Source organism: Pseudomonas sp. P4795, assembly GCF_048822895.1.
Classification (GTDB): Bacteria; Pseudomonadota; Gammaproteobacteria; order Pseudomonadales; family Pseudomonadaceae; genus Aquipseudomonas.
The window spans coordinates 1-55812 of the sequence record NZ_JBMFBT010000013.1 but is presented as its reverse complement, the minus strand read 5'-3'; the positions used below and the strand labels follow the sequence as shown (position 1 = coordinate 55812).

The window sequence follows — 55812 nt, the reverse complement described above, 5'->3', positions numbered from 1 at the left end:
CGACCGCTGAACACCTTGCTGAAGCCGTAAGCGGCGCCAATGATCAGCACGAACAGAATGAAACCCAGCAGAGCAGGGCGCTTGCCCAGAGCTGAGTCGCACAGAAACGAGTAGATGAACCAGCCGATGAACAGCGAGCCGATACCGATGGCCACGCCCTCAGGGCCGCTCAGAGAACTGCCGGGAGCCAGCAGATAGAGCGTCGGATTGGAGTAGAACACCACGCACAGCAGCGCGATCCCCGACAACCAGGTGAAATAGGCTTCCCATTTGAACCAGTGCAGGTTGTCCGGCATGGTCGGTGGGGCCAGTTTGTATTTTTCCAGGTGGTAGATACCGCCACCGTGGATCGCCCACAGATCACCGGCCAGACCGGTTTTCGGGTTGACGCGGTTGAGGTTGTTCTCCAGCCAGACGAAATAGAACGACGCGCCGATCCAGGCCACGCCAGTAATCATGTGCACCCAGCGCACGCTCAGGTTCAGCCATTCAAACAGATGTGCTTCCACAGTCTTTACCTCTCGCCTGTCACTCTGTTGTCGAGTGATCAGACCTTCTCTTATTGGTGGGGGGCGAGGATCAAACGCTCATCCTCTTTGAAAAAATGCTCATCGCAGTTATTGCCTGTGCCACTGCGATCAACCACCAGGAAGTCATCCCGCTTTTCGATCGTCAGCACCGGATGGTGCCAAACGCCGCGATGGTAATTGATGCCCTGCCTGCCGTTGGTGACGAAGGCGCGGACCAAGCCTGATACAGGTGCATCGCCAACTGGCGCGACCACGATCAGAAAGGGGTTGCCGAGCAGCGGAATGAACGCCTGGCTGCCCAGCGGATGTCGTTCCAGCATGCAAACGGTCAGCGGCATGTCCTGCGCGTCGGCGCGGAAGATGCTGATGATCGCGTTGTCCTCAGGCGTAGCGGTTTCGACCGTCGCCAGTTTGTGGAAGCGCATGGTCGAACCGTTGTTGATCATGAAGTGATCGCTGCCGTCGGTTTCGATCACGTCACCGAAAGGGGCGAAGGCTTCTTTGCTCAGCGGTTCAATCGTCAATGTGCGCATGCTGTTCTTCTTATCCGGATTCTGTGTTGTTGATTCTGTTTTTGTGGCGAGGGAGCTTGCTCCCGCTGGACTGCGCAGCAGGCCCAAGTTTTTGGGGCCGCTTCGCGACCCAGCGGGAGCAAGCTCCCTCGCCACAGGGGTTCCACCTTATTTAGCGACCTTGCCCAGTACGCGTAGGCGACTTACACCACCATCCGGGAACACGTTGAGGCGGATGTGGGTGATCGGGCCCAGTGCCTTGATCTGCTCGGCGAAGGTGTGTTCGGCGTGCATCTCCAGTTTCTGCGCCGGCAACAGCTCACGCCAGAACAGCGACTGGGTTTCGATCTGGCTGTCGGTGCCGCCCTTGACGAATGCGCCCTGAATCGAGCAGGTGTCCGGGTAGTTGCCCTTGAAGTGCAGGGTGTCGACGATGATTTTTTCGATCTCGCCCGGATGGCCAAGCGCGACGATCACCCAGTCATTGCCCGGCGTACGCCGCCGTGCAGTTTCCCAGCCGTCGCCCATGTTGATGCCACGACCCGGATTGAGGATGTTGCTCATGCGGCCGAAGTGTTCGTCGGAGCAGGCGAGGGCGCGGCCACCATTCAGGGCTGCTGCCAGATCGACTTGCTCGTTGTCACCGACGGACGACCAGTCGCGGAACGGAATGCCGTACACACGAAGACGGGCGACGCCGCCGTCCGGGTAGATGTTGAAACGCAGGTGGCTGAACGCCTGGTCGTTGCTGATTTCGTGGTAGTGGTGGCTGTTGCCCTGCAGCTCGACGGCCGACAGCACTTCAGTCCACTGGGTGTTGGCGTCCGGCTCACCGGAGGCCAGGAAGCATGCTTCCAGCGAAGCCGACGGCGGATAGTTGCCGGTGAAGAATGAAGTGTCGATGTCCACGCCTTTGATCGAACCCGGCACGCCGAGGCGGATCACTGCGCTGTCGTAGCCTTCGAAGCGCTTGCGGCGCGACTCCCAGCCGTCCATCCACTTGCCGTTGTCATCGAACACGCCCTCCTTCCATACGGCCGGGGTCGGTTGGAACAGACGATTGGCGTCTGCGAACCAGTCATCGGTGACCGAGATGATTTTGGTGCCCAGACGGGCATCGGCCAGGTTGACGAACTTCTCGAAAGGTACGGCGTAAGCTTTCATTCTTCTTGTCTGCCTTTAAATAAGTGGCTTGGGATGCTTGCGAGACCCTGGGTGCTTTCCGCGTCTAAGACACTCGGGTCAGGCTCGCTAAAGAGTCAGTAATCGGAACAGGGCAATCTTGTTGATCTCCGCCAGCGCGCATTTGAACTCGGTGTCTTGCGGGTTGTGAATGCGCGTTTCGAACGCCGCGAGGATCTGATGCCGGTTGCTGCCTTTTACCGCCATGATGAAGGGAAACTTGAACTTGGCTTTGTAGGCGTCGTTCAGCTCGGTGAAGCGCGAAAACTCTTCGGCCGTGCATTGGTGAATACCGGCGCCAGCCTGTTCATTGGTGCTGGCTTCGGTCAACTGGCCCTGGACGGCAGCTTTGCCGGCCAGGTCCGGGTGAGCGTTGATCAGAGCCAACTGGGTGGCGTGATCGGCGCTCAACAGGATGTCGCTCATGCGTTGGTGCAGGGTTTCGATCTCGTCGATCGAGGCGTCCTGACCCAGGTCGTAGGCCTTCTCGGCCACCCATGGCGAATGTTCGTAGATGTCGGCGAAGGCGCTGACGAAAGCGTCGCGGCTCAGGGTCGACGGTTGCACAGTTTGAAAGCGGCTCATTGGGCGGCCTCTTGGTACGGGTGGGTTGCGTGCCAGTGACGTGCGATGTCGACGCGACGGCTGAACCACACCTGCTCATGACTTTTGGCGTATTCGATAAAGCGTTTCAGCGAAGCGATGCGTCCCGGACGGCCGATCAAGCGGCAGTGCAGACCAATCGAAAGCATCTTCGGCGCTTCGGCACCTTCGGCGTACAGCACGTCGAATGCGTCTTTCAGGTATTCGAAGAAATCGTCGCCCTTGTTGAAACCCTGGACCTGGGTGAAGCGCATGTCATTGGTGTCCAGCGTGTACGGGATCACCAGATGTGGTTTGCCAGTCGGGTTGTTCGGTTCCCAGTAGGGCAGGTCGTCGTCGTAGGTGTCGCAGTCGTAGAGGAAACCGCCTTCTTCCATCACCAGCTTACGCGTGTGCGGGCCGGTGCGACCGGTGTACCAGCCCAGCGGGCGTTCGCCGGTGAGTTCGGTAAGGATGCGGATCGCTTCGAGCATGTGCTCGCGTTCCTGCGCCTCGTCCATGTACTGGTAGTCGATCCAGCGATAGCCGTGGCTGCAGATCTCGTGACCGGCATCGACCATGGCGCGGATCACATCCGGATGACGCTGCGCGGCCATCGCGACGGCGAAGATGGTCAGCGGAATGTCGAATTCCTTGAACAGTTTCAAGATCCGCCACACGCCGGCACGGCTGCCATACTCGTAAAGCGATTCCATGCTCATGTTGCGCACGCCTTGCAGAGGCTGGGCCGCGACCATTTCCGAGAGGAAGGCTTCCGATTCTTTATCGCCATGCAGGATGTTGCGTTCGCCACCTTCCTCATAGTTGAGCACGAAGGACAGGGCGATCCGGGCATTGCCCGGCCAGTGTGGGTGAGGAGGGTTACTGCCGTAACCGATCAGGTCGCGTGGGTAGTCAGCGCTCACTGCATGCTTCCTTCTTATTCGTGACGACGTGTTGAATGTCGGTGTAGGTGACGACCTGGCGTCACAGTGATGGGCTGATTGTATACAACTTTATTCGCACTTTGTAAGTCTGAATTTTCGCATTTTTCACCGGCTGTCATCTTTTGCTGGTATTGACGCTAACCTGCAAGAAACCTGCCTGACCAGTCAGCTAATGGATGCAAGGTTCAACAGATGCATGGTTCGCGGGCAGATCCCCGGAAAATCGGTGGATGGCGGCGGTGAATGGAAAAATGTCGTTTTTATTGTGTACAATTTTTTTGGAAAGTGTCTTAATCAGTCGCTCGCCGCAGCTTTTCGTGCTCCGAAACGGTGCGGTCTCCTTTTCAACTGACTTCGGGAGGCGCGAAGTCTGACTGCTCATTGCAGGCAGGCGCGCAGAATCAATGGGACGTTTGACAACACACGTTTTGGACGCTGCACACGGTTGCCCGGGCAGCTCGATCAAGGTCGAGCTGTACCGCGTTGAAGGTTCGCAACTGGAATTGGTCGCCAGTGCGGTCACCAACAGCGATGGTCGGGTCGATGCGCCGTTGCTGCAAGGCGACGCGTACCGCACCGGGGTCTATCAGGTGCAGTTCCACGCCGGCGATTACTACCGCGCCCGTGGCGTGCAACTGCCGGAACCGGCATTCCTCGACGTGGTGGTGCTGCGCTTCGGCATCTCTGCCGAACAGGAGCACTACCACGTCCCGCTGCTGATTTCGCCTTACAGCTATTCCACGTATCGGGGCAGCTGACCCCCAAGCAGCTGCCCCTACCGGGAAGCGACTGCGCATAGAGCTTCTTTGGTCTTTCGCCCGCCCACACTGCGGGCTTTTTTTCGTCGGTCAAAAAGCTCGCGCGGTGTGCGCGAGCCTGTTCAGCTCGAGACGGTTATCAGAGCCTCGAGTGGCCGTCGCGAATGATAAAGACTGTGTCCGGGGCAGAGGCCAGCAATTGCGAGCCGCCCCGCAGCCAGATCAGTTTGTTGGCGGCGTGCGCGTCCACCACGACCTGTGCTGCCCGTGTGCCCACCTGGATATGCAGGCGCAGGCTGGCACTGTTCGGGTCGGTATTCAGCGTCTGGTTGATTTTTCGACCGCGGATGCGATGCAGGCTGAGGAAATACACGTAATCGTGCCCGGTTCGCTGAAACACCACGGCCGGATAGGCATTGGACATGCTCGGGTCGAATACGGTGTAGCCGTTGCGGGTCAGGAGCGTTGCCATGAAACGCTTCAGGTCCACGGCGGTCTGGGTTGCCTGCGCATACTGCCATTCCTGTCGGAACAGCTGCGGATTGAAATCCAGTCGTTGCAGCGCACCGTTCGCCGACGCACTCGGTAATTCAGTGATCCGCACGGTGCCGCCACCCGTGGACGGCAAGATCGGCAGCATCAACAGCGGGTCAGCCAGTTGCGGTCGCGGATGGTTGTTGCCGACCTTCCAGTCATTGAACGTCTGGCGCAGCAGGGTCAAGCCTGAACCGGTGGCGATGCTGGAGCCGTTCGCCAGCACAAACTGCTGAAACGCTACATTCTCCAGCGATACCGCCGACAGCTCTGGAAAGTAGCTGGCGACGTATTCGGTCATGGGGCTCTGGAACGGCAATGTCGGGTCGACGACCCAGTGATAGGTCGGCGGAACCTGAATTGCAGCCCGCGGTTGTTCGAGCGGATTGGTCCTCAGCGTCTGATCCAGCAGATCGAAGTCGTAAACCATGTGCATCGGGTTTTTGATGTAGACGATCGGATCATTCACTGCACCGCGTGGTACGACCTTGTACTGAATACCATCGACGCGGATGTCATCCGCTGAAGCATGTTGGCTGTCAATTCCCCAGCCCTTCCACGGGTCACGCAGTGCAGCATGGGGATCATCCGGCACACGTTGGCGAGTGACGACCAATTCGGAGTGATCAGGCTGGACAGTCGGTCGAACCGGGCGCCAGTGATTGGTGCCTTCAACCCGTTCAAGCAACGGACCGGACGCCAGCAATTCATTCGATAACCTGGCGCGAAATTGATTCTGTGCGTCGCTGCCGATCAACACTGTTCCGCCATCGACAAGGTCTGCGTAGAGGTAACGGCCCGCCAGGCGAAATCCGGATTGCGCATCGGCAAGTGGCAAACGGTTGACCAGCACCGGCGGCAGAAAATAGCTCCCAATAGGCCGGTCGAGGGGCGTCTGGCGGATTTGCGTATCGGCCGGCAGGTCGATGATTTCCACGGTCGAGTCAGGCAAGTCCGGCTGCCGTGGCACTTGTCCGGTCGGGTGACCGAATGCCGAGTCGATGGCTGGCAATCCTGTGCTGAAGCGTGTTCCGGGCACAACGTCCGGTGCCGTGTCACGGACTGCAGGGGTATTGTCTGTTGAAGAGGGTTTGGGTCTTATCGGGCGTTTGGGGCTCATTGACGTCAGCCTTCTCGAAGTACGAACAGGGAAGGGGTTTGCGGATTCAGTGGATCAATCCCGCCAACCAGATAGATGACGTTGTCCTGCGCCAGCAGTGCGCTCAGCCTTTGGCGTCCCGCGTCATCGAGTTGCATCAGCGCCGCCGAACTGTTCAATTCGGAACCCGGTTTGGTATAGCGAGGAATAAAGTCTGCGGAAACCATCGGCAGTTTCAGTACGAACAGGACATCAAGTCCCGGTCGGTGAAAGACCAGAGCGTTTTCCATCAGGGAATAGTTCGGTGGACTGACCCTGTATCCGTGCCTTTCCAGAATGCTCTTGAACAGATTCTGCAGATTCATATCGCCGGGTGCCGCCGCATATCCACGCCATAGCTCAGGGAATTGCGTTGACTCAAAGTCGATGCGCTGCAGACCCGCTGCAGATGCCGCGGGCAGTTCGATTCTGCCGCCAGAGGTCCCATCGTGCATGGTTGGCTGTACAGGCAACAGCATCAACGGGTCGGCGAGACTGCGCCGGGGCGCCGGAATGGCTCGGTTTTCCCAGTGGCGCAGGGTCTGACCGAGAACCTGCAAACCTTCACCATTAATCACTTCAGCGCCGCGGGATTGGTAGAACAGGGTCTTGGCCACGGCTCTGGAGGACTGCCCGGACAAATACTCGAAAGACTCGGCGACCGATCGCGTCAGCGATCTCTCGAACGGCAGACGAGTGTCCGCAACTGCCCAGCGGTTATCCGCGCTTCGGGTGGCCCAACGCGGCTGCAGCGCTGGTTCGTCTACAAGCATCTGCTCGAATGCGTCAAATCGCTCGGGGTTGAAACGTGGGTGCTTGATGCAGACAACCGGCGTATTGGAGCGAACGATCTGCGACACGATCGGATAATGCAGCCCGTCGATCTCCACCGATTGCCCGGACGTCGGCCGGGTCGATTGACCCCAGTTGCGCCACTGGCGGCTGGACAGATCAAGTACTCCAGAAAGTGCCTCGGCCGGGGCGCTTTGATCATCCTCCACACGCGCACGCTTGCTTGGGCCAGCCACAGAATCGGCTGCATCTGCCGCCGGTCGACGCGTTGCGCCCGGTTGCAGTTTTTGCCACAGGTGCGTTCCGCGAATCGGTTCCACCAGATAACCGGACGGGACCAACTCGTTGGCGGAGGTCAGCTGATAGTGCCCGTCCGGATTTTTCGACACCATGGCGGTACCTTCGCGCATATCCACGTAGATTCGGTCTCGCCCGTCATAACGGATACCTTCCGGGGAATCAGTGGCGGGCGTCAGCCTGATGGCCAGATGTGCGGGAAGAAATGTCGGTGTTGTGGGGCGGGCGGACAGGTTCAGTGCGTCAGGCGCAGTGCTCGATTCGCCTGGCTGCTGTCGCGTCAGCATCTCGCTGACTTCGACTGCGGGCTGTCGAGTGCCGCCCTCGGTTTCGGGCGGGCGCTGCGAGGAATGCCCGGCAGAAGGTATATCGCCGGCTTGCGAGTGCAAGCCTGGGCGCAGGATATGGATGTCATCGCCGCTGACCCGCGCAGTTTCCGTTGCGGGTCTGGGGGGCGATGAATGGGCAGCAGGAATCTGCTTGGGTGGCTTGGCCATTTGAAGTGCTCCGCTATCGATCATTCAGTTGTGTAAAGCCTGGAATCTGGTGGTGGCTTAAGGGGGCTGAATGATCGTCAAGCCGGGCGTCTGGCGTGTGGTACATATATCAATCGGCGTGAGCAACTGATGCAAAGCGTGTCCAGCGCCGCCGTCACGTGAAGTGCGATTGTCCGGACAGCAGCCAGGCCAGGTTCTTCGCTCTGGACAATTTTGCGGCGTAATCAAGCGACAGATCGCCCATGAGTTTCACGCACTGCTCACGCAAGGCTTTCATGGCTTGCTCGCCAAGGGGAGGAGAGTAACCGAGGCCAATCTTCGCGACTTCCTCGAACAGCTTCAGTTGGTGAGTGCAGTGATGGGTGGTCTGCAGATCTTCTGCGGTAATGCTGCGGGACGTGTCCGTATCCAGTATCCAGCGGCGCTGCGTCAGGTGATAAGACAACGCGCCGCTGCTGCCATCCTTCATGGCAATGTTACGCACGGGTATCTGCGGCATCGTCATCGGGTCGAGTTCGGCGGGGAGGGTGGCTGTGAGGCCGCTGGCAGGTACATGGAAGCGGGCGTCGAGCGCTTCGATGTACACCGCGTCGAAAATCAGGTCGACAGCGTAGACGATACCTTTGGCCGTGATCACTCGCACCTGATCAACAAGGTCTGCAGGACTTTTATACTCAGGCAAATGAATGACCGTTTGCCCAAGCAGCAATTGGCCGTCGGCAAGTTTGATTTCGACGTTGCCGAGGGCTGTAGCGTCAAATTCCCAGGTCGAGGCATAGGCCAATTGTTTGCTCGCGCCGGCCAGTGCATCCGGCGTCGCGATGCGTAACGACATCCCCGAGCCAAGATGAACCAGATACTTTGATCCTTCACCGGTCAGGGACTCGACGGCGGTCGGTGCAGTGGCCGGGTTGAGTTTGACGCACTTCTCGCGGTTACCCAGCGCATGCGCTTCGTTGTCCAGTGGTTGCAGGTATTGATGGTTGCCGACTCTGGCTGATAACGGCAACCGGACAGTGCTGTTCCATTGCAAGGGGCCACTAATTTCAAAGTGACTGTTAACGAACACGTTGTCGGCTGCATCGGGCAAGGTGAGACGGTAAGAGACTCCGTCGTTCATGATCAAGATGAACGGGTGCTTTATTTCCAGTACGGGCCTGGTAAGTCGCCCATTGATCTTCGTATGCCCGGCCATACGTGACGCTGCCAGATTTTTTAGCGTGATCTGCTTCTCACCGAAATGCAGAGTCAGATCGCATTGTTTGTACATGATGTGATTTGCGCTGGTTGCGTGTATCAGGTCAGCGTTGTAATAAGCCTCAGCGTGAGTCAGTTCATTGCTGGCGTAGTCCAGGTGCAGCGTGGTGGCGAAATGTTTGTTGTATTCGTTTGCCTTGAAGACGGTCAGAAGATTGTTGCGCGAAACCCAGTAGCTGGAACTTTTGTTGTGAGGAACGATGCACTCTGATGCGTAGACAATCACCGGTAAGTGGCGGGTGCCCTGCTGAATGATGACCACCGGTACATCAGTTAGCTGCGAGGTATCGATGCTCGGTGGCAACTCGGGCACCAGGTTAAAACCATCTTTGGTGATGAATGAAAGTTTGGCATTTTGCAGCAAGCGTTGGTCTTGAACTTGTTTGTAGACGTTCTTGATCCTTACAATTTTTTTGCTGATGTCGTCGATTTCAAATCGCGAAGTAATCACCAGTTCGGTCTTTTCTACCTGCCAGCTTTCGATCAGATCCGATCGCCAGTCGAGTGCAATGATGCTCTCGTCCACCGCGTCCTCAATGATCGACACCATCCCCGGGATATAGGCGATAGCGAAAGCATCCTTGCCGGCTCCACCGCGAGCCGAACTGTAGCTGCCGAGCAAGTAGACCTGGTCATCGCCGGCACCGGCATCGATGTCATCACGGCCGCGCGACTTGATGATGTTCGGGCCATCGTTACCGATAACTTCATTGGTGGCGCCGGCCAGGGTTTCGACGTTTTCAATACTGCGCAGGGTGCTGTGCGGTTTATAGGCCTGTTCTTTGCGAGTTGGCGGCTTGACCAATACCGACATCTCGCCTTTATCGAGATCGATCCTGAAGCCGTAACGTTCGTCGTTGGTTTCAGGGAAGTGGCCGGCCAGTTTCAGAGTGTCGCTGCCGGGGCCTCCTTTCAATTCGGAAATCGACCCTTCGTGAGCGCCGCTCTGCAAAAGGGCGGCGGCGCCTTCATAGATGAACTCATCGTCTTTTCTACCGCCGCTCAGGTGTTTTTTGCCGGCGGCATAGTAATAGCTGTTGGGTTTGTTCTTCACGCCCTGAATAGTGTCGTGACCGCCGCCGATGAACCACAACACGCCTTTGTAATCTGCTGTCGTCCCCAATACAGCGCCGGGCGTGTCCGCGGTGATGCCGTCGCGCGCGTCTATGGTGTCGGCGTCGTCATTGATCCGCGCACGTTTGACGGTTCTGTACTGCGGGTTTTCTGGCGTCCAGTCGTAGGTCGCAACCTGGATCGGCTGTAGATCGACATGGAAACTGCCATTGATGATGGCTTCGGTCTGTTCTTTCAGATCCCCGTCCAGCAACTTTCTGGCCGTGGCTTGCAGTTGTTGCGAATGTTGTGCGGTGGCTTTGGCAATCGCGTGGCGATCTTCGATCGTTTCATCCGGGCTGATACCCCAGAACGCAAACCAGCCGGTGCGCAGGCGTTCGTCGGTCGTCAGGGTGATGTAATCGTCAATGTCATCGACCACATTGATGGCGGCCCAGACCCGCGACCCTGCCACCAGCAACAAACCGGCGATCAGACCAATCGGACCTGCGAAGGAAAAACCGGCCAGTGCTGCCGCCCCGAGCAGCACGGTCATGGTTGCGCTGGCGACACTCAAGCCAGCATTGACGTAGTGATTGATGGCTTCTTTGCCGGTTGCCTTGGCTGCAGCGTTGAAACCGTCTACGGCGGCAATGATGTCGAACGGCAACGTCAAGGCGCCGCCAATCAAACCGCCGCTGCGACCCAACTTCAAGGCGAAGCTGGTTTTGGCAAATCCCTGATAAGCGCTCTGGCTGGCTTTGATCATTTGCGTGGCTTTGCGCGCGACCGCCAGATCAATCGCTATCGAGGCAACATCTGCGGTGAATGCGGAGCTGTTGAAGACGATGCCATACGAATCCTTGTTCCTGAGCGCATCTTGCAGGCCGCGCAGTCCGCTGTAGATACCGAACGCCTGAAGTCCGATGCCGGTGCCGGCCATCGTGCGACTGGATGAACGCTTGATCCAGTGCGGCAGAGGCTCGGCAAGGTGTGCATGGCGGATGTTGAGCTTGTGCGCCGAGTTCAGCAGTTGTTTCAGTTTGGCCTGGTAAACGCCTGGATCAGCCTCAGTATCCAGATTAGTGTGCAACATCGCCGGGGCGGTCAACGGCCGTCGGCTGGCAATTTCAAAGAGCAGGGCCGGCAGCAAATAATCATCCGCGCCCGAAGTTTGTTTCATGCGCGCTTCTATGGCTGCAGGATCAAATTGCAGAGCATTGATGAACGTCTTTTTCGGTGTCTGGAAGAATGTGTTATTGCCATTTAACGGCTGTCCGTCAACGGTGGCGCCCAATGCGTCCAGAGCCGAACGGGTAATCGAATATTCGCCAATGTGCAATGGACCAAATAGCTGGTCGACGGTTTTCAATTGCGCTCTTTTATGTTTGCCCTCGACTGAGGGCTGAACAGATTCAAGTTCATCGAAATCAATTGTCGAAGCCGAGCGTTGATTCGAGACAAGTTCCACGTCTGTAACGAGTACCGTGTCTTTTTCTATCGAAGCATCAAGTATCAGAGTTGCCATTTGAACGTCCTTGTCCTGGAATTGATGTTGCGCTGCGGCGCCATCTTAGGGGGACGTTTCAAATGAAGTACATCGACGGGGTGTTGCGGTGTGTTGCGTTTATGCTCCAACTACCAAGGTCGCAGGATAGTTGGCTGCCATCTTCGATGCATAACTTGGATATCGAGGATGGCAGTATCAAATCAGAACACTATATTTCAATGACCGCTGAGCAGTGAAGCGGCACCGGCACCGCCGAACAATCCGGCACTGATCCGGTTAAACCAACTCTGGCCCTTGCCGCTACGCAAATACCGCGCCGCACCATGGGCGCCCAATCCGTAGGTCAACTTGCACAGCAGATCCAGCACGGTCCAGGTCGCAATCATCACCAGCAGTTGTGGCAGAAACGGTTGTTCGGCATTGAGGAACTGCGGCAGAAACGCGGCGAAAAACAGAATGTCCTTGGGATTACTCGCCCCCAGCACGAACGCTCGGCTGAACAACGCGCGAAAACGCGGCACCGGCGCCGCTTGAGGTACTTCGGCGCCGACCGATGGCTGGCGCGATTGCTGCCAGCTCTGCCAGGCGAGGTAGAACAGGTAGATCGCGCCGACGATTTTCAGCGCGCTGAACAACTGTTCGGAAGCCAGCAGCAGGGCGCCCAACCCGAGTGCCGAAGCGCTGAGCAGGCAGATCGAAGCGAACACGCCACCAAGAAACGCCGGGTAGGAACGGCGCAACCCGTAATTCAGACTGTTGCTGATCATCAGCAACGATAGTGGCCCTGGAATGAGGATCACCACCAGCGCAGCGCCGCTGAACAGCAGCCAGGTTTCCAGACTCATCACTTTGCTCCTTTTTTGTTGTAATCAAGAATGTGCAAAAGCCCCACCCGCAAGGGTGAGGCTGATGTAAAGCGTGAACCGCGTGCGGTTTACAAGAAGATGAACTTGGCGATGAAGATCGCGCAGAGCACCCACAGGCTGACCGAAATTTCCTTGTACTTGCCAGTGCCGGCCTTCAGCGCCACATAGGTGATGAAGCCCAGCGCGATGCCGTCGGCGACCGAAAAGGTCAGCGGCATCATGATCGCAGTGACGATGGCCGGAATGCTGTCGGTGGCCTCGTCCCATTCGATGTGGGCCATGCCGCCCATCATCAGCATTGCAACGTAAATCAGTGCACCGGCGGTGGCGTAAGCCGGAATCATGCCGGCCAGCGGTGCGAAAAACATTGCCGCTATAAATAGCACACCCACTGTGACTGCGGTAAGACCAGTCCGACCACCCGCAGCGACACCCGCAGCACTTTCCACGTAGCTGGTGACTGGCGGAACACCGACCACAGCGCCGAATACGCTGGAGGCACTGTCGGCTTTCATGGCGCGCGAGAGGTTTTCGATGCGCCCGTCAGCGTTGACCAGATTGGCGCGCTGAGCCACGCCCATCAGGGTGCCGGCGGTGTCGAACATGTGTACAAAAAGGAAGGCGAGGACCACGCTGATCATGCTGACGTTGAACACGCCGGCGACATTCATCGCCATCCAGGTCGGCGCGAGGCTCGGCGGGGCCGACATGATTCCTTCGTAATGCACCAGACCCAGGCCCCAACCGGCGAGGGTCACGGTGATGATGCTGATGAGGATCGCACCGAACACGCGGTGATAGCTGAGGATCGCGATCATCAGGAAGCAGATCGCAGCGAGCAGCGGGCCGGGCTCGCGCAGGGAGCCGAGTTTGATCAGTGTCGCCGGGCTATCGACGACGATGCCCGCAGTTTTCAGACCGATCAGGCCAAGGAACAGGCCAACACCCGCCCCCATCGCATAGCGCAGGCTGACCGGAATGCTGTTGAGCAACCATTCACGAATGCGCGAGAAAGTCAGGATCATGAACAACACACCGGAAACAAACACCGCACCGAGCGCGGTTTCCCAGTTGTAGCCCATGGTGCCGACCACGGTGTAAGTGAAGAATGCGTTGAGGCCCATGCCTGGCGCCAAGCCCACTGGCCAGTTGGCGTACAGGCCCATCAACAAGCAGCCCAGGGCGGCGGCGATGCAGGTGGCGACGAAGGCTGCACCGTGATCGATCCCGGCGTCGGCCATGATGTTCGGGTTGACGAAGATGATGTAGGCCATGGTGATGAAGGTTGTCAGACCGGCAATCAGCTCGGTCTTCACCGTGGTGCCATGCAAGGTGAGTTTGAAGATGCGCTCAAGCAAGCCATTGCGTAACGGCGGCGAGAGATCCAGCGGCGATGCTTCGGATTTGCGGCTTTCCACAGCGAGTACTCCTCAAGAGTTTTATTGTTATTTCCAGGGCCGGACCCATGAGGGGTGGCAGCGGCCCTTTGAGGCATACGCGAATTTGTTGACCGCTTGGTCAGGAACTCGCACGCTGTGGATTATGCTTTTGTGTACAAATAAAGCAAATATTGTTTTATGTTTTGTCGACGAAAGTTTTGTCGATAGGGATATATGCGCAGGACTCGAGTGTCTGGCAGCGGTGGTGCGTCAGGCGCAGGCCGCCAAAGCGGCCTGAAAACGAATAAACCGGCCTTGGGCCGGTTTATTTTTGTCTGGATATTGTGTTATTTCAGCGGGCCTGATCGCTGGCTTGCCAGCGATAGGGTCACCAGCAACACAGAGCACCATCAGACCGCGGCAAACCGCGTATTCAGATAATCGATGATCGCGTTGGATTCGTACAGCCAGGTGGTCTGGCCATTCTCTTCGATGCGCAGGCAAGGGACTTTGATCTTGCCGCCCTGTTCCAGCAAGGTCTGGCGATCCTGCTCGTTGTTCTTTGCGTCCTTGAGTGCCACCGGCACGTTCAGGCGACGCAGGCTGCGGCGGGTTTTCACGCAGAACGGGCAGGCGTGGAACTGATACAGAGTCAGGTCCTTGGCCGCGGCGTCTACTTGGGCTTGAGCAGCGGCGGGGCGTTGCTTCTTGCCCGGACGGGTCAGGAAGTCAACGAAGATGATCAGTTGGCCGAGGCCGACACGAAGCGCTTTGACGAACACGTTACAAGCCTCACAGGGACATTGAAGAAGGCGCGCAGCTTACCCGATTTTTCACGGACGAAAAAAAACCGGCGATCAACGCCGGTTTTTTCGGTCACGCATTACTTGATCAGGCTGAGAAACTCGCTGCGGGTCGCTGCGTTTTCACGGAACTCACCGAGCATCACCGAAGTGATCATCGACGAATTCTGCTTCTCCACACCGCGCATCATCATGCACATGTGCTTGGCCTCGATCACCACGGCCACGCCCAGCGCGCCGGTGACTTGCTGCACCGCGTCGGCGATCTGGCGGCTGAGGTTTTCCTGAATCTGCAGACGGCGCGCGTACATGTCGACGATCCGCGCGACCTTCGACAGGCCCAGCACCTTGCCGCTCGGGATGTACGCGACGTGCGCCTTGCCGATGAACGGCAGCAGGTGGTGTTCGCACAACGAGTACAACTCGATGTCCTTGACCAGCACCATTTCGCTGTTATCAGAGCTGAACAGGGCACCGTTGGTGACCTCTTCCAGAGTCTGTTCATAACCGCGGCAGAGGTACTGCATGGCTTTGGCGGCACGCTTTGGCGTGTCGAGCAGGCCCTCGCGGGAAACGTCCTCGCCCAATTGGCCGAGAATCGCGGTGTAGTTCTGTTCCAATGTCACAGAGGCTGATTCCATAAGGGTTTCAGAGGGGTACTGTTTCTGTCTGTACCAATTTTGTACCAATCAAGCTGTTTTCGAGCTTTCCGAGTTCACCCCAGTCGGTGCTGGAGTTGATCCATCGGGCGTAGGTCGATAGCAACATCTGAACGCTATGACCGAGCTGAGTGGCAATAAACGCAGGGTTCATACCCGCCATGAGGCACATGGTAGCGTAAGTGTGTCGGCAGTTGTATTGCCGGCGGGCGCGAATCCCCAATTCAGTCAGTGCAGCCTGGAAGTGTTTGTCGGTGACGCTCGACTGTTGAATGAACTCGAAGTTCTTCGTTGGTGGGAATACGTAGCCTGATTCGGTGCGTTTGCGCCGGCTCTGCAAGGCACGTTGTTGCGCTACCAGCTCGGCTTGCTCGATGGCGTGCAGTGCGCGACTGTTGAGCATGACCTGGCGCCCGTTACGGGTTTTGGTACGCTCCTCGATCTTATAGTCCGCGACGATTCGACACACATTGACTAGCCGCTTTTCCTTGTCGACCTCTTCCCAGCGCAGCGCAGCGATCTCGCTGGGGCGCATGCCGGTATAAAAGGCGAACTCGAAGTACGCGGCGTAGATCCGCATCGAATGGGTCAGCGTCTTATATAGGTGATCGATGATTTGGTTCGCCTCGCCAACCGTGAACGGATCGATGGGCTTTTTGGCCTTCACCGGCAGTTCGATGGATTCCACTGGGTTGCGGTTGATCAGGCCATCTTTTACTGCGGTACCGAACACTGTGGTCAGGCGCTGGATCGCCGCGCGCTTTACGCCCGGCGTCGGCCATTCGGTGTTGGCTACTACCTTGCGCAGCATCACCGACGTGATGCTGTCGATAGGCAGCATCGCCAGATAAGGCATCCAGTACAGATTGAGCGAGCCGAGGTAGTTCTTGCGTGTCCCGGCCACGATTTCGCGACTGTTGAGCCACTCCTGGGCGTACTCCCCGAAACGGGGAGTCGCCGAGTAGTTGGCATAGGTAGAGTTGGGGAACAGTTCGGCGTAGCGCTGATCATCCAGCACGCCGTGCTTGATCAGGCTGGTTACGTTAGCGCGTAGGTCGGCGGCAGCCTTAATCCCCTTCGGCGTTTGGGGATAGGGGAGGGTTTCGCAACGGCGTTGCCCGTTCCAGGTGAAGCGAATGCGGACGGACTGTCCAGCAAATTCAACTCCGGTGGGCAATCCCATTGGCTCTCGAGCCATGCTTCGTATCTCCTTAGGCTGTAGTAAATGCGGCTATCGATGGTGTTCCAGACTCCTTTCGGAATGACCCCTCTGGCGCGCTTACCTTGCAATGCCCGGCGGCTAGTACCGACCAGTTCGGCCATCTTGTCCTCTGGAATTTTGTCCAGGTGATAGGTCGGCAGCGAGGGTTCAGCAGTGTCATCGCAACGCTTGATTTCCTCGGCAAGCTTCGCGGGCGAACGTTTCTTAGCGGTCGAAATTTGGTCGTTCAAATGGACACGCATGCTGCTTTCTTCCGACATGCGATAGGGGGTTGGTCCGAAGTAGGAGAACGAGTTGTTCATGCGTCATCTCTCTGCACTACTACCTGCAACAAGTCGGCCATGGTCAGCGCCTGCTCGCGAAGGAGGAGAGTGTCTCGCTCTAGTTTCTTGCCTGTGCGAAATGCACTGAATGTCTCAGCCGCTATTCGGAGTTTGTCAGCGATATCCAGCAGCGCTTTCCGTTCTGCGTCACCAAATTTGGATGCAGCGAGTGCTCGCTCATAATGTGCGTAGAGTTGCTTGTAATGAGCCTTTGATTGATCAATTGAGTGCTGCAGGCTGCGGCTGGTCTCTGAACTATCCGATTGTTGAATAGCCTTGCCTTCGTCAATGCCTTCACTTCGGCCGTCAATTAGGCCAGTGCGATAGCCCGTCCAATAGGTGAGTCCAACAAGTACGATCAGAACGATCAGTGCGCAAATCTGAATTGCTGTCATGTGCTGTGTACCTCGGTAGAACCCGCCGTCAGGATTTTTGGTGAGAGGCCGGCGGCGGGTTGTTATTTGGGGATTAGTTACAGGGTGGCTTCGTACAGCGGTACTTCGCCGATTGCGCTCTGGATCTTCTGGCGAACGGCGTTGTACGCCTCTTCAAGCACTTTGTCGGGGCGCACCAGTTCGAACCACATTTGCAGGCGACCTTCCAGAATCCGGTAGCGGAAGCGGGCTGGAACGCAGAAGGCGTCACCGCCGAGGAATGGTTTCACCGCAATGAAGAACTGTTCCGGGATGCGCAACTGACCCGCTTCGCCGGCACGTCCGTCGATTTCTTCGTTGTAGGTCAGTTGAACCTGGCCGTTGTCGAGGCGAGTGCCTTGGCGGAAGGTGATGTTTTTCTTGGCTTCCAGGGTGCGGCTGATTTCCAGCATGTCGGCCGGGCTTGGGTCGTTCGCTTCGTTTGCACGCTGGGTGATGTCCCGGACGTTTTCTTCGATGAACTCGGCGAACGTTGCCTGATCCATGCGCTTGCGGTCGTTCTCTTTCCAGCGGCCCCACTCGATGCTGGTAGGGCAACGGTACGTGGCCACGTGGTCGCGCCAGGCGGGGGCGGTAGGCTGGTGGTAGTCGATAACCGCCAAGAAGGTACGGCCTTCGGGGCCGTTGCAGAACACTGCGGTCGCGGCATCGGCGAAGCGGTTCACGTACGCAATGAAGGACTCGGCATCAAGCACAGTGAGTTTCTGGCGCGTGCGGGTCGGGTTCGGTAGCAGGTGCTCAAGGGAGTGAACACCCACGCCGTCGGGAAGCAGGGAGATGGGTGCTGCCAGCCCTTGATGATCAATCGGTTTACCGATCGCCTGTGCGAGGGTGATCAGCTGTTGAATGGCTTGTTGCATTGGATGTGCTCCGTTGGGTGATGCTGTGGTGAGAGGTTTTCGAATCAAGCGTTACGGGCTTACGTGTCGCAATTTTTCCAGTGCCGGGTCTTCGCTGACTGTGCGCAATGGCAGGTCCTGTTGCCGTGGGTCGCGGCGGGTCAAGTTGCCCTCGGGAGTCAGGAAGAACAGCGATGTGCCGCGAGACAGGATCGGTTCCTTCGCTTTGACGTCGGCTTTGATGGTCATCTGGCCACTGCCGTCTGGCTTGTAGGTGAGCTTGATGGTCAGTTCACCACCCTTGCCCGTCTGGCGGATGGCGTCGATCAGGCTGTGTTGGGTATCGCTCAATTCATCGAGCAGACCGCCGGCCTCGATGTCCCGTAGCGTGTCGATGAAGGGGCGTGCTTTGCTCATGTGCTGTGCCTCATTGAGTGGATGTTGTTGCCCCTGGACGGCAGGGGCACCGTTGAATCAGGCCGCATCCTTCGGCGCATGGGCGTCGAGGAAGGCAGCCAGGTTGTGCAGGTAAACCACCGGTTTGGTACGGGCCGAGTTGTGCAGGTTCGTCACGACGAGAGCAATGCGGCCAGCCTTAATCTCACTCAGCAGGTAGCGATCGGTGCGGATGTGCGGGAAGTACTGCTCCCGCACTGCCGTCAGAGACGGGCAGGGTGTTGCGAACTGCTTACGAAGCTGGTCGAGGGTACTGCTCATGCAGCGACCTCCCCGAACCCCTCCGATGGGGGCAGCAACTTGAGGCGTATCAGTTCAGCGAGACTTTCTTTGCTTTTGCCCATGCCGGCGGCGCAAACGTTACCGTCGGCATCAGCGACAACGGCGCCGAATGGATGCTCGGGCGAGTTGGTCGGAGTGGCATAGGCCACCTGGCCGTCTTGGATCACGTTGTTCACGCAACGGAAAACTTCGGCCAGTTCCACTGTCCGGCAAGGCACGCTGTCCAGCAGATCAATGGCTTCGCTTGCGGCGCCGATCAGTGTGGCGCGGCTGACTACGCCCGGGCTGTCCAGGTAGATGGGGATCAGTCTCAGGGCGCCAAGGGCTTGGGTGTAGGCATTGAAGTAGTTGGTTTTCATGCTGCGGCGTCCTTGTGCGTGATGGTGATGCCCAGCTTCTTGGCCAGCCATTGCACGCCGGTCTCGGTGACCATCACCACGGCGTAATGCTTGTAATGGTTGGTGGTCCCGATCTGGACGCTGCGCGGGTCTGAAAACAGATTACCGCCACCACGGTGGTGGCTGGCTAGGTCGCCGCTTTGCGTCAGCACGTGGAGCGCGCGCAGTTGCTCGCGAAATTTCCGGGGTTTGAGTCCGAGCACTGCGGCTGTTTCGTCGAGGGTGCGGTTCATGGCGCTGTCCTCAGGCGACCGCTGCACGGGCGTGCAGCGTGTCCACGATGTCGTTGACGTTCGTGAACAATTCATCAAGGGAGCCATCGTTTTTCAGCCGCAAGTCGCCAGGAGCAATCTGGATTCCGTTTTCGCTGCTGTGCGGTTTTACGGGTGATGCCACCACGCGATCCATGTGAAGTACTACGCCGCCGCGCTTACGGATGAAGTCCGCTTCGTTGTTGAACCGAATGTCACTGACGACGAAACCGCGTGCGGTGTCGTGGGTGCGTGCCAGTAGGTCTAGGTTCTGCGCGGCCAGTAGCAGCCACAGTTCGGGATGCACGTTGTCGCGGCCCCACTCTGTGCCTAGGGACTGCATCAGTTCGCGGGGTGAGCGCCCCAACCATGGCAACGCTTGTTCCTTTTGCTCGCCTTCGAAGTCGCACGGGCTGAGATTGAGGATGTGCATCAGGCCGTCACGCAACGGATCAGCGAATGCGTAGCACTGGAATCCGTGATTATTCACCAGGTGTTGTGCCGCAGTGTCTTTGCCCGAGCGTGCGCGCCCCGCAAGGCCGATTAGAAGTGGCTTCATGCTGCGTCACCCCCGAACGGCGAATGGCTGTCATCTGCGGCAGGGGGCTTGATGGCCTCGGTGCGACCTTTAGGGGTGGTGATCACCAGCAGGCCTGTGCGGCGCTGAATGGCTTCAACGGCGGCGCGGCTACTGCATGCCGCTGGGTGCAGGTAGATAGGGCAGCGGGTGTTGCTGTGCTGTGAGATTTGCATGTCTCGTACTCGTGGTGAGAGGGGTACGAGCTAAAATTAGCAACAGCTAAATAATTTAGCAATAGCAGATGCTAATTTACTTTTGTTTGGCCAAAAAAAACCCGCCAAATGCGGGTTTCAATCAAAGGGGAGGGGGGATCAGTATTTAATTTTGCTCGGCGGCACGATCCCGCCAACATAATGAATCTGTTCAATCTCACTGCGGGGGATCGTCAAGCGTCCATAGCCGTCGTTAACGGCCATAAGGCTGACCTCCTCGTGATTCTCGTACAAAAGCTCCTTCACCATGCACTCGCCGTTCACGCGTCGAACCATCACATATTCACCAGGTATAAGGCTGTGATTCGGTTCGCACCAAACGACCCAACCATTCCGGATCGCCGGTGCCATTGACTCGCCTTTGACTCTCAATGAGTAAGCGCCAGGATCTGCAGTAGGGACGTCAATCCAGCCATCTGTAGCTTCTAAAGCTTCCCAATATCCATTTGGACCCAACTGCGCTGTACCTCGGATGGTGGCTCGACGAAAGGGTCTAGTGAATTCAGGGCCCGGGTGCAAATTGGTTTGTACTGATGCGTCAATGGATACCGGTGGCATGACAAGCGTGCCGGCTGCTAGGCCAATTTTCTGCTCCAGAGTCTTCGCTGCTTTTTCACCCATAGGCCTGTGGCCATTCAAAAGTTGGGATATGTAAGAGGCATCCAGATCATGCTTATCGGCGAATTCTTTCGCTTTCAAATTGCCGATCAGGCGCCTCAAAGCTTCAACGCGGAGTTCATTGATATTCATCCCTGAATTTTTACGCCCATTTAGCATTTAGTAAATTACAGATTGCTATTGCTCTGTTCTTTAGCAATTGCTAATCTTGTCTCATGACAGGAGACGGCTATGACCTTGCACGATTACATCAAAGCTTTAGATAAGAGTGCGCTTGATGCGTTTGCTGCCCGCTGTCTCACATCCGCAGGGCAGCTGAGACAAGTCGCATATGGAAACCGAAGGGCTAGCGTCGCGTTGGCTGTATGTATCGAGCGTGAGAGTCAGGGGGTTGTTAGCTGTGAACAGCTTCGACCGGACGTAGATTGGGCTTATTTGCGAGGCTCAAAGGGTGCATAAAAATGCAGAGCTGGGGCCTCTCACCATAAGAATCCCCCAGCCCAGCGGTGGCGATACGCAGCACATACCGTACCGCCACTTGAAACACCGGCCTGCAACCTCTCACCAAAGAAACTACAGGCCGGAAGTAACGAGCTACACAAGGTACATGCAAGTCGCTACATAGCGCGTCGGCCCAGGACCTCTCACCATAAGAATCCCCTGGGCCGACTGGAACGATGAGCCGTGCTGCACAGCACGATTCGCACAGCACATCGGTCGTGGTCGTAGGATAGAGCGTGTTTGGCTCTACGGCCACACCGTAAACAGGGGATTTACGGTTATGAGTCGCACAGATCTTTTGCCGGACGCTGGTCCGGTCCTTTCTCTGCGTCATGCGCTTTATCGCGCTGGGCGTGATTATCGGGGTGGCATCACAGCCCTGGCTTTCGACATGGTCATGGATAACGACTCGCTTCAGAAGAAACTGAAGCTCGACGAGGAGCGCCGCTGGCTTACGCCGGACGAGCTGGAAGATGTTGTCCGGCTGACGGCCAATCCGTTGCTACTGGATGCGCTGATGCGTCCTGCCGGAGTGGTTTGGTACAAGCCAGTTCCAGTGCCTGCAACTTCGGAAGCGCTGAAGGCAGTTGGTAAAGTTTTGGGTGAAACCGCAGAGTTCGTATCGAGCATGCATGACGCAGCCAAGGACAACGTCTGGGAGCTTCATGAGGTCCTCGCGTTAGAGAAGCACGGGGCTGATGTAATCCGCGAAATTCTCGGCATCATGGCAGGTGCGCGTCAGGCGATGGAGGATCGCAAAGATGGCTGACGATATCGATCGCGCTAACGACCAAGCTCAATATCTGCTCGACGTTGCTTTGCACCGTAGTCGCCGTATCCCCTCAAGTCGTGTCAGCGCTCAATTTTGCGAAGACTGCGATGATCCTATTCCGTTGCTTCGACAGCAGACGATTCAAGGTTGTCAGACCTGCGTCACTTGTCAGGGGTTGCGGGAGCGGCGCAGATGACGGATCACAACAACCGGTTGCCTACTGCTGATTGGGCACAGTTTTACGTTGATACGTTTGGTCTGGCGTTGGTTCCGATTGAGCCAGGTCAGAAAGGCCCGAAGGGGATGGGCTGGAATAAGCCGGGTGGGTACTTCACCGATTCGGCGAAGGCTGCGGCATTCTGGACAAAAAAACCTGAGCACAACCTTGGTGTTGTGCTGGGGCCGAGCCGTATCTGCTCCCTGGACGTCGATGACGTGCAGTGGACGCGGCATGTTCTCTACGACTTGCTGGAAATAGATCTTGATGCGATGGCGTTGGTGTTTCCGACAGTGGTGGGCAACCCAGCGCGTTTTCGTATTATGTTCCGCGTCCCTGACGGTCTTGAACTGAGCCGTCATTCGCTGGCATGGCCCAACGAGAAAGACCCTGACGGATCGATACACAAGGCGCTGATCGCCAAGGCAAAAGCCGCGAAGGAAGCAGGTGATGCAGCGGGTGAATCCGAGGCGCGGGCTGAGGCGGACGAATACCAGCGCATCACGGTGTTCGAGCTGCGCGGCGGGTTGGTTCAGGATGTATTGCCACCATCGATCCACCCTGGCACGGGTAAACCTTACACCTGGCGCACGCCGCCGAGTGTGAGTGATGGCTTGCCGATGCTGACTCCGGAGTTGCTGTCCATCTGGAACAACTGGGACATCTTCAAGCGAGATGCCGAGGCGGCGTGTCCATGGGCGCCAAAGCCGATAAAACCGCCGGCCAAGGTCATCAAGCGTGCGCCACCGGCAGCCGGTAAGCCCTCGGTGATCGACGAGTTCAATCGCAGTCACGACGTTGAAGAGCTGCTGCGTGCCCACGACTACATCAAGCGCGGCAGTAAATGGCTGTATCCACACAGCAGCACCGGGCTGCCGGGTGTGACGGTCAGTGATGATGGCAAGGTCTATTCGCACCACGGCGCCGATCCGCTCGCGAACGGTCATCAGAACGACGCGTTCGAGGTGTTCTGCTTGTTGCAACACGGTGGCGATCAGTCGCGAGCGGTGAAGGATGCTGCGCGGACGCTTGGAATGCAGCACTCGGCGCGTCCCGATCCGAGCGATCTTCCCCCGCCCCCATCCGGTGATGCCATCGGGCCGATCCAGGCCGAGACGGACATCCCGGGCGAGGCTGCTCCTGCACCTGACGGGGGGGCGGGGGAGGTCATGACACTCGACCACATTCTTCGTCGTTTCGCCTTGGTCGAGGGCACCACTCACGTGTGGGACTGCGACCAGTCGAAGGTAATGAAGAAGTCCGCCTTCGAAGCTCGGGTGGGCAAGCCGCTCGCCAAAGCATGGTTGGAAGACACTGGTAAGAGGCTGATTTCTGACGACCATGTTCGCGAAATCGAGCAGGCGCGCCGAATGGCTGGAAAGAAAGGTGGCGCATTCGGCATGTCTCCTACCGATCGCTATGTGTACATCGATGGCACCAAAGACGTATGGGACCGCGAGAAGAAGCGGCGAATTGCCGAGGGCGCGGTGAAGATGGCGTTGGGTGACACTTACCCGCTGTGGCTGAACAGCAGCGAACGGCGCACCGTCGACGTTGAACACATCGTGTTTGATCCGACCATGACGAAAGATCCTGCGGTGTATATCAATACCTTCGACGGGTTGCCGCTTGAGCCAGTGAGGGATGATGCAGCCTGTGCCAACCTGCGTTGGCTGATCTCATTTCTTTGTAACCATGATGAAGCGGCTACCGGTTGGCTAACTCGTTGGTTGGCTTATCCGCTGCAGCACTTGGGCGCCAAGATGGATACGGCTGTGTTGATGCATTCGATTATGGAAGGTTCGGGTAAGAGCCTCCTGTTTGCTGACGCGCTTGGCATGCTCTACGGCCAATACGCGGCGACTGTTGGTCAGACGCAGTTGGAGAGCAGTTTCAACGCATGGCAGAGCCGCAAGCTGTGGTCAGTTTTCGAAGAGGTTGTCAGTCGCGATCAGCGTTACAACCAAGTGGGCAAGATCAAGCATCTGATCACCGGCAAAACAGTACGTATGGAATCGAAGTTCATCAATGGCTGGGAAGAAGCCAACCACATGAACGCGGTGTTTCTAAGCAACGAGATTCTTCCGTGGCCCATCAGCGACAGTGATCGGCGAATGCTGGTCATGTGGCCAATGGAAACGCTACCAGTGCCCCGGCAAAAGGCTATTGGTCGTGAGCTAGAGCAGGGTGGTGTTGCGGCGCTCTACGGTTGGTTGCTATCGGTCGATCTAGGCGACTTCAACCAGCGCACTCGGCCACCATCGACCGACGCGCGAGAGCGTTTGGTGGCATTGAGTCGCGCAGGTTGGCAAACCTTTTTGCACCTTTGGAAGTACAGCGAGTTGGGCCATGGTCTTTGGGGGCCGTGTCTGTCGACTGACCTCTATTCGCTTTTCCTCGAATGGTGCCAGCGCAACAAAGAGCATGTGATGAGTCAGACGAAGTTCTCGCTGTTCATCAGTTCCGAAGTGGATAAGACGCGGGCGATACCCTGGACTGACGGCAATAACCGTCGCTTTGGCGCGTTTTTCTTTCCTGTTGATTTGGATGCTTCCCCGCCCCCATCACTCAAGGCGGCAGAGCTGGGCAAGCAGGTGGAAAACTGGCGGGCCAAGGCCAAGCTGGCGGGCTGGCATGTGGACAGCTGGGATCACATCAAGGCGCTTGCAGCATGACTGTTTTCAAAAGTGTGTTGGGTGTGTCGAGTGTGTGTCGGGTTGTTTTTGAATACCCCACACAGTTTAAGTGCCCGAATTACGTGGCTTCGCGGGTGTTGTGTGGGGTGTGTTGGGTTTCGTGTCGCGCACGCGCATGCATGACGTTCTTTGCATCGAATTCAACAGAAGGATTTTTTTCTTATGCGAAGACTAATAAACCCAACAAACCCAACACACTCAACTCAGATTCGATTGAAGCATTGAATTTAAAGGGATTTATCTGTGTTGGGTTTGTGTCGGGTTGTGGGTTTTCTGTGTTGGGTTCGGTTTTTCGGAGGAAAGGTCGATGATCGATGACATCGAAAGCCTGATGCGGCATTGGGGGGAGCAGCAAGCCCGGTTCGGCCATGAGGCCAGCTTGGGCAGTCAAATGGGCGCCATCATGGATTGGAAGGGATGCGCGCCGCGCGGGACACCTGGCTCCCGTCCGCTTCTCGGTGGCGGTACCGGCATGGACTACGCCGCCGCCGAGGTCGACGCGGCTATTGCTGAGATGGAGAGTGGTGCAGGGCGTGGGCCAGCCTTGGCGAAGTTAGCTCGGTTTCGATACCACTACGGGGTTCCAGTGCGTGAGCAGATGCGTGAAATTGGTTTGGCCGAAGGCGCTGACCGGACTTACCGAAACTGGGTGCAGGCACTGCACCAGCAGGTGATGGTGATCCTGATGGCGCGTATGGGCGTTGCTCATGGCTATACCGTTCGTCGGCGTGATTTACCTCAAAGTTGCGTCAAGGTTGCGTCAAAGTCGCGTCGAGGTGAATGACCGAAAATAGCCTCTTTTCGGTTTTTCCGGAGACAGGTAAAAAGTCCCCACGATATGGATTCTGCGCGTTGGCGCTTCCCCCGAGCACGTGCTGTGCACTTCGTCCTGGCGTTCGCCGCGACATTGAAAACCCTGCCCTCCGGCGGGGTTTTCTTTTTTGTGTTCGGCGTGCTCTTTCACTTGAGGCACAACATGACAAATGAGCAGCAAGCGCTGGCAGAGATGCCGATCTGGTTGGTGATCGTCCTGGCTCTGGTCGGCGGCGTATCGGGTGAGATGTGGCGAGCAGACAAGGATGGTGCGCGTGGCTGGGCTTTGATGCGCCGGCTTGCACTTCGATCCGGCGCCTGCATTGTCTGTGGGGTCTCGGCGATGATGCTGATGATCGCGGCGGGCATGTCGCTTTGGACGGCGGGCGCCTTGGGTTGCCTGACAGCCATGGCCGGTGCAGATGTTGCCATCGGCTTGTACGAACGCTGGGCTGCCAAGCGCTTGGGTGTTTGCGAGGTCCCGCCGAATGGTGGCGGGCCAGCCTGAAACCGCCGGGGACCCTGGGGTTTTTCGGAGGGTACGGGGTCGGAAACCCGCGGGAAACTGTTAGCGGCAGGCTTCCCAGCTTACTGAAATTTCAAGCATTGAAATCTTGAAAGGATTCATTGAAATACTTTGAAAAAGGAGGGCTCATGACAGAACCAACCTACCTGTCGAAGAGCGCCTTCGCGGCCCGGCTCGGCAGGTCGCCGAGCTACATCACCTGGCTTAAAGACAACAACCGGCTCGTGCTTTCGCCCAACGGCAAACAGGTTGATGTGCATGCCACCGAAGCGCTGATTCGCGACACTGCTGACCCCAGCAAGGCCGCCGTCGCCGAGCGTCACCAGCAAGACCGGATTCAGCGTGACGTTTACAGCCAACTGTCCCCCTTGACCGAGCCGACTTCCATGGCTGCGCCGCCGCAAGTGATTACCGGTGACGGAAAACTCCCCGACTACCAGAAAGCCCGTGCCCTGCGTGAACACAGCATGGCCAGGCTGGCAGAGATCGAACTGGGAAAAGCCCAAGGTTCACTGGTGGACAAGAAAGCGGTCGAAACTGGTGCTTACGACGCCGGCCGGCTGCTGCGCGATCAGTTGTTCGGGCCGCTGCCTCAGCTATCCCAAGACCTTGCCACCATGACCGATCCTTGGCTGATCGAAAAACATCTTGCGGCTACTTTTCGAAAAACGCTGGAAGAGGCAGAGCGCCTTTCTTCAGCAGATCTTGAACATGCCCTGACACCGGATTGAACCTATGCACACGGAGTTTTCTGACGGTGCAAAGGTGTACCGTGAGAACTACTTCCGTGGACTGCGCCCCGATCCAGACCTTTGGATCGACGAGTGGGCCGATGAGTACATGCGAATCCCACGAGACACCGGCGCCCCTGAACCCGGCCAGTACCGCACGTCGCGAACACCTTATGCCCGCGAGCCGATGCGTTGCCTGTCGCCGGCTCACCCTTGCAGGCGCGTGATCACCATGGTGGCCTCGCAGTTGATGAAAACCCAGATCGCCTTGAACTGGATGGGCGGCCTGATCCACATGGCGCCGTCGAACATCCTGGCCTTGCTGCCCAGCCTTGGATTGTCCAAGCGGGTTTCGGGGCGGATCAGCAAGACCATCAAGGCCACCCCGGTGCTGCGCGAACGCGTGGCGACCAGTCGCTCGCGGGATGCGCGCAATACGATGGACACCAAGGAATTCGAAGGTGGTTCGCTGTACGTCACCACCGCCGGTTCTGCGGCCAACCTCTCGGAGCTGTCGGCACGTTACATCTACGGCGACGAAGTTGACCGCTGGGAAAACGATGTGGGGCAGGAGGGTGATCCCATCCGGCTGGCCGAAACGCGAGCGACCAACTTCGGCCGCAACGCCAAGATCTATTTTTCCAGCTCGCCGACGATCAAGGGCGCCTCGCGGATCGCCGATCTGTTCGAGTCCAGCGACCAGCGTCACTACTATGTGCCATGCCCCACCTGCGGTCATATGCAGGTGCTGGAGTGGGAGCGGCTGCACTACAGCGCGGATTACGCCACCGTACATTACGAGTGCGCCGCCCCGGAGTGCGACGTGCTGATCGAGGAGCACCACAAAAGCGACATGCTCGCCCGAGGTGAGTGGCGCGCGCATGGTCGTGGCGATGGCAAGACCGTGGGGTTTCACCTCAGTGCCTTATATTCGCCGACCGGTTGGATGGATTGGGCATCGCTCGCCGTCGAGTTTGAAGACGCAAAAAAAGCGCAGTCGCAAGGTGATACCAGCTTGATGCAGGTGTTCTACAACACCCGTCTGGCCAAGGTATGGGACAGCGCGCTCGAGCAAACCAAGGCGGAAGTGCTGATCGCCAGGGCGCGTCTCGAAACCTACACCCTTGGCGCGATGCCGCTGGGCGTGCTGATGCTGACCGGCGCTGTCGACGTTCAGGCCAACCGCTTGGAGCTGATGGTGATGGGCTTCGGCGTCGGCATGGAACGCTGGGTGGTGGATCACCAGATCATCTGGGGTGACCCAGCCGACGAGCGCACCTGGGCCGTACTGGACGAGAAACTGAAGGCGCGATATCGGCATCCCTGCGGCGTCGGCTTGGGGATTCTCGCCACCGGTGTCGACTCCGGCGGTCACCACACCGACGAGGTTTATCAGTTCTGCCGCGTCCGTCGTTGGCGCAACGTCTTCGCCATCAAGGGGGCGAGCAAGCCGGGTAGACCGGTGATCGCTCAGCGCCCGTCCATGGTCGACGTGACCTGGAAGGGCCAGACCGAACGCAACGGCGCCGAGCTGTGGTTCGTCGGTACCGACACCGCCAAAGACTGGATCTACAACCGTTACCCGTTCCCGGATGGGCCGGGATCGCTGCACTTTGCCAACGATCTGCCGGACGAATTCTTCGCCCAGTGCGTAGCGGAACGCAAGGTCGCTCGCTACGTGCGCGGTCACAAGCGCATCGAGTGGGTCAAGGGCAAGGCCGAGCGCAACGAAGCGCTCGACCTGATGGTGTATTGCTTGGCCATGGCCCATTACTTGGGCATCAACCGGTATCAGGAACACGATTGGGAGCGAGTTCGACAGTCGCTGGCACAGGCCGGTTTGTTTGATGACGCCACAGCTACCAAGCCCGTTCAGGGCGAACGTTTCGCCATTGCATTACAACCGACATCTGTTGCCGTCACCGCGCCATCCGCAACGCCACCTGCTGCACTGGTCGCAACACCCCGACCGGCTGCTGCATCCCCTCAACGCCGCAGCTCTGCCAGCGGTTACCTGAAGAGACGCTGATATGTCCTTTACGAAAAAGCACCTCGACGCGGTTGAGGCGGCCATTGCTCGCGGTGAAAAAACTGTGCGCTACACCGACCGTACCGTGGAATACCGTACGGTCGATGAGCTGCTCAAGGCGCGCGAGGAAATACGCTCGTCACTGGCCAGCGCCGCCGGGCCGCGTTCACGCGTGGTCCGGCTGTACCACGCAGGGAAGGGGGTCTGATGGCTCGCCATTTTCCGACGCTGACCCGGAACGGCTTCGTGCTGCCGTCCAACATCAAGGCCAGTTACGAGGGCGCAGGGGAAGGACGCCGATCCGCCGGCTGGGACGCGCCCGACAACGGGATCAACAGCATCAACACCCCGGCACTGCGCAATCTGCGGTCGCGTTCTCGGGCAGCGGTTCGCAACGACCCGTATGCCTTCAACGTCATCGACAAGCGCGTCAGCAACCTGATCGGCACCGGCATCACCCCTCGGCCTACGACCGACGATGATGCCTTGCGCAAACTGCTGCAGGAGCTGTGGGGCGATTGGGTCGATGAGTCTGATGCGGATGACCGCACCGACTTTTACGGCCAGCAGGCGCTGGTGGCGCGCACGGTGGAAACCTCGGGCGAATGCTTTGTGCGGTTGCGTCCTCGCAGCCTGGACGAAGGTTTGGCGGTTCCGTTGCAGTTGCAGATCCTGGCGCCGGAGTTCGTGCCGCACGACAAATTCGAGAGCGCCAAAAACGGCAACGTCATCCGCGCCGGCATCGAGTTCACCCCCGGCGGCAAGCGAGTGGCGTACCACATGTACCTGTCGCATCCGCGTGATGCGGCCTCGCTGAACGCTGGCTACAACCAACTGGTGCGCGTGCCGGCGACACAGGTGCTGCACATCTTCGAACCGGTCGAACCTGGTCAGTTGCGCGGTGTGCCGCGATTGTCGCCGGTGCTAAAGCGCCTGCGCAGTCTAGACAACTACGACGACGCGGTGCTGTTTCGCCAAGAAGTGGCCAACCTGTTCGCCGGCTTCATCAAGCGGCCGGCGCCAGAGTCGGGGCAGACGCCACGCGATCCCGTCACCGGCGCCTTGCTGGATCTGGATCGCGACGGCTTCACCCCAATGGTCGCGCTCGAACCCGGCACCATGCAGGAACTTGGGGCAGGCGAGGAGGTTGAGTTCTCCAAACCGCCGGACGCGGGCAACAACTACCCGGACTTCATGCGTCAGCAACTCATGGCTGCTGCAGCGGGATCGGGCACTCCTTATGAAATCCTCACCGGCGACATGCGCGGCATCAACGACCGCGCGTTACGCGTAGTGCTCAACGAGTTTCGGCGGCGCCTGGAACAACTGCAATTCAGCGTGTACGTCCACCAACTCTGCCGCCCGGTACGTGCCGCGTGGATGGATATGGCGGTGCTGTCCGGGGTCCTGGTACTGGACGATTACGCGCAGAAGCGTCGCCAGTACCTGCGCACTCGCTGGGTGCCGCAAGGCTGGGCCTACATCCAGCCGGTGCAGGATGTGCAGGCGCGGCGGATGGAAGTGCAGGCCGGGTTTTCGTCGCGCAGCGAGATGGTCCTGCGCACCGGCTACGACGCCGAAACGGTCGATCTGGAAAACGCTGCCGATCTGGCACGGGCCACCGCATTGGGCCTCAACTACAACACCCTGGATGCCGTCGAAGACAACGACGACAAGGAGCAACCATGAGCAAAACCGCGAAACCGCGTATTTACAACCGCGCCGGCAAACGCGTCGAGGTACAGGACAAGACCTGGTACGCCGTTCATGCCAGCGGCGAGGCCACCGAGCGAGTGATCGAAGTGTTTGTCTATGGCGAGATCGGCGCGTGGGGCATCACTGCCAATCAGTTCGTGCAGGATCTGCGCGCCATGGATGACGGTGTGTCGCCGGTGGTGGCTGCGTTCAACAGCATCGGCGGCGATCTGTTCGACGGTCTGGCCATGCACAACGCGCTGTCGCGGCTGGGCGAGCGCTGCACCGGGCGGATCGATGCACTGGCCGCGAGTGCGGCCAGTGTCGCTGTGTGCGGTGCCCACCGCGTGGTGATCGCTTCCAACGCGATGTTGATGATCCATAACCCATGGACTTATGCCGCCGGTGATGCGGAGGACTTCCGCAAGGTGGCCGACGTTCTCGACCAGACCATGGAAGCGATCATCGCGGCCTACAAGGCCAAAGCACCGGACATCGACGAGGTCGAGCTGCGGCGTCTGGTGGCGGCTGAAACCTGGCTGACCGCCAATGAAGCGGTGGCATTGGGGCTGGCCGATGAGGTCGGCGACGGCGTCAAGGTCAAAGCGTGCCTCGGTCAAGGCGCGGTGCTGCAACGATTCCAGAACGCGCCGGCTGATTTGCTGGCCCAGCTCGACGAGCCACCTGAAGCGGATCCGGATCTTGAGCCTGTCGATCCGCCGCAGGTACCGCCCGTAGTCGACTCGGCCAAGTTGGCGCTGCTGATCACTCCGCGCTGCACGGCGGCGGGCATTAGCAACCTGATCGAGCCGCTGCTCAAGTCGACCCAGCTCGAAAGCGAAGAGATCGTTCTGGCCGGTCTGGCAAGCGCCAAGGCGGTGAACGACCTCTGCGTGGCCGCGCGACTGCCGGAATTCAGCGCAGAGTATGTCGCGGCCGGTCTGGATGCGGCGGCGGTGCGGGCGCGTCTGTTCGACAAGATTGTCACCAGCGGTAAGGGCTTCGAAATCGACAGCACTCTGCCACTCGATGATGACCCGGCACCGAAGGTGCTGGCCAAACAACCTGACCCCAACTCGATTTGGGCTGCTCGCCAAGCGGCCCAGACTGGAACCGCGCAAAGCGCGAAAGGAGCACGACCATGACCATCAAACAGGAACCGATGCACGCAGGTGAATTCCTGCTGTCCGAGGGCGCCGGCACCATTTCGCGTGAGGCGATCAACGTCGCCGCCGGTCCAGCGTTGTGGCCGGGACAAATCCTCGGGCTGGTGACCGCCACCGGTGAATTCGCCCCCTACGAACCTACTGCTGAGGACGGCACTGAAAACGCAGTCGCCATTCTTTACGGCCCGCTAGGCGAATCCGACGTGGTGCGTCGCGGTCGCGCCGTGGTGCGACTGGCCGAGGTCAGTGAGGCGCATTTGACCGGTCTCGATCCGGCTGCCGAGAAAGCACTCGCCACTCATTTCGTGATCGTCCGCTAAGTCGATCCTTCTTTTGTATGCATCCCGCCGCGTGCGGGATTTTTCGTTTCTGGAGAGTACCCATGGCCGATATCGCCATTTTTGACGACGAAGCATTCACCGTCACCTCGCTGACCGCTGCACTCAACGATCAACCCTACCTGCCGGGCCGCATCAGCGCCTTGGGCCTGTTCCGCGAGGAGGGCATTACCACCCTGACCGTGCAGATTGAAAAGGACGGCGACACCCTGGCACTGGTGCCTGCCGGTGAGCGCGGTGGTTCAGGCCTGGTGGTTGCTGCGAGCAAGCGCAACCTGATCCCGTTCAACACCGTGCATCTGCCGGAGCGTTTCACCATCAAGGCGGATGAGATCCAAGGCATCCGCGCCTTCGGCACTCGCACGGAGCTGCAGGCGGTGCAAGACGTAGTCAACGCACGTCTGGCAAAAGCGCGTCGTCAGTTGGACGCCACGCATGAGTTCCAGCGCATGGGCGCACTCAACGGCCAGATCCTCGACGCTGACGGTTCGACGGTGCTGCTGGATTTGTATGAGCGCTTCGGTGTGCAGCGTCAGAAGTTGTCCATGGGGCTGACTGAGGCCGGTACCGAGCTGCGGGTTAAGTGCGGTGAGGCGCTGGACATGCAGGAGGATGCGCTGGGCAGCGTGACCAGTACCGGCTCGCGCGCTTTCTGCGGCAAGAACTTCTGGAACAAGTTGATTGTTCACAAGTCGGTCAAAGAGACCTACCTTAACAGCCAGCAGGCGGCGGCCCTGCGCGGTGATGCTCGTGAAAGCTTCGAGTTCGGCGGCATCATCTGGGAGCGCTACCGTGGCAAGGTCGCCGGCGTATCTTTCGTCCACGACGACAAGGCGCTGCTGGTGCCTGAAGGCGTGCCCGATCTGTACATCTCGGTGTTCGCGCCGGCCGACTACATGGAAACGGTCAACACCCAGGGCATTCCGTACTACAGCATGATCGAGCCGCTGCCCTTCAACAAAGGCATGGCCGGTGAAGCCCAGTCCAACCCGTTGCACCTGTGCACGCGACCGCGTGCCCAAGTCTTGCTGGAACTCTGACCGTGGGTTTTCGCGATCTGATCGCCGAGGTCGACGCGGTGGTGTTCGAAACGCTGGGCGATACGGCGCGGATTGAAGGTCGCGAAGAACCCGTGTTCGGCATGTTCGCCGCGCCCTGGCTGCAACCCAAGTTCGGCAAGCTCAACACCGGGTTGCGCGAGCCGCGCTTCGAGATCCGCGTCAGCGATTCGCAAGGTCTGGAACAGGGCATGCTGGTCAGCGTCGACTTGCCTGCCTTGGATGGCGGCGGTGATTACGACCTGATTCAGCTCGAGCCGAGCGGTGACGGTCTGGTCGCCTTGATTCTGAGGTTGCGCCCATGAGTGTCGGCAGCTATTTCAAACCCTCGGCCAGCGGCGGGATGATTTCTATCCAGTCCTCGGCCCCAGATTTTCAGGCGTTCCAGGACTTCGCCAAGGTGGTGCCCAAAGCTGCAGCAGCGGCGCACCGGCGAGCGATCAACAAAACGTTGGGAAGGTTGCGCACGCACATCGCCCGAGCCGTCAGCCGGTCAGAGCGCATTGCCGTTGCGGCGGTGCGTCAGCGGTTACGCAGTTATCCGGTTTCTGGCGGTGCCGCCAGCGGCAAACTGTGGTTCGGTTTGAACGCCATCGAATCCAGCCGGATCGGTCGGGCGCGACAAACCGGCAGCGGTGTGTCGGTGGCGGGGCGGCGTTACCAAGGGGCTTTCCTCAAGAAGGTCTACGGCAACAAGCCCGACATCTGGATCCGCACGGCCAGCAAGCATTTCAACGCGGATGACTACCCGGACAGCACGGTGTCACCCGGTCGCGGGCCGAGTTCGGGTTGGGTCGCCGAAAACGGTAGTCGTTTCCCGCTGGCCAAAGCCAAGGTGTCGCTGGAGCAAGCCCGGCCGCACTTCGACAGCTGGGTTAAAAAGGCAGATGAGATCCTGCTGGCGATTCTCAAACAGGAACTCAACTTTGAGCTGCAGAAATACCTCAAGAGGATCGGCAATGTCTGACGAACCGTTCAGCCTCGACCAGCTTTATCGGGCGGTAGAACAGCATTTACGTGCTCATCTTCCTGGCGTGCAGGCCGTCACAGCCTGGCCAGACATTAAGGATCGCGTGTTGCTGCCAGCGGTGTTTCTGGAGGTGGCCGAGATCGAGCCGGGTACCGATATCGGCACCGGCGAAACCTCGCTGGTCTGCAAGTTCGAGGCCCGGATCATTGTTGATCCGATCAAGCCGCACCACCATCAGCAGGCCGTGCAATTGGCGACGCAGTTGGCGGTGCTGCTGCGTGCGCAGACGTGGGGGTTGGCCGTTGAACCCGCCGAATTTGTGCAGGCGCTGCAGGACTGGACCCAGCCGCACCTGGATGGATACACCGTCTGGCTGGTGGAATGGACTCAGCAGATCTACCTGGGTACCGAACAATGGCCGTGGCCAGATGATCCACCCGGTGAACTGCAATTGGATGACTACGCCGTTGAGGTGGTGGTGGATCCGGAGCCTGCGCCATGAGTTACGCGACCGCGCAACATGACCGCATGATTGCGGGGGCGGTCAAGGCTTGCTACGTGGTCGCGGTGGATCTGTCTGCATCGCCGCCAGTGTGTCGGGTCTCGGATGGTAGTGACTGGGTCAGCGCTTGGGTGCGCTGGCACAGCATTGCCGCCGGCAAGGCCCGGCACTGGCGGGCGCCGTCCATGGGCGAGCAGGGCAGCTTGATCAGTCCCAGCGGTGACGTGTCGCAAGGCACGTTCGTGCCGGGCCTGTACGGGAACGCCGGGCCGCCGCCGGACAATCGCGACCACGTCGAGGTCTGGCGTTTTGATGACGGCGGCTCGTTGGTCTACGACTGGCAGGCCAAGAGCTACACCATCACCGTGCCGAGTGGGACGGTGGCGGTCAAGGTTGGCGGTACTGATGTCGCCGTTACGGATAACGCGGTGACGGTGAAGTCAGGAACGATCGATCTTGAAGCGACCGTGAATATCAAAGGCCCGGTCAATATCGACGGCCCGTTATCCGTAACGGGCAACATAGACGGTGCCCAAAACATCATGGCTGCCGGTAACAGCGACAACCACCACAAGCACTAACCCTTCATTCATCCAGCCCGCCGCGCGCGGGCTTTTTTATGTCCGGAGAAACCCCCATGGCCAAGATCAATGACCAGTCTGTCGACGAGCAACTGCCGTCGCCGAATCGCCTGCCCATTACAACCCAGCAGCGAACGCCTGATCTGCTGCTGAAGTTTCGCGACACGCTCTACACCTCGCGCACCCTGTGCATTCCCGGGACGGATCGCACGCTGGCGGTGGAAAAGGCCGCCGTCGCGGTGTCGGCGTCCGATGAGCAGGCTGTCAGTTTCCTGAAGTCCCATCCCGAACTTGAAGCCTTGGAGTGATTTAGATGATCGGAATGGATCGCCACACCGGCCACCCCATTTCGGGCATCGAGCATTTGCGGCAATCCATTGGCGACATCTTGGGCACGCCGCTGGGCAGTCGCCGGCACCGCATGGAGTACGGCAGCAAGCTGCGCAGGTTTGTCGACTTGCCCGTTAACGAGGGCTGGAAAAGCGCCGTACAGGCTGAGGTTGCCCGCGCCCTTGGGCGTTGGGAGCCGCGTTTGAAGCTCGATCAGGTGCGTGCCCTTTCTGTCATTGGCGGGCAAATCAATCTGCAAATCGTCGGGAAGTACCTGGGCGACAGCGTCACGTTGGAGGTGGCCGCATGAGTACCGTGGATCTGTCGTCGTTGCCGGCACCGACCGTGTTGGAGCCTTTGGACTTCGAAGAGGTTTATCAGGACGGGTTGAGTGTGTTTCGCGGTTACATGGGCGGCAACTGGACGGCCGCGCTGGAAAGCGATCCGGTGGTCAAGGTGCTGGAGGTCGGGGCTTACAACAAAGTCAGCAACCGCGCCCGGGTCAACGACGGCTGCAAGGCGCTCTTGCTGGCGTACGCAAGGGGCGGCGACCTCGATCACCTCGGGGCCAACGTCAATCTGAAACGCCTGGTGATTCAGGCGGCGGATCTGCAAGTGGTGCCGCCGGTGCCCGAGGTCAAGGAAGAAGACGACCCGTTTCGCGAGCGTATCCAGTTGGCCTATGAAGGGCTGACCACGGCCGGGCCACGTAACAGTTACATCCTGCATGCGCGCAGTGCCTCGGGACTGGTCGCGGACGCATCCGCCGAAAGCCCGGCGCCTTGTCACGTTACGGTAACGGTGCTGAGTTCCGAGGGGGATGGGCGCGGCGAGGCCGGCCCGGAGTTGTTGGCCATCGTTCGGACGGCACTGAATGACGACGATGTGCGGCCGGTCGGTGATCGCGTCACGGTACAGAGTGCCGAGATCATTGATTACCGGATTGACGCCATCCTGCACATGAGCGGTGCCGGGCCGGAAAATGATGCCAGTTTGGCCGAAGCGAAAAGTCGACTCGCGGCGTGGATCAATCCGCGTAAACGGCTGGGCGTTGAGGTGGCGCGATCCGCTGTGGATGCTCAGCTACACGTTGCCGGCGTATCTCGGGTGGAGCTGCCCGGTTGGGTGGACTTGGCTCCGACCAAAGCGCAAGCGGCTTTCTGCGTGGGTTACACCGTGACGATGGCGGGCTGATATGAAAAGCCTGCTTCCGCTCAATAGCACGCAACTGGAACGGGCCATGGAAGCCGCGTTCTTCGAGAAAACCATTGTCCCGCTGCGCGACCTCTACAACGCCGATACCTGTCCGGTGCATCTGCTACCGCATCTGGCATGGGCGTGGTCGGTGGATCGCTGGGATTACCGGTGGACTGAAGCCACCAAACGGGCCGCCATCAAGGCGTCGTATTACATCCACAAGCACAAGGGCACCATCGGCGCGCTGCGTCGGGTGGTCGAGCCGCTGGGCTATCTGATCGAGATTGTCGAGTGGTTCCAGACCGTGCCCGAGGGCGTGCCGGGCACCTTCGCGTTAAAGGTCGGCGTCCTCGATACCGGCATCACCGAGGAAATGTATCAGGAGCTAGTGCGCCTGATTGACGACGCCAAGCCCGTCACGCGGCACCTGTCCGAACTGGCGATCAGCCTCGAAACCCAAGGCGATTTGAACATTGCCGTGTGCCTCTACGAAGGCGACGAAATCGACGTTTACCCGCCGGTGATGCGTGACATCGAGGTCACGGGCCGCTTCGGTGTGGTCGGTCGCGAACACTCCATAGACACCCTGGACGTTTATTATGATTGATGCGAATTCGCAGTTTTTCGCGATCCTCACGAACGTGGGGATGGCCAAGCAGGCGAACGCCGACGCGCTCGGCATTCCCTGGCTGATCACCCAAATGGGCGTCGGGGATGCCAACCCGACCGGACTGGCTGATCCGCCCAATCCGGTGCCGTCGGCCGGTCAAACCAAGCTGATCAACGAATGGCGCCGCAAGCCGCTGAACCAACTCAAGATCGACCCGGTCAACCCGGCAGTGATCATTGCCGAGCAGATCATTCCGGCCGACGAGGGCGGTAAGTGGATCCGCGAAATCGGCTTGTACGATGCGGACGGCGATCTGGTGGCGGTGGCCAACTGTGCGCCGAGCTTCAAGCCGCTGCTGTCGCAAGGCTCGGGCCGCACGCAAATCGTGCGGATTAACTTCGTTGTCACCAGCACTGGCAACATCACGCTGAAGATCGATCCGGCGATTGTGCTGGCCTCGCGGGCCTACGTCGACGCGGCCATTCTGGAAGTGCTGCCGAAGAACAAGATCCCGGGTGAATACACGCGGGTGAAGGTCAATGATCGCGGTGTGGTGGTATCTGGCGACAACCCGGATACGCTGGCCAAAATGGGTATCAAGGACAGTTACACCAAGGCCGAAATCGAGGCGATGATTGCGCAGGCTTCGGCCTTGCCAGTCGGTACCGGCGTTTGGTTCCCACTGGACAAGGTGGCGCCCGGATTTCTGGAGCTGGACGGCAGTGTTAAGAGCATTGCGGTCTATCCCGACCTGGCGACGTTCCTTGGCACGGCCTTCAACAAGGGCGATGAGGGGGCTGGCAATTTTCGCTTGCCTGAGTCGCGTGGCGATTTTCTGCGTGGTTGGGACCACGGGCGCGGTATTGATGCGGGCCGTGCGATTGGTAGTTGGCAAAAGGCATCCGAACACGTCTTTGATATAGGCAGTGCGATATCGACAGTCTCGGACAGGAACGCTGCGACGTCGCCGGCCACAGCTTTGTCTGACATGGGATACGACGCCGTCAATGCTGCGGACTATCCTGGTGCCCAGTACACCGTGTCGACTATCAATGCCAGCTCGCCAGTTATTAACAGCGATCAATTAGCCTTTGGCGGAACACGTCCGCGCAACTTGGCGGTGATGTGGTGCATCAAGGCCTGGAACGCACCCATCAATCAGGGAAATATTGACATTGCCGCGCTCGCGGCTTTGGCGACTCAGGCGACTGAAATCAAGTTGGGCACGGCCAAGATTGCCACGCAAGCGCTGACCGATGCCGGCGCCGATGACGCGACGATCGTCACGCCGAAAAAGCTGCGATGGGGCTTCTCGTCTTTTTTTGCGAATAACGGGTTTATCGTTTTCCCCTCTTGGCTGGGTGGGTTGATTATTCAGTGGGTCGGGACGACCAACTTGGGTTCGCAGGGCGCTTATTCCACGTGGACAATGGCATTTCCGAATGCGTGTTACGGCGTCTGGGTGACCGCCGCTAACGGATCTTCCCCTGGCAGCATTTCGCTGGGAGACAAGCAGCTAAACAGGTTTGCCGCCTATTCTTCCATTTTGCCGTTCAGCTTCGGCGCTATTTCTATCGGGCGTTAAGGGGGATTAATGAAGACTTTCTACAGCCAATCCCAGGGCTGCACGTACCTGGAGGGGCTGCACGCAGTCATGCCCGCCGACGCGGTACCGATTGATATGGATCGCATGCTTTTGGTTATCGGTAATCCTGAGCCGGGAAAGGTGCGCGCTCATGATGAATCGGGCTTGCCGGTTCTGGTCGACCCGCCTGTCGAATATCTGGCCGAAGCTGAGCGCAGTTGGCGCGACGAAGAAATTCAGCGGGTGCTGTGGCTGCGCGAGCGGCACCGTGACGAAATGGACAGAGGGCGTGACACAACGTTGTCGGTCGATCAGTTCGGCGAGCTGCTCGATTACATCCAGCTTTTGCGCGACTGGCCCGCCCGTGCTGAGTTTCCTGACAAGGAATCTCGCCCTGTGACCCCTGAATGGGTAGCTAACCAAGCCGAATAAACGCCCCGCACTGACGGGGCGTTTTTCATTGCGTTACGCGTAACACCAACACCCTCACAGCCTCGCTTATGCGGGGCTTTTTCGTTTCTGGAGATTGGACTTTATGAGTTTCTTTCACGGCGTCACCACCACTGATGTCAAAACGGGGGCACGCACCATCTCGCTGCCGTCGTCGTCGATCATCGGCCTGTGCGACACCTTCACCCCGGGCGTTCTCGGCGGCGGTACGGCCAAGGCCGGCGAACTGAAGTTGATCACCACCGAGCGCGAAGCCATTGCCGCGTTCGGCCCCGACTCGGCGATCACCAAGGCCTGTCAGGCGATCTATGTCAAAGCCAAGGCGGTGATCGTTGCCATCGGCGTGCCCAAGCTGGAGGACGCGGCGCTGCAAACCTCAGCAATTATCGGCGGTGAACTCGTCTCGGGCCAGCGCACCGGCTTGCAGGCGTTGCTCGATGGCAAAAGTATGTTCAACGCGCAGCCGCGTCTGCTGATTGCGCCGGGTCATACGGCCACACAGGCGGTGGCTACCGCGCTCGACAGCCTGGCGCAGAAGCTGCGCGCCATCGGCATCATCGACGGCCCGGGCACCACCGACGAGGCCGCCATGGCCTACGCCGATAACTTCGGCAGTCGCAACCTGTTCATGGTCGACCCGGGCGTCAAGTATTGGGACACCGTCACCAGCACGACGGTCGATGCGCCCGGCTCGGCCTGGGCGGCGGGCTTGTTCGCGTGGACGGATGCTGAGTACGGTTTCTGGGCCTCGCCGTCCAACAAGGAATTGACCGGCATCACCGGCACCGGCCGCGCGGTCGAGTACCTGGACGGCGACGCCACTTGCCGGGCCAACCTGCTCAATAACGCCAATATCACCACGATCATTCGCGACGACGGTTATCGCCTGTGGGGCAACCGCACGCTGTCGAGCGATCCGAAGTGGGCATTCGTTACACGAGTGCGCACGCTGTTCATCCTCATGGACGCGGTGCAGGCCGGGCACAAGTGGGCGGTCGACCGCTCGATCACCAAGACCTACGTGACCGATGTCACCAACGGTCTGAACGCGTTCATGGCCGACCTGAAAGCCCAGGGCGCGATTATCAATTTCGAAGTGTTCGCCGACACCGAGCTGAACACGGCGAGCCAGATCGCCCAAGGCAAGGTGTATTGGCGCATCCGTTTCACCGACGTGCCGCCGGCAGAAAACCCGAATTTCCTTTTCGAAGTCACCGATCAGTGGATGACCGAAGTGCTTGAAGCAGCCTAAGGGGGCGTAGCAAATGATTCCTCAGACTTTGTACAACACCAACCTGTTCGTCGACGGCGTGAGTTTCGCCGGCGACGTGCCGAGCCTGACGCTGCCCAAGGTCACCATCAAGACTGATGAGTATCGCGGCGGCGGCATGGCCGGCCCCATCGAAATGAATCAGGGCGTTGAGAAAATGGAGGCAAATTTTGTCACCAAAGGCGTGCGCCGTGAGTCGCTGAAGTATTGCGGTCTGGCCGATGGCACGGCCTTCAACTCGACGTTCCGGGGTGCCTTCCGTGGCCATAAGGGCGCGGTGACGGCGGTGGTTGCCACCTTGCGCGGCCTCCTCAAAGAGGTTGATCTGGGCGACTGGAAGGCCGGTGATGCGGCCGAGATCAAACACGCCATCGCGGTCAGCTACTACAAGCTCGAAATTGACGGGCGCCTGATGTACGAAATCGACATGGTCGCCGGCGTTCAAGTCGTCGACGGCAAAGACCAACTGCTGGAAGTGCGCGCCGCACTCGGCCTGTAAGGAATAGATCCAGATGACTCAAACAATCGCAAAAAACCTGCCGGCCTGGCTGTCGATGAGCGCGCTCGGTGCGGTGGTCACCCTGACCCGTCCAAGCCAAGCCAACAGCGTCGATGTCGAGACGTTGACCCTGCGTGCGCCGACGGTGCGCGCGGTGCGCGCGGCTGACCGCGCCGCCAATGGTGACGACGAGCAGCGCGAACTGATGCTGTTCGCCGGTCTGGCCGAGGTCGGGCTGAAGGATCTTGAAGGCCTCAAGCTGACCGACTATCGCCGCGTGCAGACGGCGTACTCGCACCTGGTGCCGTCCACCGATTATTCGAAGTCGATGCCGGAGTGGTTGTCGCTGTCCACCGATCAGGTGCTGGTGACGCTGTCGTGCCCGAGCGAAATCAACGGTGTGACCGTCGACAAGCTGGCCTTGCGTTCGCCGACTGTGGGCGACGTGCGCGCGGCCAACCGCGAAGTGGGCAGCGACGACGAGCAGCGCGAGCTGGTGTTGTTTGCGGCGTTGTCCGGTGCGTCGGTGGCGGATCTGGAGGGGCTGAAGCTGGTGGATTTTAACCGCTTGCAGGCCGGCTATTTTCGCATGGACAACGACGACGGGCTTTAACCCGAGCGTGATCAAGTCGGCGGCGAAACGTCTGGCGGCGGAAACCGGATTTTCCGCCGCCGAGATTCAGGCGATGCCGTTCGCGGACATGGTGTGGTGGCTCACGGATTGAGCCGCTTTGGGTAGTGTTGGGCACATGGGGGCCATCACATGGCAAACAAAATCGCCCTCGGGCTGGTGATCGGTGGGGCCGTCAGTTCCACGGTCGGCACCGCGTTCAAGGATGTGACCGGGCGCATCAAGCGCCTCGAGGCAGAAGGCAACAAAGCGCGCGTGCTGCAGCGCACGATTGGCGACACCATCCGCCTGCGCGAAGAATGGAAGAAGGCTCACGACACCGGCGCCGCCGGCGCGTCGAAATTACTCAGCCGATTGAACTCGAATCTCGACAGCTTGAAAAAGCAGGGGATCGAAGTCGGTCGGCTGGAAAAAGCCTATCGCTCCATGGGGCAGACGGCCAACAAAGCCGAGCTGAAAGCCAAGGGGCATCAGCAGATCGATTCCGGCGCCAAGGGCATGAAGGGCGCGGTCGGCGCGGCGGTGGTCGGCATCGGCGCCCTGGCGGTACCGACCAAGGTTAGCGCTGATTTTGGCGCTATTGTGCGCGACATCGCGATCAAGGCCGGCATTGCCAACAAGCCGCAAGAACAGGAGATGTCGCGCAAGATCATCGACACCTCGCGCGACACCGGCATGGCGCGCAACGATGTGGCCGACGTGGTCAACCAGTTGGTCGGCGGTGGCATGGAGCTGAGCAAGGCGCTGGAGTACGCGCCGGTCGCGGCCAAGTTTGCCGTGGGGCAGGGATCCAGCGGAGTCGACACGGCGAAGATGATCGGTGCCCTGGGGCAGAACGCCAAGATCACCGACCCCAAACAGATGCAGCAGGCACTGGAGGCGATCGCCTACCAAGGGCAGGCGGGCAGTTTTGAAGCGGCCGACATGGCCAAGTGGTTCCCCGAGTTGCTGGCGGAAATGGGCAAGAATGGGATCACCGGCATGGATGCGGTGACGCAATTGGGCGCTATGCTGCAGGTGCAGATGAAGCAGGCCGGCAGTTCGGACGAAGCGGCCAACAACCTGAAAAACTGGATGGGAAAAATCGGCTCGACCGACACGGTCAAGGCCTACGGAAAAGCCGGCATTGACTATGAAGGCTCAATGCAGACTGGTTTGCAGAACGGTATGTCCACGCTGGAAACCAGCATGGAGCTGGCTCAGAAGTACATTAAAGCGACCGATCCGAAGCGGGCGGCGGCCATGGCCGAAGCCACCTCAAAAATCAGCAAGGAAGCCGATCCGGAAAAGGCCAAGGCCATGATGGCCTCTCTGCAGGAGTCGTTGCTCACTGGCGACCTGTTCGCCGACATGCAGGTCAAGGCCGCGCTGTCGGCCTACATGCAGAACAAGGCGCTGTACAGCCAGCTCAAAAACGATTCGCGCGAAGCCGGCGGGATCCTCGATAAAAACCTCGCCGAACGGCGCGAGTCGTCGTCGCAAAAGTGGGCCGAGGTCGCCCAGTCGATGGATGACGCCATGCGCAGCGTGGGGGACGCGCTGCGTCCGGTCACCGACACCGTGGCCGAGACGCTGACCAAGCTCACGCGGGGCATCACCTCGCTGTCTGACAGCTCGCCCGGGGTGGTCACCGGCATTGTCGCGGTCGGTGGTGGGTTGATCGCGCTCAAGGGGATTGTCAGCTCGTTCAAGATCGGCAAAGGCCTGTTCAATCTCGCGCGCGGTTCCTTGGGTAAGGGCAAGTCGGGCGAGGTGCAAAAGGTCTTTGTGACCAACGCCAAAGACGGCGACGGTGATGGCGACGGCAAGGATGCAGAACCCAAGGGCAAGGCCGGTAAAGCGCTGTCGCTGGTCGAAACCGGCCTCAAGGCTGTCGCCGCCTTCAAGGGCACGCCGGTGGATGGCGATGATGACGCCGAGGAGGGCGGCGACAAGGCGCCCGGGAAATTCGATCTGGTGAGCACTGGCCTCAAAGTCGTTTCGCTGGCCAAGGAAGCCGTCTCGGGCGGCGATGATGAGGGTGAGGCGGGCGGCGATGACGATGGGGTCAAGAAGGTGTTCGTCGTCAACGCCAACGCCAACGCCATGGGCGGTGCGGGTGGCGCAGATGCCCCGGGCGAAACTCGCCGCCGTGGACGCGGATCGCGGCGCAGTGCTTCGCGGCGGCGGTCGTTGCCGCGTCCCGGGTCGCCGCGACCATTGGGGCAGCGCCCGCCGGCTCCAGTACCGCGACCACCAGTTCCCGTGCCGCGTCCACCGGTTCCGATCCCCCGGCCACCGATTCCTCCGGTTCCGCCACTTCCGGCCGGGGCGATGTCCAAGCTGACAGGGGTGGTGCAGGTTGTCGGCAAGGTCGGCAAAGTCGCTAAGGGGATTCCCGGCGCCTCGGTGATGGAGGCAGGCGCCATGGCGTTCGACACCTTCGAAAATGCCAAGACCAAGGACGAAAAGGCCGAAGGCTACGGCGCGGCCGCCGGCAATCTGGCCGGAACCATGGCGGGTGCAGCGGCCGGCGCGGCCATCGGTTCGGTGGTGCCGGTAATCGGCACGGTTGTCGGCGGCTTGATTGGTGCCTATCTCGGCAGTCAGGGCGGCACGGTGCTGGGCGGTTCCCTGGGTAAAGCGCTGTTCGGTGGCGAGGATGAAAAGCCCGAGGAAATCGCAAAGGCGCCGGTGCCGACCACGCCGCTCATGATGGCGTCAGCGGCGCAGCAAGGCCCAGTGCTGGGGGATGTCGCGCGCTCGATGGCGGTGGCGGCACCGCTCAAGTCGGCGGCGCTGGCGATCCAGCCCAAGGAGGCAGAGAAGCCGGTGCCAGCCAAGGTGGATCAGCAGTTTCAGTACTCGCTGAACATGCCGGTCACGGTGCAGGGTGATGTCAAAGACCCGCAGGTCTTGGCGCAACAGATGATGCCGCACATGCAGCGCATGATGGCAGACGCGGCAAAACAGAACGCGTCGAAACTCTACGACGAACCCCATGTGTAAGGAGGCTATATGGCTTACATGGAGAGCATGCAATCGAGCCTCAAGTATCTGGTGGAAGCGGCGGAAACCGGGCGGCGCAGTGCGGATGGCATGTTGACCCCGGTCAACGGGGCTATCCGCGAACTGACCGGTGCCGCGTCCGAGCTGGAGAACATCCCGTTTGTCGGGCCGGCCATTGGCGCCAAGCTTCAGCGGGTGATGCGTGGCGTCGACGCGGCTCAGGCCAAGGTCGGTCAGGTGGTGGCGGTGTACGGCCGTGCTACCCGGGCGGCGGCCGAAGTACAGGAACGACTGGGCACGTTGAAGGAGCAGGCAGGCAAGGCAGCCACGGCGATCAACAACGTCGCCGGCAAGGTCAGTCCCTCGCTGGCCAACATCGTGCCCACCAGTTCCTTTGCAGTGGATGCCACGCCGGCGCCGGAGGCGGTGAAGCCGTTCCCGCACCTGATGATCATACAGCCGCGTGACCCGAAGATTGAGCCGTACTACTTCAACCTGGACACGGCGGCTTTCGACGAACTGAGTCGTTCCACCGAATTCCGCTGGGCTTCGCAGGAGCGGCTGACGCGCCGGCCAGCGCAGCAGGCCGTGGGCATCGGTGAAGAAAAATTGATGCTCAAGGGCACGATCTACCCGGGTTTCAAGGGTGGTTTGAAGCAACTCGACACCCTGCGTTCCATCGGCGCAAGGCTGCAGCCGCTGACCCTGACCACGGGTTATGGCGAAGTGATCGGCACCTGGTGCCTGAAGAACATCAACGAAGAACAGGGCGCGTTGCTGCACGGCGGCATCCCCCGTAAACAAGGCTTCACTCTGGAGTTTGTGCGCTATGGCGACGACATGCAGAACGTCTGACGGCGACATGCTCGATGTCATTTGCAACAACGTGTATGGCCATCTGAATGGCAGCGTCGAGGCCGTGCTCGATGCCAATCAGGGGCTGGCCGATGAGCCGCAGCCCTACCGGGGCGGGGTGTTGATCACGCTGCCGGATCTGCCAAGACCGACTGAAGAAAACTTCTCGCTGTGGGATTGATGGTCTAGAGTCAATTTGCTCGTTTCTAGTTCTTGCAGCTTCATCCCTTTAAAACCCGCCCTGTGCGGGTTTTTTTTGGAAACAATTCATGACTCCCATGTTTCGCGTCGTCGCCGATGGCGCCGATATCACGACCAAGATCAATGACCGGCTGTTGCTGCTGCGCACCTCTGACAAACCGGGCATGGAGTCCGATGAGTTTGAGCTGCGTATTGATGACCGTGACGGCCAGGTGCAACTGCCACGGCGTGGCAGCTCGATTGAAATCTACCTTGGCTATGCCGAAACGTCCCTGACGCGCATGGGCCGTTACACGGTGGACACGGTCGAGGTCTCCGGCCCGCCGGATTCCATCGTCATCAAGGGCAAGGCCAGCGACATGCGTGGCAGTGGCAAGACCATCCGTAGCGGAAGCTGGGAGGACGTGCCGTTGTCGAAGATCGTGGCCGACATCGCCGCGCGCAATGGCTGGGAGGCGGTGTGCCCGGTGTCGACCAAAGTCGCGCGGGTCGATCAGCTCAACGAGTCCGATTTCAATTTCATCACCCGGCTGGCCAAGCAGTACGACTGCACGGCCAAGGTGGCTGACGGCAAGCTGTTGGTGATGCCGCGCCAAGGTGGCCAGACCGCGAGCGGCAAGACGTTCGGCGCGATCACGCTGACCCGCAGCGACCTCAGCCGCTGGCAATTTAGTCTAGGTGATCGCAACTCGCATAAGGCGGTGGCGACCAAGCATCAGGACAAAAAGAATGGCAAGTTGGCGGTGGTCACCATCGACAACGACGACGCCCCGGACGGTCTGCCGGCGGTGCATACCGACCGCCATATCTACCCAAACAAGACCGCCGCCGAAGCGGCTGCCAAGGCGCGGCTGTCAGCGTTCAATCGTTCGACCGCCGACGTGAGGCTTGAGATGCCCGGCCGCACCGACATCTTTGCCGAGCGGCCGATTCTCGCCCAGGGCTTCAAGGTCGGGCTGGATGGCGAGTATCTGGCCGACTCAGTCGAGCAGGTATTCACCCAATCCGGCTGGTCGACCACCGTCGAATGCAATGCCGGCAAGGAAGGTAAATCCAAGGACAAGAAAAAGAAAAAGGTCAAAGCCCCGCTCAAGGTCGTGAACATCGAGCAGCAATAAACGCATCCCATCGCCGCCTGAGTGCGGTTTTTTTATGTCTGGAGTTTTGTATGTCCGTCACCGAACAACAGCTGCAAAGCATCATGCCCAACGCCCGCCGCCAAGCGGGCGTTTTTGTATCCGCGTTAAACACGGCGATGGCTCACCGGCAGATCAGCACGCCGAAACGCCAAGCCGCGTTCCTGGCGCAAGTGGGTCACGAGTCGGGTCAACTGCAGTACGTCCGAGAACTGGGCGGCGATCAGTACCTGAGCAAATACGACACCGGCAACCTGGCCGCAAGACTGGGCAACACGCCGGCAGCGGATGGCGATGGCCAACGCTATCGCGGTCGCGGTCTGATCCAGGTCACCGGCCACGACAATTACCTGCGCTGCAGCTTGGCGCTGTTTGGCGATGAACGATTGCTGCGCACGCCTGAACTGCTGGAGTTGCCGCAGTGGGCCTCCGAGTCGGCCGCATGGTTCTGGTCCGTGAATGGGCTGAATGCGCTGGCCGATCAAAACGAATTCAACGCGATCACCCGCAAGATCAACGGTGGCCTCAATGGTCTGCAGGATCGGCTGGAGCTGTGGGAGCGGGCGAGGGCGGTGTTATGCGTCTCGGCGAACTGATCCCAATACCGTATCGGCTTCTGGCAAAAGGCGTGCTGCTGGCCGTGTTGGCCGGTGGTTCTGCAGGCATCACCTGGCAAGTGCAGGACTGGCGATACGATAGCCAGCTCGCCGAACAGAGCCGCCTGCACACCGAAGCTTTCAATCAGATAACCCTCGCCTCGGCCGCGCAGCAGCGTGCCAATCAGGACCAACGTCTCGCGCTCGAGCAGCGCCTGGCCACCAGCGAACTAACCCATTACCGAGCTTTGAGCGATGTTCAACGAGATCAAGGTCGCCTGCGCGACCGCCTTGCCACTGCTGATCTGCGCCTGTCAGTCCTACTCGACGCCACCACCGGCGCCGGCAATGGATCGATGCCAGCCACCACCTCTACCGGCGGCGTGGTTCATGGCCCCGCAAGAGCCGAACTTGACCCAGCGCATGCTCAACGAATTATCGGAGTCACCGATGACGGCGACCGGGGGTTGATTGCCCTCGCAGCCTGTCAGGCATACGCCAAAGAAGTCTCAACACCGAAGTGAAAAAGAGCGGCCGGTCCGGATGCGTCAACATCCGGACCAGCCGCCGTCCCTGCAGATTGTCCCTGCAAGTCCAGCCAAGGCTCTTGCTCCGTGCACAAAGCGCGGCGAGCCTAGCACCTGTTTATCCATACAGTAAAGGTCTTGCTATTTATGTCTACACACATCATCCCTTGGATGGGCGGCAAACGCCGCCTGGCCGACCGCCTCATTCCGCTTTTTCCGCCACACGAATGCTATGTTGAAGTCTTTGCCGGCGGTGCCGCGCTCTACTTCATGAAGCCCCAACCGTCACCGGTCGAAGTCCTGAACGACATCAACGGCGACCTGGTCACGCTTTACCGCGTCGTGCAGAACCACCTCGAAGAATTCGTGCGCCAGTTCAAATGGGCGCTCAGTTCCCGACAGGTGTTCGAATGGCAGAAAATGACCCGCCCCGAAACTCTCACCGACATCCAGCGCGCCGCCCGATTCTTTTACCTGCAGCACCATGCCTTCGCCGGCAAGGTCTCGGGTCAGACGTTCGGCACGGCGACGACTGCTCCGGCCATCAACCTGCTGCGCATCGAGGAAAACCTCTCGGCCGCCTGGCAGCGCCTGTCGGGCACCTACGTTGAAAATCTCCCCTGGCTGGAATGCGCCGAACGCTACGACCGTGCTCACACCTTCCACTACATGGACCCGCCTTACTGGCAGACCGCTGGCTATGGGGTGGATTTTCCGTTCGAAAACTACGAGCGGATGGCCAACTTCATGCGCCGCTGCAAAGGCAAGGTGATGGTCAGCATCAACGACCACCCGGACATCCGCCGCGTGTTCGAGGGTTTCCATTTCGAGACGTTGGACATTCGGTATACCAGCGCGAACCAGCGTCAAGGCAAAGCCGAAATCAGCGGCGAGCTGGTCATCATGAATTGGGAACCCGCCGAGTTGGGAGGGTTGTTTTAGGCAACTGATCCAGAGGGAGTAGGCGCCGGCATCATTGTGCTACTCCTCCCCAGACCAATACCAAATCGTATCGCCCCATTTTGAATCACTGAAGCTTGGCATGATTTCACCTTGTTGGAAGTGCCGTCTTGAGTTGGCTTGTGCCGGGGTGAACCAGAAACCTGTTTTTTTGCACGGTTGCCCCGCATCTACGCGATCAACCTGAGATCCATTGGATGGTTGATAATTTCGGGCGAATTCGACCAAGTCCTTTGGATAAACCATATGATCTATTTTGCTGTCGTCTATGTCGTATAAAAATGCAATGGCTCCTGCTTCTATAGCCCAGTATCCGACGTAATTTCCATTTTCTCCCTGCAAGTGCAAATCATGCCAAGGTGCTTGGCTGAAGGCGGAATACCATTGGCTGCAGTATTTTTTTAAAAGCTGGGCTGCTTCCTCCTTACTTTCCGCGTAGATGGCTTGCACCAAGGGTGAATAGACGTCGTGAAACCACTCATCTACATCGTATCTGTTAGGTAGTAGTTTAGTTAGCAGATCCTCATATAAGGTGTCATCGCCCGCATAACCTGCACGGTCTATTAATTTGACGAAGCGTTTCAGGAGATCGACGCAATGTAGCAGTATGCAGAATCCTATCACCTGGACGCATTCCTCATACTGATAGGGCCAATCATCAATTGCTAGCGGAGATATATTTGGAGTGTTTTCATATTTCTCGAGTGTTGACTGTCTAAGTTCGTATTTTTTAATCAGATCTTCAAGCAGTGGGGTTAATGAGGCAATCTCTTCTCCGGCCGTATAAGCTGCTAATAATCGATCCAATGCAAGCTTTTGCAAGTGCCTTGACCGAAGTGCTGCTTCTTCTTCGGGGGAGTCAGATTCGAAAGTGTTTTTCTTTAAAAAATCAATTACTTCGTCATGTTCTCTTTGAAAATTCAAATAATGATTTTCACTATAAAACTTCTGTCTCTTGTTCATTTTTTTCACGCCTCGATTTTCAAGGAACTCAATGCGCCGTATTTTTTGGCCAAGGATTTTTTTCGTTTATTTACGAAATTTTTTACTTCTTGCTCACGGTAATGAAAGGCTTTGTGATTTTGATGAACACTTTCGTCCAAACCACCCAACTGTGCATTGGCGTGATCCTTCGGGCTCAAGCTGGCGTGGAATAGCGGCGCGTAAAATAGATGTCGGCTATGAGAACTCATAACCTGGATGCCTAACGTTCTTCCTGCGACGGCCCGATCAATGTTTTCCTCAATCCATTCACGACTCATTTGAACCAATAGCGGCTTTTTTCTTTGTGTGGTTTTTTTTTCTTGCGTCAATGCGTTCGTTTTCCTTTTCCCGCTACTTACCTTTCTTTTGTTTTCGCTTGTGGAAGAGATTTCAGTCTGCTCTATCGGCTCTATAAGCTCGCTTGGGTCTCCGATCCCAGACACGCCTAACTTCGAGCTTATGCCTGGTTTTCTAGTATTGTTAAGCTTGCGCATGAATTTAGGAGCATCTTCATCGCGGCTTGCTTTCGCTTCGACTATCGCAAATTTTTTGCCTTCGTTATTGGCCGGATTCGCTCGCCACACGGCGTCGATGCCTGTTCCATTTGCTCCATCGGTCAGCTTGTACAACACATGACTTGCCTTAGGATTCCCGCCCGCCGAAAGCTTCCCCATCTTGCTCGCACTCGGCACGCCCTCAAGCCACTTGCCATCGGCACCTTTGTCATGTCCATCCCAATCCGTGCCCCAGCCAAACTCCACCGCGCAGATGTAGTCCGCAATATGCTCCCCACTTACCCCCAATCCTTCGTTCAAAATACTGGAAGGCGCCTGAAGGCCTAGTGTGGAGGATTCAACTTGGTTTGAATGTGTGCCGCTCGCGCCATCGGTTCCCTTCGCGGCAACGGCTGGATCTTTGCTGGCGGGCTTTTCGGCTTTTTTCGGAAGGCTGGAACCGGAGGAGGCAGCTGAGCTGTTGCGCTGCATCCCTTTCCATTTCACCAACCGCTTCTCGACAATTCCTACCATAGCCGGCATGTTGTCGCGGGAGGCGGCAAGGACGGTGACCACCGAGGTTTTCGCCCAGTTTGGCAGGCTTTGGAACGTCGACGAGCCTTTTACGCCAGTGATGATTTCGTCCAGTTCGACGGTCAACTTTCCAGCATCAAATACTTGTTTGAGCAGTTCTTCCGGGCTGGTTTTAATCCCGCACTCTTGCAAGACGAAGCGAAGCAGGTCGAACAACACTGGCGCATAGCGTTGTGGGTCTTTGTTGACGATCCGCAAGCTCTTTTTCAGGCCGTCACCCGGTCCTGGAACCCAGCCGATGACCGCCATCAGAAGGTCGAACTGTGCATCTTCCTTGCCCGAGGTCGACTCCGCATTATACAGAGTGATGGCGGATTCGATGGTGTCATAGGCGTCGATGGCTTGGCCCAGAAACGGCACTGCACCGAGTGCGATGCCCGTTGCCAGTTCTACCGCTGCCTCTTTGTAGGCGGCGCTACGGTCTTCGCCATCGTTGTCTGCGCTCTCAGCTACTGTCTCGCTCATGTCAGCCTCCCTGCGGCTTTCTCCACTAATGCTTGTAAGTCAATCTGATTCGGATCCAGGCCAAGCTTGCGTAAGTCGGCATTAACCTTCTCGTCCGAGTTCTGCACGACCGCTACGTTTTCGCGGCTGAACGGTCTTGGGTCCTCGCCGTAGTACACTTTTGCCGGTCCTTTCGGTACATCCTCCAGCCTGGCGAACCCGTCATCATCCAGCACGCCTTCACGTGTCGAGCCGTCTGCAAAGTCAACGCGATACGATGCTCCAGGTATTGGTTCAAGGTTGTCGTCGTGCAGGTTCAGCTCAAGCCAAGTCGGATTGGCTTTGGCTTGTTCCAGCAGCTTTCCGGCGATGTCGACAGCCGCCAAGCCCGGAATCAGCGGCATCAAAATCCCGATCCCGGTTCCCGCGCCTGGCGCACCACCGGTATTCACTTTCACCTCTGCACCACTGATGGTTACACCACCCGCATCGACCTTGACGAAACTCCCGCCAGCCTTGGCCGTCAGTTCCATCCCGCCTTCGATCACGACTTTATCGCCAGCGTGATAGTGAATCTCTGTCCCGGCCTCGACGAACTGCGCCGTACCCACTTTCACATGCTGAGTCACGCCGACCGTCAGGTGATCATCCGCGCGCATTTCGCTCTTGCGATCCAGATGGGTGATGCGGTGTTCTTCGACTTTGAATTCGCTTAGAACATTGGCCTCGACCGTGTCATGCCGTTCATTGCCGACGTGAATCTTCTGGTCGTGCTCGATGTTCTCGTCCCAATCGCGCTGGGCGTGGATGTAAATTTGCTCCACGCCTTTTTTGTCTTCAATGCGGAATTCGTTGTAGCCCTTGCCACTCGGCGAGCTGAGGGTCTTGAAAGTGCTGCGGGTCTTGTTGGCCGGCAGGTCGTAGGGGACGACGTTTTCCTTATGGTAGAGACAGCCGGTCACCAGCGGCTGGTCGGGATCACCTTCGAGGAAGGTGACGAGCACTTCCATGCCGATACGCGGGATGGTGATGCCACCATAGGCTGCGCCGGCCCAGCCGCTGGCGACGCGCATCCAGCAGGTGGTCTGGTCGTTAGACTGGCCGTCGCGGTCCCAGAAGAACTGGACTTTGATGCGGCCGTATTGGTCAGAGTGGATTTCTTCGCCCGGCGGGCCGGTGACGATGGCGGTCTGGCTCCCGAGGACTTTAGATTTCGGGTGTTCGAGGGCAGGGCGGAAGTGTGCGTCCCACGGCGTGGCGAGGAAGCTGTTGCGGTAGCCCTGATGGAAATCGCTTTTATTGTCGGTGACGTCGCTGGTGACGTTTTCACCCAATACTTGCGGCTGTTTACCTTCGTGGACGATTTCCAGCAGCAGCCACATGTCATTCCACTCGGCGCGCGGATGTTCGGCGAGGGTCAGGAAGTGGCCGCTGGTGAGCGTCGGTTCGTCACCTTTGCCCTCGGCAAGTTTGTAGTCACTGCGATGACGTTCCAGGGCGCGGGTCGAGAGGAATTTGCCACGCTCGCGGGTAGTGAAACGACCGGGGTAGTCGTAGTCTTCAAGATCCGGGGCGAACTCGGATTTGGCTGCGCCTTCGGGCAGGATCTTCGGTTTCTCGAAATCATAATCGCGGCGGCTGACGCGGGTGGTGCGGGTTTCCAGGCGCAGGTTGAAGCGCTTGATCACCGGTTTGTCGGCGGTCATGCCCGAGTCTTGCTGGTAGTTGACCGCTTTCAGCTTGCGGAACACCGTCTGGTCATCGCCGAACACCAGTTTGTGTCCGCTGCTGCTGTGCTGGAAGTGGAAGTGAATGCCTTCTTCTTCACACAGACGCTGGATGAAATGCAGGTCGGATTCGTCGTACTGCACGCAGTACTCACGTTGCGGGTATTCGGCGCTGAGCTGGAAGCTGTAGGCATCGGCGAGAATCCCGCGATCTTCCAGAACCTTGGCAATGATCTTCGGCACGGTTAACTGCTGGAAAATCTGCTGATCATGGTTGTGGCGCAGATAGGCGAGTTGCGGCACCAGACTGATGCTGTAGCGAGTCAGGGTCTTGCCGGAATCACCTTGCTCGATGCGGTACACCAGACCGTGAATCTTGCCCTCGCCAGTAGCGCCGAACGTCAGGCAGCCAGGCTTGTGCAGGAGTTCTTCGAGTTTGAGGTCGGGACGTGCGCTGACCAGTTCAATGTCGAAACGGAAGGGCTGGTTGAGGGCTTCGCGACCGGTGAAACTGAGGACTTGCAGGTCGGCCGAGGCGCCTTCGAGCGTGAGGGTGATGTGGGTTGCGTTGGCGTCCAGCATGCCTTTAATTCCGTCCATTGAATAAGCAGGGGAGGAATGGTGCAGGAATACTGCGAGGCCTTCAAGATGAGATGGGTTGCGGGACTTCGTGGTACGGAAAGTAGCCGCGGCTCGTCGTCAATTACGACAGGCACGAGTTGGCCGATAACCGCCTTACTGACGGGCTGCAATCGGCCAAAAGGAGACCTTGGATGTATCTGGGAACCCGGGGCGATTCAGAGCGATGTAAACGGGGTTAGAATATGGTTGAATTTGAGGAGTGGATATGAAAGTCGAATGGAAGGCCAACAAAAAACTGAAGCCGCAAATCATCCTAGATCGCCTAAAGGCATGCTCATCTATCGACGCCGAAGGCAAAGTTTCTTTCAATGGCTTCGAAATGCATGAACTTGATTCCGTTCTTTTTACGATGATTGATTTTCATAAAACATTTAGTTATCACACCGCTAAGCGATTTTATAATCGAGCCTTGAACTCCTGGGTGAAATCCGGGAGCAAATTAGCTGATGATTTTTTGAAGGTATTAAAGGCAGAGGTGTTAGCTTATAACAAGCTGGCGCCGAAGGAGTACGTGCTAGTAACTTCGATATCGATAGGCGCGGGCTTTCCACTGCGAAGGATAGTGCTCGGTGATACGACTCTGGAATGTTACCCAGGCGGGCTTCCAAAAAAATATAAAACTCGAGAAACATATGATGCTCGGTGGAAATTTGAATCTCCATCTCTACCAGATAGCTATTGCCCTGTTATTGTAAGATTCAAGTCGAAAAACCCCATGGATGGCGTAGAACATGCGCTACATGAACTGGATTTCATAAGGGGAGTATTTTGTCTAGATATAAACCCTGTGTTTGAGTTTGCCTTTTCGATGCAGGCAATTCGAAGAGCGCCTATCAACAAGCTGACTTTAGGGGGAATGCACACGCTGCACAACAAGGATGGCAGTCTAAGTGATAGCAATATTTTTTGGTATGACTCTAACTATACTGAGCGAAGATCATTAAATCTGACAGCTGGAAAAAAAACTCAATCGATCAAATTCTTCGAGTTCGTAACAGATAAGCTCAAGCGTCATAAGGATGCGCACATCATCAAGGACGCCATCGTAAGATTTGTGCGTGCCTTTGACGAGACTGATAAAAACTCCTCTGTTCAACGGGGGTGGGCTGCCTTGGAGTCAGTAATGGCTCCAGGTGAAAATAATACGGATTTAGTCGTTGCGCGTTGCTCTTACCTTTATGGAGAGCGCGAGTATCATCGACAAATATTAGAGCATGTAAAAGACTACCGTAATCGAAATGTACATATGGGGCAGTCTATCGATGATCCATCCCCTCATTGCTTCCAGATACAAAAATTCTTTCGGCAGGCGGTTGTTTTTCACTTGGCTGAAGTGGGCAATTTTTCTGGATTGCAAGATGCCAATAAATTCTTAGACTCGTCAGCTTCGATAGAGGAGCTGATGCGACAGCGAGATCTTATTGATAAAGCTATTTTGTTCATTAGCCCTGAATAAGCTAAATATGAATCGCATCATTCGGTCGAGATGATTCATCCATTACTCGACTAATCTTAAGCTATATATCAAACTTATGAGCATGGTGAATCGCCCCTAATCTTCTAGACGCCTTCAACTGGCTCCTTTT

Annotated in this window: 61 protein-coding genes and 1 pseudogene (1 of these 62 only partly in view); 36 read left to right on the top strand and 26 right to left on the bottom strand. The window is 58.3% G+C overall.

Features of this window, described 5'->3' with window-relative positions; translation table 11 throughout:
• The 5 genes from ACOI8A_RS26685 to puuE form a co-directional block, all read right to left on the bottom strand.
• Positions 1-509 carry the 5' portion of a urate hydroxylase PuuD gene (locus ACOI8A_RS26685; protein WP_420650363.1) on the bottom strand. 802 nt of this gene lie to the left of the window's left edge, so 509 of the gene's 1311 nt are visible here — the first part of the coding sequence; the start codon lies at positions 507-509; its stop codon lies beyond the left edge, outside the window.
• Between the two features lie 50 nt (positions 510-559).
• Positions 560-1063, bottom strand: a complete 504-nt coding sequence (locus tag ACOI8A_RS26680; RefSeq protein WP_420650455.1) for an ureidoglycolate lyase — start codon at positions 1061-1063, stop codon at positions 560-562.
• A gap of 147 nt (positions 1064-1210) precedes the next feature.
• Positions 1211-2206 carry an allantoicase gene (gene alc, locus ACOI8A_RS26675; protein WP_420650364.1) on the bottom strand — a complete coding sequence of 332 codons (996 nt, stop codon included), beginning with the start codon at positions 2204-2206 and terminating at the stop codon, positions 1211-1213.
• Positions 2207-2293: 87 nt separating this feature from the next.
• Entirely contained in the window at positions 2294-2809 is a 516-nt protein-coding gene (gene uraD, locus ACOI8A_RS26670; RefSeq protein ID WP_420650365.1) for a 2-oxo-4-hydroxy-4-carboxy-5-ureidoimidazoline decarboxylase, read from the bottom strand.
• On the bottom strand, positions 2806-3732 hold the full coding sequence (gene puuE, locus ACOI8A_RS26665; RefSeq protein WP_420650366.1) for an allantoinase PuuE: 927 nt from the start codon (positions 3730-3732) through the stop codon (positions 2806-2808). Before puuE ends, uraD begins: the two co-directional genes overlap by 4 nt.
• 425 nt (positions 3733-4157) lie before the next feature.
• Between puuE and uraH the strand changes: the two genes are divergently transcribed.
• Positions 4158-4511: a hydroxyisourate hydrolase gene (uraH, locus tag ACOI8A_RS26660; protein ID WP_420650367.1), complete on the top strand. Its 354-nt coding sequence runs from the start codon at positions 4158-4160 to the stop codon at positions 4509-4511.
• A gap of 139 nt (positions 4512-4650) precedes the next feature.
• On the opposite strand, the gene ACOI8A_RS26655 is transcribed toward uraH, so the two are convergent.
• The 18 genes from ACOI8A_RS26655 to ACOI8A_RS26570 form a co-directional block, all read right to left on the bottom strand.
• Positions 4651-6084: a hypothetical protein gene (locus ACOI8A_RS26655; RefSeq protein ID WP_420650368.1), complete on the bottom strand. Its 1434-nt coding sequence runs from the start codon at positions 6082-6084 to the stop codon at positions 4651-4653.
• 86 nt (positions 6085-6170) lie between these two features.
• Positions 6171-7769, bottom strand: coding sequence for a hypothetical protein (locus ACOI8A_RS26650; RefSeq protein WP_420650369.1), 1599 nt, complete (start codon positions 7767-7769; stop codon positions 6171-6173).
• Between the two features lie 154 nt (positions 7770-7923).
• A complete protein-coding gene (locus ACOI8A_RS26645; RefSeq protein WP_420651510.1) occupies positions 7924-11451 on the bottom strand; it encodes a calcium-binding protein in 3528 nt (1175 codons plus the stop codon).
• A 353-nt stretch (positions 11452-11804) separates the two neighbouring features.
• Entirely contained in the window at positions 11805-12434 is a 630-nt protein-coding gene (locus ACOI8A_RS26640) for a LysE family translocator (protein WP_420650371.1), read from the bottom strand.
• A gap of 89 nt (positions 12435-12523) precedes the next feature.
• The gene (locus ACOI8A_RS26635) at positions 12524-13873 is read right to left on the bottom strand and encodes an NCS2 family permease (protein ID WP_420650372.1); all 1350 of its coding nucleotides are present in this window, start codon (positions 13871-13873) and stop codon (positions 12524-12526) included.
• 371 nt (positions 13874-14244) lie between these two features.
• The gene (locus tag ACOI8A_RS26630; protein WP_420650373.1) at positions 14245-14616 is read right to left on the bottom strand and encodes a glutaredoxin family protein; all 372 of its coding nucleotides are present in this window, start codon (positions 14614-14616) and stop codon (positions 14245-14247) included.
• A gap of 101 nt (positions 14617-14717) precedes the next feature.
• Positions 14718-15263 carry a GTP cyclohydrolase I FolE gene (gene folE / locus ACOI8A_RS26625; RefSeq protein WP_010456659.1) on the bottom strand — a complete coding sequence of 182 codons (546 nt, stop codon included), beginning with the start codon at positions 15261-15263 and terminating at the stop codon, positions 14718-14720.
• A gap of 22 nt (positions 15264-15285) precedes the next feature.
• Complete coding sequence (locus tag ACOI8A_RS26620) at positions 15286-16434, bottom strand: tyrosine-type recombinase/integrase (protein WP_420650456.1); 1149 nt, start codon at positions 16432-16434, stop codon at positions 15286-15288.
• The gene (locus ACOI8A_RS26615; RefSeq protein WP_420650374.1) at positions 16335-16820 is read right to left on the bottom strand and encodes a hypothetical protein; all 486 of its coding nucleotides are present in this window, start codon (positions 16818-16820) and stop codon (positions 16335-16337) included. The genes ACOI8A_RS26620 and ACOI8A_RS26615 overlap by 100 nt, the downstream gene beginning before the upstream one ends.
• Positions 16817-17236 (bottom strand): hypothetical protein, encoded by a 420-nt coding sequence (locus tag ACOI8A_RS26610; RefSeq protein ID WP_420650375.1) that lies wholly within the window; start codon positions 17234-17236, stop codon positions 16817-16819. Before ACOI8A_RS26610 ends, ACOI8A_RS26615 begins: the two co-directional genes overlap by 4 nt.
• A 77-nt stretch (positions 17237-17313) precedes the next feature.
• Complete coding sequence (locus tag ACOI8A_RS26605) at positions 17314-18135, bottom strand: YfdQ family protein (protein ID WP_420650376.1); 822 nt, start codon at positions 18133-18135, stop codon at positions 17314-17316.
• A 51-nt stretch (positions 18136-18186) separates the two neighbouring features.
• A complete protein-coding gene (locus ACOI8A_RS26600; protein WP_420650377.1) occupies positions 18187-18531 on the bottom strand; it encodes a hypothetical protein in 345 nt (114 codons plus the stop codon).
• A gap of 57 nt (positions 18532-18588) precedes the next feature.
• The gene (locus tag ACOI8A_RS26595) at positions 18589-18831 is read right to left on the bottom strand and encodes a pyocin activator PrtN family protein (protein ID WP_420650378.1); all 243 of its coding nucleotides are present in this window, start codon (positions 18829-18831) and stop codon (positions 18589-18591) included.
• Positions 18828-19211: a hypothetical protein gene (locus tag ACOI8A_RS26590; RefSeq protein ID WP_420650379.1), complete on the bottom strand. Its 384-nt coding sequence runs from the start codon at positions 19209-19211 to the stop codon at positions 18828-18830. The genes ACOI8A_RS26595 and ACOI8A_RS26590 overlap by 4 nt, the downstream gene beginning before the upstream one ends.
• Positions 19208-19483: a hypothetical protein gene (locus ACOI8A_RS26585; RefSeq protein ID WP_420650380.1), complete on the bottom strand. Its 276-nt coding sequence runs from the start codon at positions 19481-19483 to the stop codon at positions 19208-19210. The genes ACOI8A_RS26590 and ACOI8A_RS26585 overlap by 4 nt, the downstream gene beginning before the upstream one ends.
• Before the next feature lie 10 nt (positions 19484-19493).
• On the bottom strand, positions 19494-20060 hold the full coding sequence (locus ACOI8A_RS26580; RefSeq protein ID WP_420650381.1) for a deoxynucleotide monophosphate kinase: 567 nt from the start codon (positions 20058-20060) through the stop codon (positions 19494-19496).
• Positions 20057-20254: a hypothetical protein gene (locus ACOI8A_RS26575; protein WP_420650382.1), complete on the bottom strand. Its 198-nt coding sequence runs from the start codon at positions 20252-20254 to the stop codon at positions 20057-20059. The genes ACOI8A_RS26580 and ACOI8A_RS26575 overlap by 4 nt, the downstream gene beginning before the upstream one ends.
• A 138-nt stretch (positions 20255-20392) precedes the next feature.
• A complete protein-coding gene (locus ACOI8A_RS26570; RefSeq protein ID WP_420650383.1) occupies positions 20393-21043 on the bottom strand; it encodes a S24 family peptidase in 651 nt (216 codons plus the stop codon).
• Between the two features lie 99 nt (positions 21044-21142).
• Between ACOI8A_RS26570 and ACOI8A_RS26565 the strand changes: the two genes are divergently transcribed.
• From ACOI8A_RS26565 to ACOI8A_RS26400, 34 genes and pseudogenes are all read left to right on the top strand, one after another.
• The gene (locus tag ACOI8A_RS26565) at positions 21143-21370 is read left to right on the top strand and encodes a transcriptional regulator (protein WP_420650384.1); all 228 of its coding nucleotides are present in this window, start codon (positions 21143-21145) and stop codon (positions 21368-21370) included.
• Positions 21371-21692: 322 nt separating this feature from the next.
• Positions 21693-22181 carry a phage regulatory CII family protein gene (locus ACOI8A_RS26560; RefSeq protein WP_420650385.1) on the top strand — a complete coding sequence of 163 codons (489 nt, stop codon included), beginning with the start codon at positions 21693-21695 and terminating at the stop codon, positions 22179-22181.
• The gene (locus ACOI8A_RS26555; protein ID WP_420650386.1) at positions 22174-22380 is read left to right on the top strand and encodes a TraR/DksA C4-type zinc finger protein; all 207 of its coding nucleotides are present in this window, start codon (positions 22174-22176) and stop codon (positions 22378-22380) included. Before ACOI8A_RS26560 ends, ACOI8A_RS26555 begins: the two co-directional genes overlap by 8 nt.
• On the top strand, positions 22377-25076 hold the full coding sequence (locus ACOI8A_RS26550) for a bifunctional DNA primase/polymerase (protein ID WP_420651509.1): 2700 nt from the start codon (positions 22377-22379) through the stop codon (positions 25074-25076). The genes ACOI8A_RS26555 and ACOI8A_RS26550 overlap by 4 nt, the downstream gene beginning before the upstream one ends.
• A gap of 328 nt (positions 25077-25404) precedes the next feature.
• A complete protein-coding gene (locus ACOI8A_RS26545) occupies positions 25405-25881 on the top strand; it encodes a hypothetical protein (protein WP_420650388.1) in 477 nt (158 codons plus the stop codon).
• Positions 25882-26073: 192 nt separating this feature from the next.
• Positions 26074-26418, top strand: a complete 345-nt coding sequence (locus ACOI8A_RS26540; protein ID WP_420650457.1) for a phage holin family protein — start codon at positions 26074-26076, stop codon at positions 26416-26418.
• A gap of 146 nt (positions 26419-26564) precedes the next feature.
• The gene (locus ACOI8A_RS26535) at positions 26565-27167 is read left to right on the top strand and encodes a terminase small subunit (protein ID WP_420650389.1); all 603 of its coding nucleotides are present in this window, start codon (positions 26565-26567) and stop codon (positions 27165-27167) included.
• 4 nt (positions 27168-27171) lie between these two features.
• A complete protein-coding gene (locus tag ACOI8A_RS26530; RefSeq protein WP_420650390.1) occupies positions 27172-29196 on the top strand; it encodes a phage terminase large subunit family protein in 2025 nt (674 codons plus the stop codon).
• A gap of 1 nt (position 29197) precedes the next feature.
• Positions 29198-29404, top strand: a complete 207-nt coding sequence (locus ACOI8A_RS26525; RefSeq protein ID WP_008087653.1) for a phage head-tail joining protein — start codon at positions 29198-29200, stop codon at positions 29402-29404.
• Positions 29404-30885: a phage portal protein gene (locus tag ACOI8A_RS26520; RefSeq protein ID WP_420650391.1), complete on the top strand. Its 1482-nt coding sequence runs from the start codon at positions 29404-29406 to the stop codon at positions 30883-30885. Before ACOI8A_RS26525 ends, ACOI8A_RS26520 begins: the two co-directional genes overlap by 1 nt.
• The gene (locus ACOI8A_RS26515) at positions 30882-32036 is read left to right on the top strand and encodes a head maturation protease, ClpP-related (RefSeq protein ID WP_420650392.1); all 1155 of its coding nucleotides are present in this window, start codon (positions 30882-30884) and stop codon (positions 32034-32036) included. Before ACOI8A_RS26520 ends, ACOI8A_RS26515 begins: the two co-directional genes overlap by 4 nt.
• Positions 32033-32377, top strand: a complete 345-nt coding sequence (locus tag ACOI8A_RS26510; RefSeq protein ID WP_420650393.1) for a head decoration protein — start codon at positions 32033-32035, stop codon at positions 32375-32377. Before ACOI8A_RS26515 ends, ACOI8A_RS26510 begins: the two co-directional genes overlap by 4 nt.
• Before the next feature lie 62 nt (positions 32378-32439).
• Positions 32440-33435: a major capsid protein gene (locus ACOI8A_RS26505; protein ID WP_420650394.1), complete on the top strand. Its 996-nt coding sequence runs from the start codon at positions 32440-32442 to the stop codon at positions 33433-33435.
• A 2-nt stretch (positions 33436-33437) separates the two neighbouring features.
• Entirely contained in the window at positions 33438-33758 is a 321-nt protein-coding gene (locus ACOI8A_RS26500; RefSeq protein WP_186622938.1) for a head-tail joining protein, read from the top strand.
• Positions 33755-34420, top strand: a complete 666-nt coding sequence (locus ACOI8A_RS26495; RefSeq protein WP_420650395.1) for a hypothetical protein — start codon at positions 33755-33757, stop codon at positions 34418-34420. Before ACOI8A_RS26500 ends, ACOI8A_RS26495 begins: the two co-directional genes overlap by 4 nt.
• Complete coding sequence (locus tag ACOI8A_RS26490; RefSeq protein ID WP_420650396.1) at positions 34413-34925, top strand: hypothetical protein; 513 nt, start codon at positions 34413-34415, stop codon at positions 34923-34925. Before ACOI8A_RS26495 ends, ACOI8A_RS26490 begins: the two co-directional genes overlap by 8 nt.
• Positions 34922-35506, top strand: a complete 585-nt coding sequence (locus tag ACOI8A_RS26485) for a phage baseplate assembly protein V (RefSeq protein WP_420650397.1) — start codon at positions 34922-34924, stop codon at positions 35504-35506. Before ACOI8A_RS26490 ends, ACOI8A_RS26485 begins: the two co-directional genes overlap by 4 nt.
• 56 nt (positions 35507-35562) lie before the next feature.
• Positions 35563-35814 (top strand): hypothetical protein, encoded by a 252-nt coding sequence (locus ACOI8A_RS26480; RefSeq protein WP_420650398.1) that lies wholly within the window; start codon positions 35563-35565, stop codon positions 35812-35814.
• Between the two features lie 5 nt (positions 35815-35819).
• Positions 35820-36146: a GPW/gp25 family protein gene (locus ACOI8A_RS26475; RefSeq protein WP_420650399.1), complete on the top strand. Its 327-nt coding sequence runs from the start codon at positions 35820-35822 to the stop codon at positions 36144-36146.
• The gene (locus tag ACOI8A_RS26470; protein ID WP_420650400.1) at positions 36143-37030 is read left to right on the top strand and encodes a baseplate assembly protein; all 888 of its coding nucleotides are present in this window, start codon (positions 36143-36145) and stop codon (positions 37028-37030) included. The genes ACOI8A_RS26475 and ACOI8A_RS26470 overlap by 4 nt, the downstream gene beginning before the upstream one ends.
• 1 nt (position 37031) lies before the next feature.
• Entirely contained in the window at positions 37032-37640 is a 609-nt protein-coding gene (locus ACOI8A_RS26465) for a phage tail protein I (RefSeq protein ID WP_420650401.1), read from the top strand.
• Complete coding sequence (locus tag ACOI8A_RS26460; protein ID WP_420650402.1) at positions 37633-39228, top strand: phage tail protein; 1596 nt, start codon at positions 37633-37635, stop codon at positions 39226-39228. The genes ACOI8A_RS26465 and ACOI8A_RS26460 overlap by 8 nt, the downstream gene beginning before the upstream one ends.
• 9 nt (positions 39229-39237) lie before the next feature.
• Positions 39238-39660, top strand: a complete 423-nt coding sequence (locus ACOI8A_RS26455) for a phage tail protein (RefSeq protein ID WP_420650403.1) — start codon at positions 39238-39240, stop codon at positions 39658-39660.
• A gap of 103 nt (positions 39661-39763) precedes the next feature.
• On the top strand, positions 39764-40930 hold the full coding sequence (locus ACOI8A_RS26450; RefSeq protein WP_420650404.1) for a phage tail sheath subtilisin-like domain-containing protein: 1167 nt from the start codon (positions 39764-39766) through the stop codon (positions 40928-40930).
• 13 nt (positions 40931-40943) lie between these two features.
• The gene (locus tag ACOI8A_RS26445; RefSeq protein WP_420650405.1) at positions 40944-41447 is read left to right on the top strand and encodes a phage major tail tube protein; all 504 of its coding nucleotides are present in this window, start codon (positions 40944-40946) and stop codon (positions 41445-41447) included.
• A 13-nt stretch (positions 41448-41460) separates the two neighbouring features.
• Positions 41461-41751: pseudogene (locus ACOI8A_RS26440) on the top strand (phage tail assembly protein); the annotation flags it as partial.
• A gap of 24 nt (positions 41752-41775) precedes the next feature.
• Positions 41776-42060 (top strand): phage tail assembly protein, encoded by a 285-nt coding sequence (locus tag ACOI8A_RS26435; protein WP_420651511.1) that lies wholly within the window; start codon positions 41776-41778, stop codon positions 42058-42060.
• A gap of 150 nt (positions 42061-42210) precedes the next feature.
• Positions 42211-45066, top strand: coding sequence for a phage tail tape measure protein (locus ACOI8A_RS26430; RefSeq protein ID WP_420650406.1), 2856 nt, complete (start codon positions 42211-42213; stop codon positions 45064-45066).
• A gap of 9 nt (positions 45067-45075) precedes the next feature.
• The gene (locus ACOI8A_RS26425) at positions 45076-45921 is read left to right on the top strand and encodes a phage tail protein (protein ID WP_420650407.1); all 846 of its coding nucleotides are present in this window, start codon (positions 45076-45078) and stop codon (positions 45919-45921) included.
• Positions 45896-46102: a tail protein X gene (locus ACOI8A_RS26420; RefSeq protein WP_420650408.1), complete on the top strand. Its 207-nt coding sequence runs from the start codon at positions 45896-45898 to the stop codon at positions 46100-46102. The genes ACOI8A_RS26425 and ACOI8A_RS26420 overlap by 26 nt, the downstream gene beginning before the upstream one ends.
• 88 nt (positions 46103-46190) lie before the next feature.
• Positions 46191-47240: a phage late control D family protein gene (locus ACOI8A_RS26415; protein ID WP_420650409.1), complete on the top strand. Its 1050-nt coding sequence runs from the start codon at positions 46191-46193 to the stop codon at positions 47238-47240.
• A gap of 50 nt (positions 47241-47290) precedes the next feature.
• Complete coding sequence (locus tag ACOI8A_RS26410; RefSeq protein WP_420650410.1) at positions 47291-47854, top strand: glycoside hydrolase family 19 protein; 564 nt, start codon at positions 47291-47293, stop codon at positions 47852-47854.
• Positions 47836-48378, top strand: a complete 543-nt coding sequence (locus ACOI8A_RS26405) for a lysis protein (protein ID WP_420650411.1) — start codon at positions 47836-47838, stop codon at positions 48376-48378. Before ACOI8A_RS26410 ends, ACOI8A_RS26405 begins: the two co-directional genes overlap by 19 nt.
• 150 nt (positions 48379-48528) lie before the next feature.
• Positions 48529-49323 (top strand): DNA adenine methylase, encoded by a 795-nt coding sequence (locus ACOI8A_RS26400; protein WP_420650412.1) that lies wholly within the window; start codon positions 48529-48531, stop codon positions 49321-49323.
• Between the two features lie 39 nt (positions 49324-49362).
• Here the strand turns inward: ACOI8A_RS26400 and ACOI8A_RS26395 are convergent, their stop codons facing one another.
• Genes ACOI8A_RS26395 through tssI form a run of 3 tightly spaced genes read right to left on the bottom strand, consistent with a single transcriptional unit; the run spans position 49363 to position 54166 of the window.
• The gene (locus ACOI8A_RS26395; protein WP_420650413.1) at positions 49363-50304 is read right to left on the bottom strand and encodes a PoNe immunity protein domain-containing protein; all 942 of its coding nucleotides are present in this window, start codon (positions 50302-50304) and stop codon (positions 49363-49365) included.
• A 5-nt stretch (positions 50305-50309) separates the two neighbouring features.
• Entirely contained in the window at positions 50310-51878 is a 1569-nt protein-coding gene (locus ACOI8A_RS26390; protein WP_420650414.1) for a hypothetical protein, read from the bottom strand.
• On the bottom strand, positions 51875-54166 hold the full coding sequence (gene tssI / locus ACOI8A_RS26385) for a type VI secretion system tip protein TssI/VgrG (protein WP_420650415.1): 2292 nt from the start codon (positions 54164-54166) through the stop codon (positions 51875-51877). The genes ACOI8A_RS26390 and tssI overlap by 4 nt, the downstream gene beginning before the upstream one ends.
• A gap of 265 nt (positions 54167-54431) precedes the next feature.
• On the opposite strand from tssI, the gene ACOI8A_RS26380 reads away from it, so the two are divergent.
• Positions 54432-55682, top strand: coding sequence for a hypothetical protein (locus ACOI8A_RS26380; RefSeq protein ID WP_420651508.1), 1251 nt, complete (start codon positions 54432-54434; stop codon positions 55680-55682).
• The last annotated feature ends 130 nt before the right edge of the window (positions 55683-55812 follow it).

Excerpts from the sequence above, each read along its gene's own strand:
- ACOI8A_RS26680 (WP_420650455.1), bottom strand. The coding sequence starts at position 1,063 with ATGCGCACATTGACGATTGAACCGCTGAGCAAAGAAGCCTTCGCCCCT.
- alc (WP_420650364.1), bottom strand. The coding sequence starts at position 2,206 with ATGAAAGCTTACGCCGTACCTTTCGAGAAGTTCGTCAACCTGGCCGAT.
- uraD (WP_420650365.1), bottom strand. The coding sequence starts at position 2,809 with ATGAGCCGCTTTCAAACTGTGCAACCGTCGACCCTGAGCCGCGACGCT.
- uraH (WP_420650367.1), top strand. The coding sequence starts at position 4,158 with ATGGGACGTTTGACAACACACGTTTTGGACGCTGCACACGGTTGCCCG.
- ACOI8A_RS26650 (WP_420650369.1), bottom strand. The coding sequence starts at position 7,769 with ATGGCCAAGCCACCCAAGCAGATTCCTGCTGCCCATTCATCGCCCCCC.
- ACOI8A_RS26640 (WP_420650371.1), bottom strand. The coding sequence starts at position 12,434 with ATGAGTCTGGAAACCTGGCTGCTGTTCAGCGGCGCTGCGCTGGTGGTG.
- ACOI8A_RS26615 (WP_420650374.1), bottom strand. The coding sequence starts at position 16,820 with ATGAACAACTCGTTCTCCTACTTCGGACCAACCCCCTATCGCATGTCG.
- ACOI8A_RS26610 (WP_420650375.1), bottom strand. The coding sequence starts at position 17,236 with ATGACAGCAATTCAGATTTGCGCACTGATCGTTCTGATCGTACTTGTT.
- ACOI8A_RS26605 (WP_420650376.1), bottom strand. The coding sequence starts at position 18,135 with ATGCAACAAGCCATTCAACAGCTGATCACCCTCGCACAGGCGATCGGT.
- ACOI8A_RS26600 (WP_420650377.1), bottom strand. The coding sequence starts at position 18,531 with ATGAGCAAAGCACGCCCCTTCATCGACACGCTACGGGACATCGAGGCC.
- ACOI8A_RS26595 (WP_420650378.1), bottom strand. The coding sequence starts at position 18,831 with ATGAGCAGTACCCTCGACCAGCTTCGTAAGCAGTTCGCAACACCCTGC.
- ACOI8A_RS26590 (WP_420650379.1), bottom strand. The coding sequence starts at position 19,211 with ATGAAAACCAACTACTTCAATGCCTACACCCAAGCCCTTGGCGCCCTG.
- ACOI8A_RS26585 (WP_420650380.1), bottom strand. The coding sequence starts at position 19,483 with ATGAACCGCACCCTCGACGAAACAGCCGCAGTGCTCGGACTCAAACCC.
- ACOI8A_RS26580 (WP_420650381.1), bottom strand. The coding sequence starts at position 20,060 with ATGAAGCCACTTCTAATCGGCCTTGCGGGGCGCGCACGCTCGGGCAAA.
- ACOI8A_RS26575 (WP_420650382.1), bottom strand. The coding sequence starts at position 20,254 with ATGCAAATCTCACAGCACAGCAACACCCGCTGCCCTATCTACCTGCAC.
- ACOI8A_RS26570 (WP_420650383.1), bottom strand. The coding sequence starts at position 21,043 with ATGAATATCAATGAACTCCGCGTTGAAGCTTTGAGGCGCCTGATCGGC.
- ACOI8A_RS26565 (WP_420650384.1), top strand. The coding sequence starts at position 21,143 with ATGACCTTGCACGATTACATCAAAGCTTTAGATAAGAGTGCGCTTGAT.
- ACOI8A_RS26560 (WP_420650385.1), top strand. The coding sequence starts at position 21,693 with ATGAGTCGCACAGATCTTTTGCCGGACGCTGGTCCGGTCCTTTCTCTG.
- ACOI8A_RS26555 (WP_420650386.1), top strand. The coding sequence starts at position 22,174 with ATGGCTGACGATATCGATCGCGCTAACGACCAAGCTCAATATCTGCTC.
- ACOI8A_RS26550 (WP_420651509.1), top strand. The coding sequence starts at position 22,377 with ATGACGGATCACAACAACCGGTTGCCTACTGCTGATTGGGCACAGTTT.
- ACOI8A_RS26545 (WP_420650388.1), top strand. The coding sequence starts at position 25,405 with ATGATCGATGACATCGAAAGCCTGATGCGGCATTGGGGGGAGCAGCAA.
- ACOI8A_RS26540 (WP_420650457.1), top strand. The coding sequence starts at position 26,074 with ATGACAAATGAGCAGCAAGCGCTGGCAGAGATGCCGATCTGGTTGGTG.
- ACOI8A_RS26535 (WP_420650389.1), top strand. The coding sequence starts at position 26,565 with ATGACAGAACCAACCTACCTGTCGAAGAGCGCCTTCGCGGCCCGGCTC.
- ACOI8A_RS26530 (WP_420650390.1), top strand. The coding sequence starts at position 27,172 with ATGCACACGGAGTTTTCTGACGGTGCAAAGGTGTACCGTGAGAACTAC.
- ACOI8A_RS26525 (WP_008087653.1), top strand. The coding sequence starts at position 29,198 with ATGTCCTTTACGAAAAAGCACCTCGACGCGGTTGAGGCGGCCATTGCT.
- ACOI8A_RS26520 (WP_420650391.1), top strand. The coding sequence starts at position 29,404 with ATGGCTCGCCATTTTCCGACGCTGACCCGGAACGGCTTCGTGCTGCCG.
- ACOI8A_RS26515 (WP_420650392.1), top strand. The coding sequence starts at position 30,882 with ATGAGCAAAACCGCGAAACCGCGTATTTACAACCGCGCCGGCAAACGC.
- ACOI8A_RS26510 (WP_420650393.1), top strand. The coding sequence starts at position 32,033 with ATGACCATCAAACAGGAACCGATGCACGCAGGTGAATTCCTGCTGTCC.
- ACOI8A_RS26505 (WP_420650394.1), top strand. The coding sequence starts at position 32,440 with ATGGCCGATATCGCCATTTTTGACGACGAAGCATTCACCGTCACCTCG.
- ACOI8A_RS26495 (WP_420650395.1), top strand. The coding sequence starts at position 33,755 with ATGAGTGTCGGCAGCTATTTCAAACCCTCGGCCAGCGGCGGGATGATT.
- ACOI8A_RS26490 (WP_420650396.1), top strand. The coding sequence starts at position 34,413 with ATGTCTGACGAACCGTTCAGCCTCGACCAGCTTTATCGGGCGGTAGAA.
- ACOI8A_RS26485 (WP_420650397.1), top strand. The coding sequence starts at position 34,922 with ATGAGTTACGCGACCGCGCAACATGACCGCATGATTGCGGGGGCGGTC.
- ACOI8A_RS26480 (WP_420650398.1), top strand. The coding sequence starts at position 35,563 with ATGGCCAAGATCAATGACCAGTCTGTCGACGAGCAACTGCCGTCGCCG.
- ACOI8A_RS26475 (WP_420650399.1), top strand. The coding sequence starts at position 35,820 with ATGATCGGAATGGATCGCCACACCGGCCACCCCATTTCGGGCATCGAG.
- ACOI8A_RS26470 (WP_420650400.1), top strand. The coding sequence starts at position 36,143 with ATGAGTACCGTGGATCTGTCGTCGTTGCCGGCACCGACCGTGTTGGAG.
- ACOI8A_RS26465 (WP_420650401.1), top strand. The coding sequence starts at position 37,032 with ATGAAAAGCCTGCTTCCGCTCAATAGCACGCAACTGGAACGGGCCATG.
- ACOI8A_RS26460 (WP_420650402.1), top strand. The coding sequence starts at position 37,633 with ATGATTGATGCGAATTCGCAGTTTTTCGCGATCCTCACGAACGTGGGG.
- ACOI8A_RS26455 (WP_420650403.1), top strand. The coding sequence starts at position 39,238 with ATGAAGACTTTCTACAGCCAATCCCAGGGCTGCACGTACCTGGAGGGG.
- ACOI8A_RS26450 (WP_420650404.1), top strand. The coding sequence starts at position 39,764 with ATGAGTTTCTTTCACGGCGTCACCACCACTGATGTCAAAACGGGGGCA.
- ACOI8A_RS26445 (WP_420650405.1), top strand. The coding sequence starts at position 40,944 with ATGATTCCTCAGACTTTGTACAACACCAACCTGTTCGTCGACGGCGTG.
- ACOI8A_RS26435 (WP_420651511.1), top strand. The coding sequence starts at position 41,776 with ATGCCGGAGTGGTTGTCGCTGTCCACCGATCAGGTGCTGGTGACGCTG.
- ACOI8A_RS26430 (WP_420650406.1), top strand. The coding sequence starts at position 42,211 with ATGGCAAACAAAATCGCCCTCGGGCTGGTGATCGGTGGGGCCGTCAGT.
- ACOI8A_RS26425 (WP_420650407.1), top strand. The coding sequence starts at position 45,076 with ATGGCTTACATGGAGAGCATGCAATCGAGCCTCAAGTATCTGGTGGAA.
- ACOI8A_RS26420 (WP_420650408.1), top strand. The coding sequence starts at position 45,896 with ATGGCGACGACATGCAGAACGTCTGACGGCGACATGCTCGATGTCATT.
- ACOI8A_RS26415 (WP_420650409.1), top strand. The coding sequence starts at position 46,191 with ATGACTCCCATGTTTCGCGTCGTCGCCGATGGCGCCGATATCACGACC.
- ACOI8A_RS26410 (WP_420650410.1), top strand. The coding sequence starts at position 47,291 with ATGTCCGTCACCGAACAACAGCTGCAAAGCATCATGCCCAACGCCCGC.
- ACOI8A_RS26405 (WP_420650411.1), top strand. The coding sequence starts at position 47,836 with ATGCGTCTCGGCGAACTGATCCCAATACCGTATCGGCTTCTGGCAAAA.
- ACOI8A_RS26400 (WP_420650412.1), top strand. The coding sequence starts at position 48,529 with ATGTCTACACACATCATCCCTTGGATGGGCGGCAAACGCCGCCTGGCC.
- ACOI8A_RS26395 (WP_420650413.1), bottom strand. The coding sequence starts at position 50,304 with ATGAACAAGAGACAGAAGTTTTATAGTGAAAATCATTATTTGAATTTT.
- ACOI8A_RS26390 (WP_420650414.1), bottom strand. The coding sequence starts at position 51,878 with ATGAGCGAGACAGTAGCTGAGAGCGCAGACAACGATGGCGAAGACCGT.
- tssI (WP_420650415.1), bottom strand. The coding sequence starts at position 54,166 with ATGCTGGACGCCAACGCAACCCACATCACCCTCACGCTCGAAGGCGCC.
- ACOI8A_RS26380 (WP_420651508.1), top strand. The coding sequence starts at position 54,432 with ATGAAAGTCGAATGGAAGGCCAACAAAAAACTGAAGCCGCAAATCATC.